Below are 57,671 nucleotides of genomic sequence, written 5' to 3' on the forward strand. Positions count from 1 at the left end.
TGCCCCATCTGTGGCAAGCCCCCCTTTGTGGAGGCCGTCCTGCCCCCCCGGGTTTGCGCCGGCCCAGACCATCATCCAATGGCCGAGAATGATCTCTTCTGCCGACGGTGTGCGCACCCGCCTCTTGTCGCACCAGAGGTTGCCAAGCGGGTCTGTGCTGGCCCAGACCATCACCCAATGGCTGAGGATGATCTCTTCTGCCGACGGTGTGCGCACCCGCTTCTTGTGCCATCAGAGGTTGCCAAGCGGGTCTGTGCCGGCCCAGACCATCACCCAATGGCCGAGGATGATCTCTTCTGCCGACGGTGTGCGCACCCGCCTCTTGTCGCATCAAACATTTAGGCTGACTATATATGAAGTGCTGCACATCTGCACCGGCTTTGCCTGCGAGAATGCTATGAATACTCTTGGCTGTCATCACAACCTTCACCGACTTCTATTCGTCCTGCTCGTATGTGGGTTGGGGCTACTTGGACTTCAAGCTTTGCCCGTCCAGGGACAAGGAGGAGAGGCATTACGCGTTGAGCGTGAGGTCAATCCTCTCACTGGCGAGTTTGGTCAGGTTGAATTCACAGTTACCCTGACTTTGAGTGGTGATAGCGATATTTGTGATGTGCAGATAGTTAGTCAGCCAACCGACATCATCCTTGTGCTTGATCGCTCAGGCAGTATGAATGATGCTGCTGGTGGAGGTATGCGCAGCAGTAAGTTCGAGGTTATGCAGGAAGCAGCCAAGGGTTTTATCAATCGCGTTGATCTCAACCGCGACCGTGTAGGGGTGGTGGCCTTCGATGGGTCAGCCAATACGGTAATCGCTATCTCGAGTGATGCTGCTCAGATCCAACAAGCTATTGATCAGATTGGACTTGGCAGCAGTACCAGGATTGATGCAGGCATCCTGGTCGCAGAGCGTGAGTTTGGCTTGAGCGGGCGAAATGAAGCGACCCAGGTTCTAGTCTTGCTCACAGATGGTCGTCAACCTTCTGCGCCAGTATTGCGTGCCGCTGAAGCAGCACGCAATACTGGCATCAGAATTATTACGATTGGGCTAGGATCAGACGTTGATGCGAACTTGCTACGAGAAATCGCCTCACAACCCAGTGACTATTACGCGGCGGCCCAGGCAGGTGATCTCGAGCAGATCTATGCCACGATTGCCGAAGTGGTCATCAGACCGGTCGCTGCTAGCCAGATCGTTGTCAACCACAACTTCGATCCCACTACGCTGGAGATCATTCCTGATTCGATTGATCCACCTGGAAATGTAAGCGGCGGGACGATCACCTGGGTCGTTCCCAAGCTGTTGGATGTCCCGATACCATTGAGCTATCGTGTACAACCTCGAAACCCGGGCCAGACTGAAGTAGGTCGGGGCGATCAAGTGACGTATCAACGTTGCGGCGATCCTAGTAACTCAGTGCCCATCAACTTTGTGCAAGGACTACCACTTAGTTTTCTAGCACCCCCAACACCAACGCTGCGTCCTACCCTGACCCCAGCGCCCCCCTTGCCTCCAACACCAACGCCAACGACGGGTCAAAAGATTATCCAGGGCAGCCAGAGTTTCTTCTGTGATAGTGCCTGGTGGCCCTGGTTGCTCGGATTCCTTGTTTTCATTTTCCTGCTTTGGTGGCTCTGGCGAGTTTGGCAAGAGTTACAGAAGGCCCCGCATGAGCAGCGGCTCTGTGCGCTGATTCCGTGGTTGTTGCTCCCGATCCTCATACTGGCCCTCAACCAGTTACTCGGCGTGGTTGGTGCGTGTGATGCGCGTGAGGCCGTCTACTTCTGGCGGATTGATGAACGCGGCGCGAATGGGATTTACACCACTGATCTGCGTGGCCTACGGCCAGCGCAGCCATTGACGGCACTAACTGATCAGGGTTGTATTGGTTGCCATACGGTCAATTCAAACCAGCATCAAATCGCAGCGATTAAGGGCGGTTTAGGTGGCCCGATTGTCGTTTACAAGCTTGACGGAACACCCGTTCAGGTACCAGATCAACGTGCTGCCTACCTTAGTTGGTCACCCGACGGATCGAAGTTAGCATTCTCAGACTCGCAATTGAATATCCAGATTCTCGATCTGGTGACGGGTACCACTACAGAACTGGAAGGTGCCAATGATCCGGCCGTCGCTGAACTCATGCCAGCCTGGTCACCTGATGGGCAAACCATCGCTTTTGTACGGGGCACAACTACCATTAACCAGGCTACCTTTGCGGGGCCGTGCGACATCTATGTTGTAGCAGCGACAGGAGGTATCGCGGTACCCCTCCCTGGAGCGAGCGGGGATGGATTCAATTACTATCCCTCATTCTCACCGGATGGGCGCTGGGTTGCCTTTACACGGCATACGAACGGACAAACAACCTACGCCGCACCCGAGGCTGAGATCTTCTTGATCCCTGCGACAGGTGGATCACCACTGCGTTTAGCTGCAAATGATGCCCCTGGCAAAGTATCAGGAACGCTCAGTAACTCGTGGCCGACCTGGTCGCGTGATGGGCAGACTATTGCCTTCAACAGCAAGCGTGATGACTCGCATTATGATATTTTTGTTACCACAATTGATACCAATGGTAATTCAGGTGCAGCCATCCCCCTCCGTAGTGCCGCCCAACCTGGCGTCTTCGAGCATCTGCCCTTCTGGGGTGAACCACCTGCCCGCGACATTACGGCGGAATTGATCGGACTCTGGCCGTGGCTGATACCAATCTTTCTCGTACTGTTAGCATACTGGCTTTGTCGCTTACGACCGCAGCCACAACCACCAGTCGAGCAGGCAAAAGTACCTCCTCCACCAGGAGCTCTGCCACCGCTCCAGTTCAATCCCTTCTGGCAAGTGGCCCCAACCCTGATCATCGGGACGGGAGGCACTGGCCGTATGGTGCTGACCCAACTCAAGAAGAGCTTGCGCGATGGTGGCGGTGGGCAATTACCATCGGGTGTGAAGTTTGTGCTCCTTGATACTTCTGAGTTGGAGCAGACCAATATCTTCCGCGACGCCCAGGGCAAGGCAGTGGGGGTTGAGTTTGCTGGTGTGAGCCTGGAGCAGAACGAAGTATTGCTTATGGGGCAGAACCTCTCAAGTCTGATTGAACACACTCGCACCACCATCGAGCAGGCGCTTGATGGTTGGTTTCCCTACAAAGAATACCGCACACTGCCGGTAGGTCAACGCAACCTTGGTTCGGGCACGGGTGGACGGCGCCCATTGGCCCGTGCTGGTTTGATTGACAAGCTCGTTGGCGATCCTACTACACCAGCAGATGAAGTACCACCCAATGATGCCACCTACCTATGGGATCGGCTCGTAGAGGGTTGTCAGGCAGCTTATGACACCAAGGGGCGGATTGTACGGGTAATTGTAGTCGGCTCGGTAGCAGGCGGTATGAGTGGAACAATCACTGATCTGGCGTATCTGGCTCGTCAAGCTGCGCACATGGTTGTGCCGAAAGACGGTACAATTTACATTGAAGGCTACTTCGCCACGCCCGAAGTCTTTCGCACCGTGGCAGCCAATCCTGATGCGCTGAATATCAATGCAGCGGCCACGCTACGAGAGTTACAGCGCTTCCAACTCAATCAGGGCTTACCCTTCCCGTTTAGCTACCAGACCGAAGTTCATCCACAGCGAGGTTACCTGAAGGGTGATCTTAGCGTACCCATGTTTGATTACATCACCCTTTTTGGTGGTAGCGGCGAACCGGAGCGGGGTACAGGTAAGGCTGATGAGCCATGGGCTACCGTGCTTGCCTCTATGGCCGATACAATTGCCCTGCGTCTTGATCGTGCGGTCAATGCAGGGGCGCAAGGCGATTATCGCAGCGGCCTGCATGCTCAGGCAACAACAAAGCAGACCAACACCCAGAAGGCAATCGTGGCGGGAACAGGCAGTTATGTCGTACGTGTCCCGATTGTCGACATCCAGGAGATAGTCGAAGCCCGCTGGGCACGTAAACTCTTCCATGTCTTCCTGAACGGTTCAGTTGATTCGGAGCTTCCTTCGTTTAACCCCGACGAGGCAGGGATGGAGGCACCAGTCGCTAACTATGCCAAAGAGTTCATCCTTGGTCAGCACGTTGCGGGTGAGCCGCCTCATGGCATGTCTACCGTTGCTTACCTCACTGGAACAGGAAAAGTACGTGCGCGTGATGTTATTGACCTTGCTAACGATGAGGAGGGGCGCCCCTACTATGACTATCTTGGCTACGCCCTCGGACTGATCCTTAACGGCGACCAGCAGGGTAGTTTTGCGCGCCGTGCGCCGCGTCTGGGGTATGCCCAGGCCTTTCTGACGGCTGTTCTTACGTACTTTACTGAGGCGCTGAATGAGGCACGTAATCAGGGGGCTATAGCTCCAGCAGTGGAAGAACGCTCATGGTTCCAACGACTCAACATCTGGTTTGGGGGAGGTAAAGCCAACCAGAACGAATGGAATCAGGTGGTGAAACGCCTACAGGCATGGATTGAGGTGACCAAACAGGCGCTGGCTTCTTTAGAGGCTATGCGCAACATCCTGATTGGTGGCGACCAGCGCCCCAACTCTAATGGCTCGGTCAGCCTCTATCAAGAACTCGCCCAACGCCAGGCAAAAGCCGAACAACGGCGCGAACAGATGGATCGCATTGCGGTGCGGCGCTACCTCTGGCGGCGTCCGCTTAGCCCAGATCGTGATCCGGCTGAACCTGATAACCAGGTTGAACTGGTTGACGAATGGTACGAACAGGTTGAACCACGCGTGGCCGAGCATCTTCAGCGCTTCCGATGGAATATTGACCGCAATGGTTCACTAACCCTTCGCCTCGTGACTTTTGAGAAGGATGCCCAGAAAGCCATCGCACTTGATGCTGCTTCACATAGCATCACCGCAATTGCTGACGAGATCGAGCGGTTAGCGAAGAGCGTCACCCAAGATCTGGCGAGCAACGTGGCTTTGCACGAACTCCTCTTGACCATGATGCCCAGCAAACTCGCCGATCCAACCGCAGATCTAGTGCGACTAATGTGGCGTACAGCGTTACCGCACATCCGTTATGCTCAGACACCCAATCAGACTATTGATGGCGAAATGCAAGCTGTGGCGGGCCTCCCACCTCAGCTTCAAAAGGGCCAAGCACCGCATCCTCTCGAGGTGAGTTTCCAGAATCTTGGAGGCCCACGTACGCTGATTGAAAACACTGAAAATCCGGTGCCAACCAACGTCATTGAAAGTACCGATAGCATGGCGATCACGCTGCTACGAGAGTATAGTCTGATGCCACTAATTGGCGTACCAGAGTATAAGAGCATCTGGGCATACTACCAACGTAATGCAGGCAGCGCCAACGATACGATGGTGGAATCGCCTTTGTTAGCTACCGTCTATGCTGCCGAACGGGCGAGCTTGGAGTATGAACGTCGTCTCGAGCGTGGACTAAATCAGGATTTCCGGGCTTTGCATCCAATCATCGTCATGGGTTTGGCCCGCCCAGAGCTTGCAGAACGCTACCTTGCGGCCTTTACGGCTGGCTGGATTGTACAACGAGCCGGTAACCCGTGGCTACAATGCCCGGACGAGGAATTCAGTCTAGCTCTACGTGGAGGTGAACTCGGCATGGTCGATTGGCGCGTGGTCGGTCTACTCCGCATAGCCGCAGGTGATCCTGAGGATCAGAGCCTGTTTGACAGCCTGAACGAGCAACTTGGCCGGGCTAATGAACAAACGCGCAAAGCATGGCAAGGTTTTGTGCAACAGTTTAAGCCGTCCGGGGTAGCCACGGCTCCCCCAGCGCAACCCCGATTCTGCCTCAATCAGCATCCGATGAAGCCAAACGAGAAGTTCTGTGGCCGATGCGGTGCAGTTGCAGTTGGCGAGGGGCTTGTCTGTAACGGCCCGGATCAACATCCGATGAAGCCGAATGAGAAGTTCTGTGGTACATGCGGTTTCCCAGCACGGCCCAATCCAACGCTGCCGCAACCTCCCGTGACAGAGCCGATCAAACCCATTGATCTGAGCAATGAGCCTGTCTTGGTACAAGATCTGATGGCGGTCGCTGCCTTGGCAGCCTTTAAGCGTGCTGCTCCCGATGAATGGGAGAAACTGGTGATGCAACGTTCACGTCGTAGTTAGCAAAACACATCTGAGACACGGATGGGCGGGGGTGGTACCGCCCATGTCCATCTCCACCTAGTTGAGGGAGGCAGTGCCATGACCATTCATACTGTTACTGATCGTGAGACCAAGGTAACATATCAAACAGGGGTAGTTGAATTGGGGGCCGGGGCCACTGCACAGGTATGGCTAGGCACAACGGTCGATGATCCTCGCCAAACGGTGGCAATCAAGATTGCCCATCGAGGTATGGCCAAAGAATATCTTGCTGATTTTTGGAGCGAGTTAGATCTTCTGAACTTGTTAGGCAAATCTGCGGTACATAACTGCGTACCCTGGGCACATAAAGGGTTTTCTGAAGATGATCCGGATCGCGCAATTATTATCATGGAACATATTGGGCGTGAGTCACTGCTTAGCAAATTAGTTAATCAAGACGATCGAAATTTACCTGAAGAACTTGTCTTAGAAAGTGCCTTCCAATACGCTCAACTTCTTATGGTCATCCATGAACTGAGTTACACAATGCGTGGAGACCGTAAAGTTGCTGATTTTTATCTGATTCCGCAAAAAGAAGGGTGGCGCTTGGTAGTACTGGACTGGAATCGGGTGCGTATGATTCCTGATAATGCCCCATCACAGAACCGAGCAGAGTTAAAGCGTCAGGATATACGAAGCTTTGGTCAGATCTGGGCAGAGTATGCCCTTGGGCGTCAGATTGCGCAATTGCCGGCTGTAGATGAAATCAATGACGCAAGATGGGCAAGTATATCACGTGGTTTACGTACAATTTTAAGCCGATCTGTTCAATCCAGAGCCGGTTGGGGATATCAAAGTGCTAGTGAATTGTTTGAAGATCTCAAATGGTATCGCGGAATTATTCGCATCAAAGAAGAAGATAGCATTGAAGCACTACTAATGGATGCTAGAAAGATCAGAACAGACATAGAGCAGAGTATATTCTCAGCACCAAATATCAAGTTAGTTAATAAGCTACTCATTATTACAGATGTTATACTCTCTAAAGCGCAAGAATTCGATAAAGAAGAAGTATATAAGCTGCAGACATGGGCTGAGCAGCAGGCTTCATCATTGCACCAAGAGACAATTGAAGCGATTCAGCAGATCCATCAATGTCTTATGGTGCGTGATAATGAAGGAGCACAACAAATCGTGCAAACTACTTTGCAACGATTTCAGGCTCAAAGTAGCGATTCACAACAAGCATACCTGCGTCTGCTGCGCTGGTCGCTTGTCACGCATGTAGGCACACTATGTGATGAGCATCGTATTGATGCATACGAACAAATACGTAGCTTATCAGACAGTCTTATGCAACTAGAACAAGTTATTTACTCATTTGGACAGCCTGCTGATCAGGTCATGAATAGCATGTTGCGTATTTTCACACCATTAGAACATACGATAAATACCCTTCCCGATTTTGTGAAAGAAAAGATCCAACCTCTTATGCACGAACTGAATCTGCACATCTCTTTAGCGCAGGTGCGACAGAAGCGAGCAAGAGGCGAGGATTTTTCGCGTGAACAAGCGCAAGTCATTACATACTGGCACGAGCTTGAAAAAATAAATCGACCTTATGCAGTCTGCCTGCAGTCAGAAAACGCCGATTTAGATCGGGAAATGAGTATGCAAATGATGCAAAATTGGAGGCAAAAGGAAAATCAAAATAGGCAAGTACAACTCTCCAATGCTATTCGCGAAGTCTCGAAGGCGCTCAATAGTACAGGTTGCTGGCGAGATCTTACAACTGAAATTCAGGCACTACGCGATCAGTTGTTTCATATAGGTAGTTTAGATGATTATGATCAGACGAGAAATGACATACTATCATGGATTAACGAAATTGCTCTGATTAATGAATGTTTTATTACTAACAAAATAAGTGGCATAATTGATCGGCATGTAATCACTTCTTCCTCACCGTCAGAGGAGTATGAGTATAAATTGCTTCAACAACGAGTTGCGAAGGCTGCACGGGCGAAATTAGAGCAAATACGGCATAAAGTACTCTGGCCTGATGAAATCAAGCAAGCATATGAACTGATTCAGGTATTGCAAGCCTTACCACCCAGTATTGAGCACAACGAGAAAGAACTTGAGGTATGGAGACAGGAGCTGCAGGGAATCAACGAGATTCGTGAAGAATTATTCAAAGAACTACGTGAAATTTTTGGTGAAATAGAAGTAAGTCCTGAATTTTTTCTGACAAATCTTGACAATGTACGAATCGATCAAATTCTTGAAGAGAGTAGAAGCACCTATTTTATGCAGCTTTATGATCGTCCTGGCATGACGAATCTTGAAGCAAGCTATCAGGTTGAGACATTGATCACGGCTCGACGCTCCGCACGTTTGGTTTACTATCTCAACGATATCGCAGCCAATCTCATCCAACTTGCGACAGCTCTTCAGGAAGAGAATAAGCGTTTCGAAGAAAGTCTCATACTCAGCAATGATATTCTAAGACAAGCTCAGCGCTTTGAATTAATGTTACGGCGACCAGAACACACCTTATTAATTGATCGTGCTGAAGCATATAGCCGCCGAATCAAAAGCATTGAAGAGGGACTCAGTAAAGCCAAACAAATTACGGATCAGTTTAATGTATTATCACAACAAGTCTTTCAGCATGAAAATGAGATACTCCATACAATTAAAAAACAAAAAAACATTGAAGATCAATTTGAGAACATAAGATCTAAAACAGAAGATATGGAAAATAAAATCAAATTATCTGATAGTAGTTTTTCTCAAATAGAAAATTATACGAACAATACGCTAATTAAATTACTAAACATTCAAATATCCCATGGTTTTTATGCAATTCGCCAACTAAATCTAGATAAAGAAAACGGCGCACAATCTTTTCTTGAAAATGCAATTCAAATATCAAAACAGTTGCCAACTGATCGTGTTAGAGACAATATTATTGAACAACTCAGGGGATCAGTAAACTGGTTAGAAACTATATATCGCAGGCAAGACTTATACGAAGTACTGCGTAACTATCTTGAGTCAATCAACCTACGCGATCTTGAAAAAGCCGATGAGGCCTTCAAGCAGTTTCAGGGGTTGACCGTCAATGTACCTAGTCTTCGTGAACACTGGCTTATAACTGAACTACAAGACGAATACCGGATGTTGTGTCGCAGTCGCAACCCGGAAGCGCAACAAGGACGTTTCCTAAAAAGGATTTGGCCACAACAATAAATATCGAAACCCTGTATAGGGACACCTGATGGAAAGAGACCTATGCCACCTAAAGCTGATACACTTCGTGCGGCCCTGAGATCACGAGACATCGAGCGAGTCTTAACAGTGGGAGAGCGGGTTTTGAACTCTCAGCATACGATGAGTCATCGTGAAAAGAAGGCGTTGCAACAGGCGCGTCGAGTCGCACCAATGGTGCAGGCGGTAAGAGTGGCTTTAGCCAAAAATGATGATTTTGCCATTGCGATGGTTTACCATCCCGAACTTCTGCAACCTTTCTTTGATCTTCCAGCACCAATGAAAGCACGGGTAGAGCTTGCTCAGCGCCGAGTTGAATTGTGGCGCAAACTCAAAGTTGCCATTCGCTGCAAAGATGAAGCAGGCATTGCTCGGCTTTATGATCGCGATCTTCTAGCCCAGAGCAGTCTCTTGGATCAAGTCACGTACGCATATTGTGAGGTAATCTGGGCACGAACTCAAGCAATCGCAACCCTCCGTGATGCGCTCGCTACTGATAGTGATGAGGTGATTGCCACATGTTATAACCCGGAACTGTTAGACACGAGCACCTTGCTTCCCACTGCGGATCGTATGCGAGCACGCTTAGCTATTCAGCGCATTGAAGCACTGCAGGTCTTGCACAATGCGCTGAAAGACGATACCTCAATCGAAGCGATAGCCATAGCATACCTGGAAGTTGTTCGTTGTGGAGCAACAGTACCCGCTGGTAGTAACTGGCTCAAGCTACAAGAGGCACGAATTGCAATCGAGCGGCGCAACCAATTACGTGAAGCTTTGAAGCATCGTGATGAAAAAACTATTGCGCAACTTGGTTCTATTGTAATAAAAATGACACCAAATTTACTAGACGATGCGGAGCAAGTTGAACTTGAGTTGCTTCTACGCTATCCACACCTGTTGTTGGCCTGAATATGTGATATAAGGTAATATCTCAATGATGCTGGAAGACTTGAAAAGTTCACTGAATCGGCTGATTATTGATCTGTCGCCCATCGATCGTGATGCACGAGAGCGGCTTGAAGTACTTGGTCAAGGTCTATGGAGCGAGGATGATGAGCAGCAGAAACTCGTACATCTTGATCTAAATGCCGTGGTTAGTCCATCTAGTATTGAAGAGAGGGCATATGCCCATTATCAGCGTATGCCCAAATGGCTCCACTGGCTCGATTTTTTACGTAACGTATTAATTTTGTTGCCTATTGCAGTTACGTGGCATGCACTCTCAGCCGCCACTTCGAACTATAAAAAGCTTATCGAAGAACAACCAGATCTTATTACTCAACCATTTCTTCTCTTATGGGAACAAGGATTTGATGGAAACGCAAATCTCTTTAATCCAACTTTTAGTCAAATCGCAAGTTTTGATTTTTTCGTTATCAGTATTATTGTCTTGCTTACATTTTTTGTACATTTCCAGCATGATGTACGTGATAGTCAAGCTGCTGAACAAGCTGGTGTCATCCGCAGACGGGTTGAACAAATCATTTGGCAAATTAATCGTCTTTTGGCACCAGAACGTTTTCGCCAAGCTCAAGCCCATGCGGTGTTAAAAGTTGCTGAAATCGCTGATAGTTTCCAGATAAATGCGCGTGATCTTTTGAGTCATCTGGCCAGTGAACGAGAAAGACTAGACGATTTGACGAAACGTCGCGAGGCAGATCTTGCTCAGTTAACAAATTTTAGTTCTAGTCTTGGAGAGGGAACCGAGCGAATTCTCAATTATGGGCGTTTGGTTGATGAGCATACACGTAAATTCCATATGGTACTTGCTCATTTGAGTAGCAACGTAGAACGCCTAGAACAGTCTCAAGTGCATATAGTTGATGCATTGCGAAGTGTAGAGGGTAGTGCTGATATCCTACGTCAATCAACGGCAATGACCAATCGTGATCTCGATAGTGCGCTCGATGAGCTTCGAAACTCCACCCTTGAAAATACTGCTTCTCAGCAAGTTCTTTTGGAAGGGATAAAGAAGATGTCGGAAACTGGTCGCCTAATATCACAGGTAGGCGATCTAGTTCACCAAAGCCTCCAAGACGTTGAGCAATCAAGACAATCAATGCTTACTGATATGCACCAGGTCTTAGAGAAAGTCACAATAACTGCTAATCAGGTGAGCCAAGCATCTTCTCAACTTAGTGAAGTTGGACGTCAGATTTATCAATCACAGGAACGAAGTAATGAACTTGCAAACTTGATTAATAATTTTCTCGAACATCAGCACCATTTGATTGCAGAAATACATAGTGTAATGAGTGGATTTTCGAGCATAAAACCTTTGCTAAGTGACTTAACAAAATCTGAGCATCCGATAGAGCAAACTTCTTCGCCATCAGAGTTTTTTTCACCAAGGGGACTTTTGGGACTAGGCATGGTGATAATGATTGCGGTGATCCTTGGAACCATGATCACAACCTTTATACAACAAGCAATATAAAAGTATGCTTCACCGACAACGCGGCCTTAGACACAAACATCGTGATACGATGTCATTATCAGGATGGCTCTATGCCGATTTATTGTTAGGTCTGGCGATGCTCTTCTTTGTGTTCAATACAGTCGGGGTTGAACCACCCGCTGAACTCGATTCACCAAGACCAACCCCGACTGCTAGCCCGACTCTAACTCCGACTCTAACTCCGACTGCTTTTGCTGAATCTACCAAGACACCGACACCAAGACCAACAAATACACCTGTACCACCAAATGTACTTTCTCCTGAAGCTTTTGAGTTTTCTTTTCGCGTAAATGCTGATCGGCTACTGCAAGGTGATAAAAGTGAACAGGATCGCGTTCGTCAAGAGATCCGATCCGCACTCAATCAGTACGTTGGTAAACGAAAAGCGGGTTTCGTTTTGACTTTTGGAACTTCCAATGTTCTTGATGAAGGAACTCGACTTTCTCGTGAAATGAACCGCTTACTCGTTGAGGTACTTCCAGAGGTCTTCGACACTTCAGTTCGGCGTGACTTCCTTCAATTCTCGAATGATCGAGCACTAAGAGGTCAAATTAAAGTAGAGATTTACTTCTTTACAGGTATTCCTGTTTTACCGACATCCCCGTAATGCAGTTTCACATCAAGCATTCGTGGTTTACCAAACGTAGCGAGTTAAAATGCCCCCCCGACGACGTCCTTCGCAAAACCGGTCTTCGTTACGCTACCAGCCGCGATCGAGCGCGAGGCAGCGCACGAGGTTATACCTTGGCGGGTTGCTGCTGGTTGTGTTGTTGGTGGGTGGTCTGGGTTGGTTGGGAGCACGTTTGTGGTTGCGTGATGATAACACTGCGCCAAGCACGCTTAGCGTTGCAACTCTCCCAGCTGCGCCGGCGACAACTATTCCTACGATAACGGCCCGACCTCCTGCAACATCAGTTGCCCTCCCTACACGCACCGCAGATGAACGCACTTCGACGCCAGCCAGTGCTCCTGTGCCCTTCGAGGTGGCCCTGCTGGAACAGGAAATGCTCAGGGTTATCAATGCGGATCGTCAGGCTAACGGCTTGCCACCAGTTGCCTGGGATGTTACTGCGGCAGAGGTGGGAGCTCTTCACGCTGAAGCAATGGCCGATCAGGCCTTTTTTAGCCACTGGAGTCCTGATGGTGTTGGGCCTGATCTGCGTTATAGTCGTGTTGGTGGTCGCGATGCGGTGATGGAGAATATCTATACTTTTGCCTATCGCTTCAACGATGGAAGCGCAGCCCCGATTGATGATTTTGCTGCGCTTGTGCGCCAGGCTCAGGCGGCACTCATGCAAAGCCCGGGGCATCGGCGCAATATTCTGACGCCAACGCATACGCACGTTGGTGTAGGCTTTGCGTATAATCCAAGCACAGGCAGCTTCTATCTGGCTCAAGAGTTTCTCGGGCGCTATGTGGTCGTAGATGCACTCCCAGCAATGGCACAGGTAGGTGATACCATTGTGGTAAGCGGGCAACTTTTGCCCGGAGCAACTGAACCGCTCGTGAATGTGACTTATGAGCCGTTGCCGTCGCCAATGAGTATTGAGGAACTGAACGCAACCGGCTCCTACCAGCGCGATGCCACGATCTACGCATCAAGCCAACCAAGCCTGGCTGAAAATGGAACCTTTCAGGCAACCGTTGCCCTTGACAATGCGGGACGTGCGGGGATGTATAGTGTGCGGGTCTGGGTACGCGTCGGTGCGGAACAGGTACTGGCGAGTGAGCAGTTTCTATTGGTACGATGAGTTGAGCCGATTATTCGTTCAAAGTCACCTACATCCAGTAAATTCGCCTGGCTCAGGACTTTGCTGAATGACCTGTACCTTGCGCCCATTGCCAACTTTGAGCAACAAATCAGTCAAGGCAAGTTGAGCATCAAGTTCGGCCCGACTCAGGATTCCTGAACGGCAGGCTGCATCCAGAAGCAGGGTACGTCCCCGCGCCTCGCCCTGAGGATAGAGCGCGGGATCAACACCTTGCACAAGGCCATCTGTGCTACGCACAAGCATCGTACGTATATCCTGACTGACAATATGAGCTGGTGGTATATAGATAACGATCTCGTCATCATTCACGATTACATCTTCGTTGTGAATTCGCTGCAAATCAATCCCTGCTAATATTTTTCCTGTGACTTCAAGCGTTACACTCTCATAGATTGAGGGCATGAAAAAGATCACCGGCTCATTCCGGACTTCGACGCTGATTCGTTCGTCAAAAGATGTTGTCACTAGGGTGCTCATACTTTGAATCTGGGAAATAACGATATCGCTTGTCAAAATTGTGGGCTGAGATGGGGAAAATAGCTTCAACCAGCGATTGAATGGCAGACTCAGGTCAAAAAACCAGAAGATGACAAACGCCAGGGCCACAAGTAAGACAAACTGACCCAAGAGACGCTGAAGCGGGGCGCTAAGGAAATTAAGGAGCGCAAGAAAAAATTGCAACAAGCGAGCAAAGAATTTGATAACAAAATTCATTAGAACGCCTTTCTTGCATCAGAACCACGTTGGATAACTTTTTGCAAACTCAACCAGGGTCAGGCGTAACATGCCTGGCCTGACCTCAACGGCATGAGCGGGACGGTTCCCGATCATTTCTTGAAACATATTATTCATTAATGCTTCGATGATCGGATCGAAGGTTGGGGAGACTGGTTGTCCCTCAACTTCAGCACTTTCAAGTCTGAAGATTACCCGTACCCCCAAAATTTCTGGGTAGCCGCGGATCACTAGTTCGCCCTGACCAAACTGACCGGTCGGGTCATTTGATACTGCTCGAAGGTTAAGCTTCTGGTCTTCAAAGGCAATGGTAGTGTTTTCCAGAAAACGTAACCGGGGTGTCGTTGCAATCTGTTGACGGATCATGAGGCTCGCGTCAGCATCATTGATCTCAATCACGGTTGTAGCTTGAGGTGTAGGTGTCAACGTCACAACTTCGGGCAGTGGAATCGCTGAGGTAGGAACAGTGCTGTTGATCGGACTCGTTGGATTTTGCGTCACAGATCCAGCAGCAGCATTGAAAATAGGTGACGGCGTCGTAACAACAAGAGGAGTCATTGGCGTTGGTTCTGTCAGTACGGCTATAGGAGATATCGTCGGTATTGCCGACTCAGTTGAGGAAGGAAGTAACGGTATGCTCGTAGCGGACTCCAAAGGCATACTTGTAACGTTGCATGACTCACACGATGTCTGCCCAAGGAAATAGCCAATGACGCCTCCAAGTGCGAGGCCCAAGATCAAGGTAACGAGAAGAACGAGGCTCTGAGTGACAAATGTTGAAGGGCGTTCAGTCATAGGGGCCTCAATCACTACTGATTTCGACAACTCGTTCGCGCTAGTTGGCGCTGAAAATCACGAGGATTTACGGTCATTTCACGGGTTAATTTAATCCAGATTTGAGGGTATCCAATTTTATCTTCAAGTAATAAAAAGACTTGATTATCTGTACTTCTATTCCAGCCAATGAGAACCGGGTTATCATAGCTTAGATTACCCCTTCTATACTGATCTCCTGGGCATGTATAGATCGGAGTGCCACTGGGCGCATTAACAGTAAAGACGGGGCGCGGGGTCATTGTTGGGGTAAGCGTTGGCATAGGCGTGGCTGTCGGTAGAGGTGTGGCTGTCGCCTGAGGTGTACCTGTTGGCAGGGAAGAAGATCGCGTTGTTGTAGTGATCTGCATCATCTCGAGACGTTCCATTGTTTGAACCTGCGCGATCCCCGCCAATGCGGTTTGTGTTTGGCGTAAGGGTTGAGGAAAAAGACTAATCTGTGGCCACAAGGTTAAGGGGATTAGGATCATCGCTAACCCGATCAGATAGACAAGAACCTGGAATAAGGTGCGGATCTGCATTGCAGCCATCCTCAATAAGACCTACCTGGCATCTCATTGAGACAAGGATTACAGTGAACAGCCTGTCTCAACGAGAAAGATAACAGCAAAAATATCAATGTCAGATCTTGAACCATCAAGCTCAAGACGTAAGACATCATTAGGCTTGACACTAAATAATGTTTTACGTTGATAGATCAGAAATCTACCACGCGTATTCACCGACTGGGCATCAATCTCTTGATCATTAAGCAAGAGACGAAGCGTCAAGCCCTGGACTAGTTGGCCAACATCGTCACGAAACACGTCAATCAAAATAATTGCATCACTCGCACGCGTACTTGTCCAACTGAGCTGCCCCTTGTGGAGATAGGTCTCAGGTCGGGCACACGGTTGCGGTACCGCTACATTTTCGTTTGCCTGGGAGAGATCGAATGACGTCTCAGCGACATGAACCCACCCAATATAGGGAGGAGTCGTTGTTCCAGCCTGTGGCAAGGCCAGAACCCGTATCCATGGACGTTCACGCGCACGATCAAGCATAAGGAGCGGCGTTTGCTGAGGGAGAGGAGTAAGGACAGATAAATCAGGACCATAACGTAACTCTGTTGATACAACGGCAACCCCATTTGGATAATCGACGAGCACAGGGGCCGGGATAGGCGTCGGTTCAGCATCAGGCGCTGAAGTTGCGTTGAATGGCATACCACCGGGGTTTTCCAACGTTGGCGTTGCATCAGGCACTTCTGTGGTAGGAAGCAAAGGTATGGTGGTTGGTGAGACAACAGCAGAAGGGCTTACGCCAAGATCATCACTCAGGCGAGGCAAGGCAGCCTGAAGCCGGTCAGGGTGATTATCATAACACTGCGCAACACTCAGCGCAGCAAGCCCCCGAGCAGGGCCACGCAAACCAGCAAAACTTTGTGTATCCACGGCGCGCACATAACCATTCGCAGCGAGCGACATATACAAGTTATGGTACTCACGTGATGATTGACGCAAGACAAGAATGCTCCCGATAAGAGTCGCCACGACCAAAAAGGCAGCAAGCGTAGCTCGTGATGAAACCAGATGTTTGAGCGTGCGTCGCGCGGGAGTCCAAGGATCACGTAAGCGAAGCAGCATGTAACAGAGACCAAGACAGACGAGCATGTATACGCCAAGCGCAAGCCAGACACCTAGCAACATGCCTGGACTATAGTAATCTTTGAAATTATCACGCCAGTTCCAACAATAGATAGCGAGATCAATTGAATATCCACGAATAGCCCAGTGATTGACCGCAAAGATCTCGAGGAAATTAGTTACCTGACGCCAGGCTTCATTGACCGAAAGCCCAGACATCAGCACCTGAAAAATAATAATTGCCCCAAGCAAGGCTGTCGCAAACTGATTTGATTTCCAAGCCAATGCCGATATCGCGAGACCCAGAGCAAGGGAAGCGAAGCAAGCAAGCATCAAGGTTATCAAGCCCTCGAAGTTAAACAGGGTGGCAGTTTCGGCAACAATAGGTGGCAGATCCTTTGTAAGTGTTTGCAACCACCCAGGATTTGCAGCTGGAAAGACACCCTGGACGGTCAAACCTGGCTTATCTTCAAGCATCTGATAAAGAGGTTGCTTGTGAAACAAGACGAGCACAGCAACAACTTGAAGTGGCACCAAGATGCCTAAAAGCATGAGCGGAAGCCACTTAGAGAAGATATAAGCCCAGATCGAGAGCCCTTTCCTGCGCTCGTGCTGATAAATCCACCATTCACTCGTTATTTCCTGGAAACTTGCCAGCAAACCCAGGATCATCACAATGAAACTTACGTAGAAGACCCCGTTGCGTGCATTGGTAAGATCAATATTGCCCTTATCAACAGGCACAAAAGAATTTGGATGGAGCACAAGCAATAAAAACCCGCCAATCAAACCAAGCATTAACTTTAGGCTTGTAGCAAGGCCATTTGCATATTGAATGCGTATATATCGTTGGAATAAAATGCGCAACTGAGCCCACCAACGTGGTCGTGGGGGTGTGCGTGATGATGGGGGAAGGGTTAAGGCAGGAGCTCGTTTGCTCCATTCTTGCTGTGCTGCCTCTACGATGTCCTGTTGTTTGTCGGTACGACTTGCGAACTCATTAAAGATATAGACCCATCGCTTAAAAACATCAGTCTCATCGGGGATAGTTGGATTGATATCTCTGGCCTGACGCCAGAGGTTGTCCTGAACCAGATTAGGCCAACCAACACCTCCTTTCGCAATGTGCCCATTCTCCAAAAAGATGATCCGATCGCAATAACGGAGGGTGTTAAGTGTGTGGGTAATAACAATGATGGTTTGGCACTGCTCATTGGCCCGTTTGCGCAACAGTTCCATCAATTCATCTTCGGCATTGGGATCGAGATTGCTCGTCGGCTCATCAAGCAACAGAATCGGAGGATTATTGAGTAATTCAGCACAAATATTAACTTTTTTGCGCTGACCACTGCTCAGTGTATCTAGAATCCGCGTACGAGCATCTTCTGGAATCTTAAACTCATCGAGCAACTTCTCGATCTGTTCATACAGGTCACGCTTGCGGAGATCGGGACGCCGCAGCTTACCAACATAAAAGAGCGCTTTGCGGATGCTCAAATTTTTATGTAGGACATCGTCTACCGGTACATAGCCAATCCGGGGCAACCAGTATTCAGTAGCACCTTCGGCGTACAATGACTCTTCAGGATTACCATCGCCCTCCTGCAGCACAACATCACCGCGGAAAGGGCGCTCTCCGCAGATTGCACTAATCAGCGTACTTTTGCCGGCCCCATTTGGTCCAATGATACCGGTAAGTTCACAGGATTTGGCTTTAAATGAGACATCAACCAGAGTTATTTTATTACTGCGACGAACCCACAGATTTTTTACCTGCAGAGTAACTTGATCTGGCATAGATCTACCAAGCATCCATATAATTGGAACTGAGAGGCACCCGTACTCTACGACCGAAGCAGACGAAGCTGAGTACGGGTACGCCCAACATCAATTGCCTCCTACGGCTCGACTCGTGCGCCCACAATGCGGCAATTGAGCGTTTCGCGAAAACGATAGGTACCTTCAGGAGTTCCATCAGGCTGGCCAATGTCGAACGTTCCCTCGCGCCACTTTTCTTGCCACTCAATATCGTAGAGATAGACATTGCCTGGTGGAACATTGACTCTGGTAAGGGCGCAAGCCGCATCTTTTGGTAATTCCCGACTCTCGGTGCTAATGTTATACGCTAAAAAAACCTCCGTACGGACACGATCAGTATCAACGGCGGTTCCTGCTGCTGGGATAACTTCCACACGGTGGGTATACTGCTTGAGTGCCGTCTGATCGCTCGTCATCGGTTCGGTACCGGTAGAATTATCGACGCGAAAGGTCTCAGTCGTGAGTGCGCCTAACACTTCTTTGTCGTTGTCCTTATTAATGACAATGGTCTCATCAACGCTAGGCCCACCACAACCTAAACTCAGCAACAGCAGCAAAAAAGCGCTCATGCGAAACACAGGAGAGTTGAATAACCTTTGGAACATAGCCACCTCCGAGTTGATAGCAGGAACCCTTGCTCCCCTAACTTAGTAACATATTGCCTTCATGAGCGCGTGATAATGGAGGCATCGGCAGCACACCTTTCCTATTCTGGTGCCCAGACTACAAGCAAGCGCCAGACTTGCCACTTGGTTACTAAGGAAGAGAGCTTTGCAATCGAGGGGGATGAGCTAAGGAGCCGACTATGTGGCCTGAGACAGATGATGATCGTGAATTGATCCGTGATCTGGCGCGGACGGTTGTCGGTGAGGTGGCCGCTGAGGAGTTGGCGGGGTTCGAGGTTTTTATCGATGATTATTTTGAGAACCTTGAACGGCCTGAGGGTGAAGGGGCAAGTGATGAGGCGCTAGGTTCGGGGTTGCTTGATCCGGCGTTGATTTCGCAGGTGGTGGCTTATGCAACGGGCGCAGGGTTGATGCTGCTCTTGCAGGCGCTCAGGGATGCGGTGAAGGATGAATTCAAAGAGCTGAGCAAAATGGTTCTCAAGCGGTTATTGAGACGTACGCCACAACCAGGCGAGTCAATCACCGTGCATTCCAAGCAGGATAATGCGCCTCCGAGCGTTGTTTTGAATATCTCAATTGAAAATATGACCGTCGTTACGGAAGTTTCGATGGTGCAACTGGCTGAAACGGTGCAACAGGCGATCCGGCAGTGTGGGGTTCCAGAGGCGCGTGTAGAAGAGATCGCCGGGGCTGTTGTGCGCCAACTTGTCCAGCCTGCCGATGAAAACTGAAGCAACAGATGAACCTGCATTTGAGGCGCTGCGGCAGTTGCCTCCAGAGACTGATGCGCGTTTTCTGATGTTTGTGACCGCAGCAATCTTTCTGACCGTGCATATTGCGCTCATGCTGACAACTGCGCTTGGTCTGCTTGAGCCTGCGCTGCAAGCACAAATCGCCTCGATTCAATTGACCAATGAAACGATTCCTCCAGGCGGGAGTATGCTTGATCTGACGCTGGAGGAGCGGCTCGTTTTTGCGGCTCAGCAACGTGAACTGGCTTTGCAAGCACTCTATGGATTGTGGCCCTCTTTTGTGATGCCTCTTGCCACGCTTTTGCTCTTTTTCTTGGTGACCCGCACGGTGTATGTGACGCATCCCTCGCGCATCCTGCGCAGGTACGCCAAGAACTCGCTTGCACTTGCTGAACTCCCATGGTTAGCGCAAGAGTTTGCCGAGGTTGGGGTTCAGGGCATTCAACGTATTCACCTCGTGCCGCGTCAGAAGGGCAGTGCTATTGCGGAGCGAGTCTTTGGAAGACGATCAGCCCATGAACTGCTGATTTTTGGGAAGGCTTCTTTGATTGAACGCCTGCAGCCAGTCATATTTTTGCAAAAGATGTGGGCGCTCCCTGGCTTCCGTGCCTCAGTCTTGCACGAACTAGCCCATGTGCAAAATGGTGATGTGTATCGAGGCTATCTTAGCCTTGCGGTCTGGCAAGCTTTTGTTGGATTGGTTGTTGTACCTGGCAGCTGCCTGGTGCTTGGCTTTATGATATGGTCCGGGGCCTTTCTCACTTTGGTGCCACTCTTGTTACGCATCGGAGTGCTTGTTGCGGTAGCCTGGGCTATCTGGGCAAGTTTGCTCAGGGTGCGTGAGCACTATGCTGACTGGTGGGCGACTTACCATTTGCCCACTGGATATGCCTATCTTCTGCATGAGCCTGAGCATAAAGCTCCTACGTCGTGGATCAGAGCTTTGATCCACCGCATAAGCAGGATCTGGAGCAATCACCCCTCAGGTTCAGATCGTAGACAGATTATCCACGACCCAAGACCACTCTTTCGCGTCAGTGCAGATTTGGCGCTGCTCGCCGGGGTGGCCTTTGCGCTTGTCGTCGTGGGCATCGCATTGGTATTTTTGTCACTCGGGATGTTTATTTCGGTTGGCAGCAGCGCCCTGACGTATAGTCTGGTGCCGGCTGTAGGTCTGCCCGATGGTGCCGAAGGCTTTGACCCGTATGCCTTGATCGTTTTGCTGGTTGGCGTCTTTCTTCCTGCCGTCTTAATCCTGATCATCGGTACGATCCTACCTGCACGCTTTGTAACGGGTGTTCTTGGTGCGCAAGTGTTGCGTGATGGATTGGCGCATGGGCAATCAACGGCAATTCAAGCATATTTTAAACTAATTTTTTCGGCATCTCTTTTTACTGTGGGTTTCATTGCTGGATTGCTAATTTTACCATTTAGTTTTTTTGCGCCAGTTACGGCACTTAATTTTTTGATTGCTTTTGCCCTTGCGCTCCTCTTTTGTGGAGCCATTTGGTTTTGGATGATGTATGTGCGCCTGTTAGGGACACGCTGGTTAACAGGATCAGTGAGTGAGATATGCGCAGGCTATCGTACCGTTCAGCGGATCGCGACACCTGCTCTGGCGCTGCTCTTCTGGATCTTTCTTCCACCGATGATCGGGGTCATTTATACTGAGCAGGTCGTGGCCCAGTTACCGCTTGAGGCCAATCGTGATGATTTTGTACGCTATTATCTTGGGGGGACTGCGCTTTTTCCAACCTTCTTCTTTTTCTTGCTCTTCTGTGGTTATGTTCTGCTCTCCCTGTTTATCTTACCAAAAAGGAAGCACGTTCACCGATCTGAGGCAGCGTCGCCACCAGCAGATAGGGCCAGGCTAGAGCCTGTTGCGAAACCTGAGCCATTAGATACGCAAACTCCGCTCGTGATCAGCGGTGAAGAGCGATCAAGCGATCAGTTTAGAGATCGCAATCCAGGCAATACATCAATGCTCATCATCGCTATTGCGCTGGGATTATTTGCACTGGCCTGTCTTCTTTTCACCCCGCTTACCTTAATGATGGGCCTGCTATCAAGCCCACCAGTTGGCGAGTCCTTGCTCGTGCAGCGTCTCTGGCGGCCCGTAACCTTGTTGATCCCGTTGATGTGCTGTCTTGGAAGTCTCTTCTTTGGATCAGTCGCCGTGATTATTGGTCGGTACAAGCGGTAGCTTGTAGCGACTTTTTTGCCAAAGTCAGCCTGGTAAGGGAATGCTTATGGAGCAACGTCGTTTGTGGCCAACCATTGCAGGTATTGTGGGCTTGTTGTTTGGGGTGATGGTCTGTGCCTGTGGGATGCTGCAAAGCATTGCGGTGCTGCTTGATCCATCACCCCTTGTCCTCAATGGCGTTGAGTTGCCTTCTGAGGCAGCTTTGTCGGTGGCCTTGCTGGGTCTGGGATGTTATGCCGTGCCGTCGTTTTTGATTTGTGGGACAGGAATAAGCGTCTGGTGGATTTATGGCCGCTATGATGCGACCCAACGACGGTTATTGCGCTTATCCGTTGCCATGCTTTTGATGCTTGGATGCATTACCTTTATCTGGATTCTGCTTTCGGTGGGCTCGCTTCAAGTGCTGGGGCCATACGTTGGCACGATCTTCGGCCAATCAACGCCTCAGAGTCTTGAGATTGTCGTCGTTGCGCTTATGTGTAGCAGTGTCGCTATGCTCTTTCTGGCTGCGGCTGCCGCTATCTGGTGGTTTTTTCTTCGTGCCAAGCGCGCATAAGCGTAGCCTCCAGCTGGTACGCTAGCGATAGGAGTCCCTTTGCCCTATGTCGCTCTCTCCTCGGCCTGATCTTTTTGGGTTGCTGTGCGATCTGTTGTTGCGCCCGCTCAGTCTGGTGAGGGCGATGAGCGAGGGTCGGGTGCGCTTGCGCTGGGTGTGGCTGGTGGGCGGGTATGTTGTTGGGGCTGCCGTTGGACTGTTGGCCCTGCTCGGGGTCTGGATGCCCGTTGGCTGGCGTGCCTTCGTGGGTGGGATCGGTCTGGCTCTGGTAATGGCGTGGATCGGCGCGGCTCCGTTTTTCTTTGGGCCAGGAGTAAACCTGTCGCTGCGTGTCTTGGTGACATTTAGTTTTGTCCGTTCCACGGTTGCGCTGGCCCCGATAATGCTGGTGGGTTTTACCTTGCTGTTTAGCCCAGCGCTCGTTTTTTTGCTGCAGGACTGGCGCGTGATCATTGGCTTTTTGCTGTCGCTTGGTGTCTGGGGCGGCGGTATCGCGACGGTGATGCTGGTGCTGTCAGAGCGACGCGATGAGTCGCGGTTGTTGCGGTGGGTCGCCATTGCGGGGGCCTGGTTGATTGCCGGGTTGCTCTGGGTCTTCCGGCCTGTAGATCCATTGAATAGTATCCTTTGGATGTCGGCACTCGTTGGACTTGGGTTGGGGCTGTTGCGGCCCTTGAGCTATCTGTGGCAGGCGTCATTGAGCGTGGCGTTGCTGTTGCTGGCATGGTTCGGGGTTCCGGCGCGACGCCTGTTGCCCTGGCATCCGGTTTTTGTTGATGAGTTGGCGCTGATGCCGTTGCCTGGACTGGGGTGGTTGTTGCGGCGGGCTTGCCGTGACGAGATGGCCTGGGCTGGCCCCTGGTTGCTTCGGGTGGCCCGGCATCCAGCTCAGAAGCAGGTTGCCCAACGGGCCCTCGATGGTCTGATCCGCGAGGGCAATGGTCACGTTGGCTTGTTCTGGCTCAGCACTGATCCCCAGGGCATCGCCTGGTTGCAAGAACTCAGCCAGGCGGTGCCGTCGTGCCATCGGCTGATTGCACTCTATGCGCACCTGGCTGCAGTGACGGATCTTGCGGCATGGCCTGCAGTGATCCAAGCCCATCAGGAGGTGCTGACCACGCTGCCCCCTTTGCCTGGTGGAGTTGCAGTGAAAGCGCTGTTGGAGGCGGGAGCCAGTACGTTGGCGGCTGAGCGCTGGGCAACTGCGATGGCCGCACTTACTCGAGCGACGCCACCGGAGGGCGTCATGGCTGATCCACTCTGGGAGGCGCTGACGACCGTACGTGCCTGGTCGGATCAGCGGTTGCCTATGTTGCTCAAGGATCGCGCCGAGGCGCTGGCGGCACTCTGGGAGACGCTGGATCAGCTTGATGGGTGGCCGGCCACGCTGCTTGAAGCAATGGCTGAGCATTTGCTCTATCTGTTGACGATTGAGCATCGCCGTGGGGTCTGGGTGGCTTGATTCTGTGCAAGCAATGAGTGAGTGAGGTATGGCAAAGCCAAAAGAGAGCGATGTGCTCCAGATCTGTATTCGACCTTCCAGCAATGCTGAGCGGTATCAGGTCGATGTTGTTGTGCCAGGCGTACCGTCGCTGGGCGGGTCGTTTGGACGTCCCAAGCAGTTGATCGATCCCAGTGAGGTGCATCTGTTGCGTAAGGCGTATGAGCAGCAGATCCAGACGAACCACCTGATTGAAACCGTACGGATGGCGACCCCGGAGGTCACGGCGGTGCAGGATCTGTTGCTGCTGGGGCGACGGGTGAGTCGGGTTTTGCCCGAAGGTGTGCGTCAGGATATGCTCAATGCATGGCAGCACGCCCAGAGGCGTGGCCGCCAGTTGCGCATCTTGTTTGAGACAACGCCGGAAACGAGCGCCTTGCTGGCCGTGCCGTGGGAGTTGATGGTCTTGCCAATGGCTGGTCACGGCAGCGACGATTTTCTCTTGCGCGATGCACGAGTCAATCTGGTACGGCAGATGCGCGGGTCAGGGCAGCAGAAGATGCCAGCGTTGCAGTTGCCACTGGGGGTACAAGCTTTTGTGGCGACACCAGAAGAGGGCCAAGCGCTTGAGAGCGCCTCAACCAAGCGTTCACTCGAGCAGGTTCTCGCAGGCGAACGCTCTGAACATTGGTGGTATGGCGGCCCCGATACACTTGGCGTGCTCCAAGAACGTCTGCGGGCCAGAGCACCGCAAATGCTCCATCTGCTCTGTCATGGCGAAGAGAGTGTCACGCAGCGGGGCCGCCGCCATGATCTGATTTTCACGCATCAAGATGGCTTTATTCAGCGCGTCAGTGCCTTTGAACTCGCACCGGTGCTCTCGCTCGTACCCGATCTGCAGGTTGTGGTGCTCCAGGCCTGTCATTCAGGTACGGTCGCCAGTGCGACACGGCCAGGGTCAGAGGATGAACGTGGGGAAGGCGAGCGGCGCACCTTTGAGAGCATTGCGCTGGCCTTGATCAGGCAGGGCATTCCTGCGGTAGTGGCTATGCAGGGCGAGATCACGCAAGAAGCGGCTGACACCTTTGTCCGGGTGCTCTATCAAGAGCTTGGGCAAGGCAAAGGCCTGGATGAGGCAATCGCGGCGAGCCGCATTGCGATGCATACGGTTCCTGGCGCAATTGACTGGAGTCTGCCGGTCGTCTATCAAGGCAGCGGGCCACTGGAAGTCACAACCTGGCATACGCGCCTAGCCGATCGCGTGGAAGCAGGGATGCGTGAGCCGGTAGCGGTTCGCACTATGCGCGGGATGTTCATCGCCTGGGGCTTACTGCTCTTGAGTGTGGGGCTGATCCGGCTCTTGCTCAACCCGGCCAGTATACGCATTGATCGCGACGCCTTGCAAGCGCCCCTAGCCGCATGGTTCGGGGTTGGCCTGCTCGGGCCGGGGATCATCGCCTTAGCTCAACGAAGCCTACGCAAACGCACCGATCTTGCGCCGGGCATGCGTCGAGCTACTTTGTACGCGCAATGGATCGGTGCATACCTTGGCTATGGTCTCGGCGGCTTGCTGGGCCTCTACTTCTGGGCCTCACTCTGGAGTCTCGGTATTTTGGCGCTTTTACCAACCGCCCTGGCACACGGACTCTTCATTGCGGTCATCCTGGTCGCCCTGGGCTTCAGCTATATCTCCTCGCGTGCGCAATGGCGTTCGGCACTGGTCATTGCAACGGTTGATCCAACGCTCTACAGCCTAGCGACCATCGCGTTGATCGCCTTTGCCGCCCTGGTGATCCTCAGCGTCCCGATTATCCTGGTCTTTTTCTTGTCAGCGAGCGGGATCCCCTGGATCTTTTTGCCGGAACCAGCAGCGATGCTGCTCGCCGCTGGATTGATCGGTATGACGCTGGCGGTCAGTGGGTAGGAGGCACCTTACCCCCGATCCAGCCCCGGTGATGCAACCAGGACTAAAGTACTATCTTTATGATGCGTGGATCGTTCACGCTTTCGTTACTAAGAAGGTATAGAGGTCTGAATATTGGATAGCAACCCTAACGGGTTGGTAAAAGCGGTTGTATGCTTGCTCGCGGCGTAGCCGCGAGCAAGCATACAGCACCTTCACACATGATTATAAAATATCTATTCAACCAAAAAGTTCAAGTTATCTGGCTTATTTTATTATTTTCATTAACATTAAGTCAGTCTAGTTATTACTCTCGCAGCGATTATTCATTGTTTATTGACGAAGAATTCCTTGAAACTGGTGATATCATCTTCAGGACAGGAGGTAGTGTACTCAGCCATGCTGTATTGCTGAATGATCCAACCTCAGAGTTCTCGCATGTAGGGATTGTTTATAAATCGAACACCAGATCTTTCGTGATTCATATTGCCCCAAGCGAAGGGGCAGCCGTACTAACATCAACGAGTTTTGCCCAAATAGAACCTCTTGAATCATTTTTAAGCCTGGATAAAGCCTCGCTAGCGGCAGTTTTTCGCTTACATAGCGCTGATAAGAATATCGCCAAGCATGCAACTGACATTGCTCGCTCATATGTCGATGAACAGAGAACGTTTGATTTCGATCTTGATTTAGCAACAGAGGAGCAACTGTACTGCACCGAGTTAGTTTGGCGTGCCTACAACGAGGCAGGGATTGATCTTGTTGATAAGCAATTTGATAATCTATCTATTTTATTTTCAGAACAAAATAAATATTATATTTTACCATCGAGATTAGCAAAGAGTAAGCATGTGTATCAAGTGCTTATGGTTAGCTCCCCATAGATAGGAGGAAGACAATGGTTCATCGCAGTTTGGGTCTCCTTGGCCTCATGTTGATGGTCGCACTTGTTAGTGGATGTGGTCTCTTTGCCGCCGGGCCAGGCCGTACGGTCGAGAAGTTTCTCTATGCACTTGAGGCCGGCAAGATCGAAGAAGCAAAAAGCTACTGCTCATCTGAGTTGTTGGATGATTACGGGCGTAAATTAACCCAGCAGTTTGCTACAGTTCCGGCCAACATCCAGGCACGGGGAGGTATCAAAGCAACTGAGGTTGTCGAAGAGCAGATTGTAGGTGATCTTGCCCAAGTCGTGGTTAGAGTGCGCTTTGGCGATGGCGGTGAAGAGGTCTTAGCGCAAAGTATGATCAAAGAAAATGGGGCTTGGAAGCTTGCCGCAGGGAAGTAACTATGTATGGTCAAAACCAATGACAGGTCATATCCAGTGGAACCCAGGTGTACTGGTTGGCAATGAGCGCTACCGGATCGAAGCCGAGCTTGGCAGCGGGGGAGCGGGCATGGTCTTCCGTGCCACGCAATTGGAGCTTGATGATCAAGTGGCGCTGAAAGTAGCAACCGCTGTCGATCCGGCAGCGCTTGAGGCGTTGCGGGAAGAGGCCCGGTTGCTACGCCGTCTGCGCCATCCTCATTTGCCGTTGGTCAGCGATTTCTTCGTTGAAGGCGGCTGTCCTTGCCTGGTCATGGAGTACATCGAGGGGCAGGATCTCCATACCTTTCAATCTGACCATGGAGGGATCATCAGCGAGGCTGAAGCACTTACGGTGATGGAGGATGTCGCTGAGGCCTTGGCGTATTTACATGCACAATCCCCTCCCATCATTCATCGTGATATCAAACCAGCAAATATTCGTGTGCGGCCCGATGGCACCGCCGTCCTGGTTGATTTTGGGATTGCGAAGATCGGTGGGGCTGGGACACAGACCCATATGATGGGACGAGGTATCGGGACTCCTCCATATGCGCCGCCTGAGCAGTATGCCTCGGGGTTGACTGATACGTATACTGACGTTTATGCGTTTGGAGCAACGCTGTATGTGCTGCTGACGGGGGAATTACCGGTCGAGTCAGTTTTGCGCCTGAGTGGTCAAACGCTTGTGCCACCCCGTCAGATCAATCCGGCGTTGAGTGCCTCTACTGAACAGGTTATCCTTAAAGCAATGGCTGTTGTAAGCGGGGTGCGCTTTGGTTCAGGCCGTGAACTGCTCGAAGCCTTGCGCTCTGATCAGCCGCTACAACCATCAGTACCCCCGACCACGAAGCTTCGTGATCCTCAAATATGCCCCATTTGCGGGGCGCAGCAGCAGACAGTCAACCCTCTCTTCTGCATTCAGTGCGGTGTGCCTCTGGCGCTCCGCTTCCCGCAAACAAACCGTATCCTCGCCGATCCCACCAATCTCATTGCCTACGCTGATGCTGAGTGGGACGCTGCCACCGGGCACTTGCTCTCACAACGTCTGCGACGCTGGTTAGAAACCCTGGAGGAGTATGATTGGCTGGAGCGGCTTCAGCAGGCTGTGGAACGCTATCCACAAGATCACGACGCAGCCCTGGAACTACTTCTGCGCCCAACGCCACTAGAAGATCTGCGAACCGATCAACCACAGATCAATTTTGGACGTCAGATGCCTGGGAGTCGTCCAACGGCCGGGTTACAGGTACGGATAGCAACCCCCAGTTATCTTCACGGCGAAGTTCAATCAGAGGGTGATTGGTTCACAGTGACACCGACCAAACTCAGAGTCTATCCTGGGCACGCGATTCCGCCGATCCTCATCGCCGTCAAACCAGAGGCACTGGAGGCTTACGAGGCTGAACGCAGTCTCACTGGTGGGCTAACATTGACAACCAACCGAGGGAAGATCGAACTCCCAGTCACGATGATTGTGTATAACCCACCACGTCCGCAAGCGCCAACGCTAGTGAACTGTGGTCGCGTTGAATCCCGTCAGCGGAGCGAGCAGCGAGTTGTTTTGCGCAATATTGGTGGTGGCGTCTATGGCGGACAAGTGAGCGCGCGTCAGGCGTGGCTTCTCGTCGAGTCACAGCAGGCACGCTTTGCCCTTCACCGTGGCGAGCAACATACGGTCAACTTTAGCGTTGAAACGCATATGCTTACGCCAACCGGCGTCCACGAAGGTCATTTGCTCTGGGAGTCAGAAGAAGGGGATCTGCTTACGCGCGTCCAGATCGAAGTCGTACCACCGCTTGAAGTTCATCCCGGTGAACCTGCAACAGCCATCATCCGCCCCGAAGATTTGATCGTGCTCTGCGATTGTGTACGCGGATCGCCTCCGCATGCCTGGGAACGGGGTATCAGTCTGTTGCAATCAGGCAAACTGGCGCACGCACTCCGCTTCTTTCATCGGGAAGAATTGGCACGCGAAGCAGAGATGCTTTTGCAGCAGAACGATCACGCGATCGCGCTTGAACAGATGCTGCGGAAGCTGGGCGCAAAGCCGGCCCGTCACTTTAAAGACAACCAGGGTAAAGTCATCGGCCAGATTACTGGCCCGTTGAGTCGCAAACCACCCGTGATCGAATATATCATTCGCAATACGAGCAAACGTGGCTATCTCTACGGATCGCTTCGACCACTGGTTGAGTGGCTCAGCATTCCTGATCCTGGCTTCGGTTGTCTCCCTGATCACGAAGCCATTGTCACGTGTCTGCCTGACTATAACCGACGTACCCGTGCGCCCCTCTTTGGGACTATGGATCTCTTCGAGGTTGTGCTTGAGTAGTCTGTCACGTACGTTCATGATACGTTTCGCGGCACCACTGCTCTTCTGATCCAGGATCAGAATTTCGTTCAAACGCAGGAGTGGAGAGCATTATGCATGAACATCAGAGCCGCGAGGCTCTTGCCAAGTTGAGCGCCGGCATGCTGTCGCTCCATATCTGGGTGGTGATTAGCTACAGCTGGTATCTGGTTCTCCAGACAGGCTTTTTTGGGGCAGGGCTTCTGGGGATGCTGGTAGCAGGTGGAGCGCTGATCTTTTTGCTAAGCCTGGGAACACTCTTTGTCAGACAAGTGCTCCAGGAGTTGCTTCGGAGTGCTCTGGCCCGTCAGTGGGTCAGCGGAGCAGGGTGTATGACAGGAATCGGAACCTTCATTGCGATGGGGATTGTCGTAGCCTGGGCACTAACCCGTGATCCTATGCTGGCCTGGTGGATCTTCGTCTTTGCGCCGCTAGGTGGCCTGATCATTGGACTGTTGGTGACATTTCTCCTGCCATTGCTGCGTCGGTTCCGCTAGCGTCGCAGGATATATGAGCCCTATCGTCGGCAGGCGTACCTTAATCAGGGAGAAGGTAACGATGAACTTCTTTCGGTCAAAAGCACTACCGTCAGACACCCCAACGCTACGCAACCGTGAACCCGGCCATGGGGTTTTGCCCGAAGAGATTTTTGAGGTCTGGGGTGATATGATCGACCTGAGCGATTGCGATGCACCAACTCGTTCACGGCTCGCCGGGCAGTCGACAACGTATATGTATACTTTGCTCCGTACACTGCTTGATGAAGAGGGTGAGTTGTATGCCGGGTTCAAGCTTGAGCGCTGCAGTGATAGCAAAGAGCAAGTCTATCTGCTGGTGAAGGGCGAAGGGTTGCAAGGCGAGATTGGGGTACATCAACTGGGAGGCTGTTTGAATCTCTTTGGCATCCTGCGTCTGCCCCAAAAGTGGGGAACCGACCCCAACCCGCTGGTGCGTTTATCACGTTTGAATGCGATCCAACGTCGCGATGTGACTATTTTTCAGTCGCTGTTGAAGTATGTGCTCGATCAGACTGCGGAGGCTCTTGATGAACAACGCATTCGTTGAAATGCCTGTACTGCACTTGATAACCGCTCCTTCCTATCTGCTTACAGGACAAAAGCAAGATGCCTGTCATTGTTTTTTTGCCGCCACGATTACGAGCATCCCAGAGCTTGCGTCGTACCCGGAATTTGAGCATGTCGACTTGCTCGATCAGCTCCGCCGTGTGCTCGACACACAGCGCTTGCTATTGATTGGACTGGCCCAGCAACAGCCACACCAGGGACGGGCACGGGCACTTGATTTGCGCTACATCTTTCAACCAGAAGAGCCTTCGCGTCGTTTGACCATTGCACTGCTGGGCAAGAGTGTTGCGGCAAGCACTGAGGAGGCGCACAAAGAGGCCGAGGCGCTCTGGTTAGAATTGAATGCGCTCTTTCCCCGTCACCTCTATCGAAGCGGCTTGCAGCCAGTGATGACCGAGGACGAGTTAGCAAGGATCATGCGCCCGATCAGCGAGGGGCAATGTGTGATTACCCTGCATAAGCGGGTCGAACAAACCCGCCTGCTTCGTCTGCCCGGTGCGCATCCTGTCGCCTACCCCTTGCGCTGGGGCCTCAGTACGTTGCGTGAACTCTGCAAGACCATGCTCCAGGCCAATGCACCATGTATGCTCAGCAGCGCACTCGCGCCGACCTCACTCACATCTGATGAGCGACAGGCACTCAATACGATTGCCGGGCGGCTACGACGGATGGGCGAGGGTCGCGAGCGCTCACGGCGCATGGGCGAAGCTTCAAGCCTGACGGGCGGTGAACGCCAGGTACAACTCCAGAGTCGTGTCGGTCAAGAACGTGAACTCTTTTTGCCCGATCCGCAGGCACAGATCAATGCTGAGATTTACGAACAATCGCTCCGTCAACTTGAGCACGCGCTGCTCTGGCGTTGTTATGTGGTTGGGCGTGGAGCTATGCCCCACAGCGTTGCCGGGGCCTTCGTGGCCGAAGTGGTGGGTGCAAGTCAGCCAACACCCTCAAGCAATGAGCCAGCCCCAACCGCCTATCTTCCTGAGACATTGCCCTTGGAGCGCGAGGAGCGCAGACAAGCCCTGAGCAATCTCGATCATCTCGAATTTGCCCCGCACGCACATCAGTGGTCAGTTGCAGAGGGTGGCGATCTGGCACAGGCTTATAATCAACTGACGCGCCTCCCTTGCTTGATTGATGTGCAAGAGGCGAGTTGTGTCTTCAAGTTGCCTTGTCTGCCAAGTCGGGACGAGATTGGCGTGCGGTTGCACTCAGGGGCTTTTGTCAGCCAGAGGCCGTTTGAGCATGAGGTAGGGGCACTGAAGCTGGGCCGAGGCGACGATCAGGCACTGTGGGCGGTGGCCCTCAACGACCTTACTCGTCATACCCTGATTGCCGGCACAACCGGGAGTGGCAAAACGACGACCTGTTTGAATCTGCTTGAAGGGTTGCTCCGCAATCAACCAGCCATTCCTTTTCTGGTACTCGAACCAGTCAATGCCGAACACAATGACTACCGAGCATTGCTTGATTTGCAACATGGGCCACAGGTAAATCTCTTTACCCTTGGTGATGAAGAGACAGCTCCCTTTCGGCTCAATCCATTTGCATTGGCGAAAGGGATCAGTGCTGGTGAACATATTGCGGCCCTGATGACTTGCTTCAAGGCCGCGTTACCTATGTGGGAACCATTGCCGCGCATTTTTCTCAAGGCTTTGCGACGAACCTACTACCGAGCAGGGTGGGGGCCGAGTCGCAAAGCAAGAGGCACTGGCAATCCATCCTTCCCGACCATTTATGACTTCTACACCGAGCTATGCATGGTCGTTGACAATGAGATTGAGCATGCTGGTGAAGTACGTGACAACATCCGTGGCGCAACCAAGCTCCGCATTGAAGCCTTGATTGAGAGCGGGTGTGGGCGTATTCTCACTAGTCGTGAGTCACTGCCGGCAGATGTATGGCTTGAACAGCCTACCATCCTGGAGTTACGGCATATTGGTGATGATGAAGATCGATCGCTGATGTCGGCCTTTGTGCTACTGGCACTCCGCGAACACTGCGAGGCGACCCGCAAACGACAAGGGGGGCTCCAGCATATCACGCTCATCGAAGAAGCCCATCGCCTGCTGGGGCAGGCTCCCGAAGGGGCCAGTCCAGAGGTAAGCAACATTAAAGGTCAAGCAGCAGCGGCCTTTGCGCAGATGCTCGCTGAGACACGCAAATATGGCGAGGGGCTGATTATCGCGGAACAGCTACCTACCAAGCTCGTACCGGATGTACTGGGCAACACCGGGCTGAAGATCATGCATCGTCTTACGGCGAAAGAAGATCGTGAAGTGATGGGCCGCTCGATGCGTTTCACGCCTTTCCAAGAAGACCATGTGGCCGCATTGAGTCTCGGTCAAGCGGCACTCTTTGCCAGTGCGATGGAAGCACCGGTGCTGATCACTATTGAAGGCACACGCTGGGACAAACTGCGTGAGCATGCTCCGACCGATCAAGCAGTGCGCGAACGGATGCAAGCGCTCTATGCAGCGCAACCCACAATACGGCTCCCCTTCGCTGGCTGTGCCCAATGCCCGCTGCCGTGCCAGGTACGTGATCACGGCGAGGCCCTGGCTGCGGATCGGTCACGGGGCTACGAGGCAATGGTCTATGCCGTGGCCGAACAATTTGCTGAAGAAGGCACGCTTCACGCCTTCTTCACCCAACTCGCTCACCAGAGTAGGCAGTTCGCGGCGCATCAAACGGGAGCGCATAGTTCGCTTGAACAAACTGCGATTGCCTACTGCACCTTCCTCCACTTCAAAGTACGCAGTAGCATGCTCCGTCATCGCAGCGATACGGTATGGGAAGAGAACTTTCGGCAGGCGCAGCGCACACTGGGCCAGGTATGAAGAGCGATTCGTTGCCCCACGTTGTTGCCTATGCCTAACCGATAAAAGCGTGGAAAGAAGCAAGGACACTGCCATGCCTCCTGAGCAATCGAGTGTAACCGATACCATAAAAGCGCCTGGAGAAACGAAACGCACACACCACGGAATAACGCGTATTGATGGCTTGCTGGCACAGCCGAGCAAAGGAGGAGCCGAGCAATCCCAGACGAACGAGCAAAGCAACTTGACTGGTGATCCAGGCAAAGCTGAACGAGGGATGACTCGGATTGATAGTGTACTTGCTGACAACGGCCAGGCTGGTGACAAACAACTCAAGTCGATGGAACAGGCACAGGCAACGAGCGATACGAGCCAAGCCCAGAAAGGGATCGCCCGGATTGATCAGCAACTCGGACAAGAGGCAACGCAAGCCGAAACTGAACTACGTCTTGTCAACGAAGCAAGCTTTCCGGCCAATGACTTCAGGACACAGCAAGAATTTAAGCAGATTGATCAACAACTTCAGGGCAAGGAGCAGCCCAATGAGGGATGGCGACAAAAAGAGGTTACGCATATACCACCAACGGACGAAGTCACGTTTAACGAGCTACAACCTGATACCATCTATGAAAAGAACGACTATCGCTTCGAAACAGATGGACGTGGGCGAACCGTTTTGATCGGCGGTTATCTACAAAACGAAAAGGGTGACCGAAACCTCAAGTTGCAAGGTGAAGCCGGCAAGCATGGAGAACAAAATGATGAAGGTGGGCATCTGATTGCGACCCGTTTCAATGGCCCAACTGATAGTTTTAACCTCGTGCCTCAAAATAGGAACCTGAATCGGAGCGCATGGAAGAAGATGGAAAACGACTGGCATAACACCCTTGATAATGGGGGCACAGTCGAAGTTGCAATCAGCCCGGTCTATATGGATAATAGCGTTCGCCCCTTTGGGTTTGATGTGCTCTACTGCATCAAAGATCACACGGGTGAGCACTATGAAACCAAAACGTTTTATAACGAGAGCAGCAAAAAGGAGTAAGCTATGTCAAGCACCGTCGAAGAGTTAACCCAGCAAATCGGCTCTGCCATCACCAGTGCCCTTCCTGAAGCCTGGCATGAAGCCTATGTGGAAGTCGTCTTTGAAGAGGATGTCATCACATCACGCGGTAGGTATCGTTCTGCCCCAGATGGAGTTGAGCATAGTTTTCCCCTTCCGGGATCGATCAATCGGCTTTTTCAGCAACTACGGGTCCTGACCAGTCAAGCTGAGCAGGATATGTGGATGAAAGCGCGCTTTACGATCCAGTCAAATCAACACTTCACCATTGAATTGGGATATGCTTCGTAGGTACACTCTAACTGCTCCAGGAAGAGCTGCGGCCCGGCGAGGCAACGGGTTGCCCGTAAAAGGAAAGACAGATGCAACACGTATATAAATGGATCCTCATGAGCTTGGGCGCATTTGTCCTAAGTACGAGCCTGATTGCCTGTCAGGGACAGGGGTCTGCAAGTAGCGGGCCAAATGTGGTGATTATGAACGCGCAAGGCACACCGGTGGGCGGAACAGCAAGTAGCGTAGTTGCAACACCTGCGGCGACAGCTACACCCGTCCCCCAACCCAATCTCTTGGAAAATGGTGATTTTGCCAGCGACTGGACTGACGGCTGGGAGCGCGATAATGGTCCGGTGATTAACGGGCAGAGTGTCGTTGAGGTCATCCCTTCATCACGCGGGAGTTCCGGCAATGCGGTACGCTTGATTCACGATGGCGAGGGTTTTTTGAGTGTCTACCAGGTTATTGAGCTAACCTCGCCTGATGTAGTGATCAGTGCTGAGGTCAACCCAACAGCAGAGACGCCATGTGGGGGCTTTCTCAAAGCTTGTACTGGTATGGCGGGCCTCCTGATCTATCTGCTCCATGGCAACGAAGGCACACCAAACGAGCGGTCAATCGGCTCACTGGCTTACCTGTATCCAGGCACAAACGACCGTCTACGACAAACGTCTGATGCCACCGCACGCTATCTGTTTGTGGCGCAGGGCTGGCAGACGGTACGGTTCAACTTGCGTCAAGAGATTGTCAACAGCCTGCCGGGAGTAGACCTCAGCACCGTCAAAGGCATTATGGTGGGTGTTATTGTCGGATCGGTGGGTGAATGTGATCCAGGTCAGTGTTATGCTGAAGTTCAGGCAACGAATCTGAAGATCGAACCATTCAAATAGGCCTCGACTTGCAAGTATCTAGCCTCTCACCTCTTCACACATCATTTGCACCTGACTAGCTTCAGGCAGGGCAGGCAGGGTAAAATGGGCGAGGCCTCGTTCGTCGGTTGTGGCCGAGAGCGTCTCGTCGCCGATGACGAGACGTATCTGCCAGCGCGTAGCGCCAGTCGTATCGCGCACGAGTACCCGTATCCACGGGCCGTCGTGGTCGTGCCCCGTGCTCAACGAGAGCATCGGTGCACCAGTGACTTCGGTGAGCGTACCGGCAAAGAGGGCTTGTTGCGATCCACTTAAGGTTGCCAGAGCAGGAGCTAGCCGTGGCATATTGATCGTCAGGCGAAAACGACGAACCATGCCCTGAAGCACCTGCAAAAGCACATGTTCACCTTTCGGCGTTGGTGGCGAAAAAAAACTTGGGGGCGTCCGATCGATAACAGGGAGGGTCTCTGCGGGATCAAGGAGCAGGTCCATGTCTTCTGAGAGTTGTTCATAGAGCCTGAGACTTGCCTCATTGTGATCGAGATGGCGCAAGAGAGCTGCATAGGCAGGATTGTTGTCGACATCTTCACCGGAGCGTTCCGCAAGAATAAACTCAGGCAAGAGTGCAGCGGCCTCTTCAGGCGTCAGTTCGTCATTGGTATGCAGCGCCCTGGCCAGCCGCGCTGCAGCCTGGTCGGGTGAGTGAGGGTTAGACATGGGCATCAACCTTTGCTGATCCGGAAGAACCGGACAAGGGGGTGTCAACGTAGGAGGCGAAGCGCGCCATCGTGGCTGGATGTTCGCGCAGCCGATGTAAAGCCCTGGCTTTGGCGACCCTGGTACGATGCAGAGGCAACCCGAGCTCTTTGGCAACATCACGTGGAGGATCACCCTGAAGAAGGCAACGGACAAGGGTGATCCGCTCGAGAGGATTTGTAATCACTGCGAAGAGTAGATCCGCTAGTTCCTGGGTTATTACGTTGGTTTCAACAATGTCGGCGAGATTCAACATATCAACCGCCTCGTAGGCCTGTGTCCCATCTTCGTTGGTAAGCGACACTTCCTGTGCTTTGGGCCGAAGATCGCGCTGGACGGTACGAAAGACCTGGATGGCCCAGGCGAGAAAGCTTTGCGGCATCCGCACACTTGCGAGTTTCTCGATGACACGGGTTACCGCCTCTTGGGCTAGTTCATATGCCGTTGCTTGCGGTGTTCCACCACGCAAGGCCAGACGCACAAAACAGAGCCATACTTCCTGGGCGGCTCGTTCTTCACGGGCCTGGATGCCATTGTAGAGGTGAACGCTATAGACTCGATGGCAAGCCACACGCAAGCGCTTCTCGGGCGCATCTTCCGCCTTGAGATTTTGATACTCTGCGAAGACACGATCAAGAAACGGATCTTCACCTTCAGGCGCAATCAACTCCCACTGATTACGTGCGGCGAGTTGCTGCCATACCATTTGGGCACGTTCACGGTCTGGAGCATCCACGTTGCTACCTCTCCGCAAAAAGTCTTGCTTTGCGGCAATGGTAGCACAGCCGGTAATAACACGTCAACCTTTTGGGGGTTTGATGGTTTTTAAGCAGTACATCAGGGAGTGCCGATTTCACTCGGCATCCGGCTTAGCCGACTGAAGTCGGCACTCCGGTTCGCCCGATGAAATATTTCATAACCGTAGACAGGATTCTGAAGGGATCGGGTCAGCAGGTGGTACCACGTCCTGCTGCCACGATACAATGCCAGATGCGTTATCCATTACCAGTCATGCCGTTACCTGGATCGGCTACTTGTACGGGTTGCGGCTGTGTCGTGACCTGTGGCAGCTGGATCGAACCAAGAGCCAGAGCCAGGCCAAACAGTACCGTAACGCCGAGGCGCTTCAGAGCCTGTTGCATCCATCCTCACCTCCTTCTTGTGCAAACTCGTCGTGTTGAGCGACGGCACAGAAAGAGAGCAAGGAAAAAGAAAAACGTATCAGGCACATTGAAGGCCTGATACGTTTTTGGCAAAAGATCGTTGGCCGAAAAAGAAGCGCCCCTCCCACTAGGCAAATGCCCCTGGCAGGAACCACCGGAATGTGGCATCATAGCGTGAGAGGTTACCTTTGCGCTCTGTTTGCCTGATTGGGAGGATCTGCCTATGACCCTGGTGAATTTGTCGACCGTTGATCCAGCTACGTTTGCGGACGAGCTTACTTTTTTGATGGATTGTCTGCGTGAGGCGTTGCTTGACTCTGGTGAGCCGGATCTGGCTAGGGTGTTGCCTTGGATTACACCTCCACAGGCTGATCCTCCTCGCGCCGATTTGCCGCCCGAACGGTTGGTGCAAGCGCTTTCGATCGCGTTTCAGTTGTTGAGTATGGTTGAGCAACGCGCTGCCGTGCAGTATCGCCGTACTACCGAGACCCGCGCTGGTCTGGCGGCTGTGCCTGCGCTCTGGGGGGAGGCGTTTGCTCAGTTACAGGCCCACGGCTTCGATGAGGCAACACTGGCCGCTGCGCTGCCAACGATACGCGTTGAAATCGTGCTGACGGCGCATCCGACCGAGGCCAAGCGCGCTACTGTCCTTGAACATCATCGTGCCCTCTATCTGCTCTTGCTCAAGCGCGCGCATCCACATTGGACCCCCTATGAGCAGCAGGCACTCCGTACTGAGGCGGTGACCCGTCTGATTGCGCTCTGGCGTACCGGCGAGATTTTTCTCGATAAGCCGGATGTGGCCTCAGAGCGACGCAATATTATTCATTATCTGCGGACGGTTTTTCCCTCCGTCCTTCCTATGCTCGATGCACGGGTGCGCCAGGCCTGGCAAGCAATTGGGTTCAATCCGACGCTGCTCCAGTCTCCCGAGGCCCTTCCGTCGCTCCAGTTCGGTACCTGGGTCGGTGGCGACCGTGATGGGCATCCGCTGGTGACTGCCGAGGTGACAACCGAGACGCTCGCGGAACTCCGCCGCCAGGCGCTTGGTCTGCTCTATGACCAGTTGAGCGAACTGGCGAGCTATTTGAGTCTGTCCGATCAGTTGCAGGCTGCGCCGCAGCCCTTGCTCGATCAGATCACGACCGTCGCCTCCCAATTGGGCGAACGAGGGGCGCACGCGCTCGCCCGTAATCCAAATGAGCCGTGGCGCCAGTGGATCAATCTGATGATCGCACGCCTCCCCGACGCACCTGCGGCGATGCACGTCTATCAGCAAGCCGAGGAACTGGTGCGTGACCTGCGGATCCTCGCGCAGTCCTTGGAGATGATCGGGGCAGGGAGCCTCGTGACGCATCTGGTGACACCGCTCATCCGTAGTGTCCATACCTTTGGCTTTCATCTGGCGCGGCTCGACATTCGCCAGAATAGCGCAGTTCACGACCGTGCGCTTGGTCAGTTGCTCGCTGCCGCCGGTTTTGTGGATCATGATGTGACAACCTGGGATTTCGCACGCCGGATGGATCTGCTGACCCACGAACTCATCTCGCCACGGCCCTTTACGCGTGCGCGAGCGGGCGTCGGCACCGAAGCCGATATGATCCTCAGCAGTTATCGGGCGATCCGTATTGCGTTGCACACCTATGGCTCGGCGGGTCTGGGTGGGCTTATCGTTAGCATGACCCGCAATATCGCTGACTTGCTCACGGTCTATCTCTTTGCGCGTGAGACCGGCCTGCTCATGGTCACACCGGATGGCCTGGCCTGCCCCCTGCCGGTGGTGCCTCTCTTCGAGACCATTGAGGATCTCGAGCGCAGCCCGAGCATTCTTGCGGCCTTTCTGGATCATCCAATGACCCGACGCAGTCTGGAAGAGCAACGACGCCAGACAGGCGCGGCGGATCTGATCCAGCAGGTCATGATTGGCTATAGTGACAGTAACAAAGATGGGGGCCTGATCGCGAGCCTGTGGGCGCTCTATCGTGCCCAGGCGGCCCTCGCTGCCGTCGGCCAGGCGCGGGGCGTCCGGATTCGCTTTTTCCACGGGCGCGGTGGCACCATCAGTCGAGGGGCCGGGCCGACGCATCGCTTCCTCAAGGCGTTACCCGCTGGATCAGTTGGTGGCGATGTGCGCATTACGGAACAGGGTGAAACCATTGCGCAGAAATATGCCAACCCCGTCACGGCAAGCTACAATCTCGAACTGTTCCAGGCTGGTGTCGTCCGTACAACCATGCGTGAGCGACTTGGTCTTGCGACGGCACATCCACTCGAACCGACGATGGATCGCCTTGCCGCCTGGAGTCGTGAGGCCTATACGACGCTGCTGAGCAGTGACGGGTTCCTGCGCTTTTATCGTCAGGCCACGCCTGTAGATGTGCTGGAACAGAGCCGGATTGGCTCGCGCCCGGCCCGTCGTTCCGGTCAGGCTACCTTGGCTGACTTGCGCGCTATCCCGTGGGTCTTTAGCTGGAGCCAGGCGCGCTTTTTTCTGCCTGGGTGGTATGGGGTTGGAAGCGCCCTCGAACGGCTGAAGGGTGAAGATCAAGCAGCTTTTGCGGCGCTGAGCGAACACTTGATCACCTGGGCACCCCTGCACTACATTCTCAGCAATGCAGCTACCAGTGTCGCTACCGCCGATACCGAAGTGATGGGCTGGTACAGCGATCTTGTCGAAGAGCACGCACTACGCGAACGAATGGTGAAGACCATTTTGACTGAGTACGACCGCACCGTCACGCTCCTGGAAGAGATCTATGGCGCACCACTGGACGAACGACGGCCTAACGTCCATGCCATGATCCAGGTTCGTACGCCGGGGCTACGCCTGTTGCACCGTCAGCAAGTCGCTTTGCTCGGTGAGTGGCGCAGCAAGCGGGCCGCAGGGAGTGAAGACGCCGCCATCTTGCTCAGCCGACTGTTGCTGACGGTCAACGCCATCGCGGATGGGCTCGGTTCAACTGGGTAGGCACGTGGTCTGTCAACTACATTTGGTGATGATTTGACGCAAAGGCGCAAAGGCGCAAAGGGTTATCGTATGCGATTCATTCTTTCGTTGCTCGTGCTCGTGCTGCTGATCACGGCGTTGCCCGCCCCGGCGGTACAGGCACAAGCGCCGGTGCAGCAGATGCGGGCCTTCTGGGTTGATAGTCTCAATCCCGGTTTCCATAATCATCCGCAGGTCGATGAGTTGGTAGCGAATGTGAAGCGGGCCGGGGCGAATACGATCATTGTGCAGGTACGTCGCCACGGGGATGCCTGGTATAACAATGCGATCGAACCTCGGGCGGCTGATCCGCGCCTTGCCCCTGCCGCCGAGTTTGACCCGCTCGGCTATTTGCTGGCCCGCGCCCACGAGGAGGGGTTGCGGGTTCATGCATGGTTGGTCGTTTCGGTCGTTTGCCGTACCTCGGATCGGCTCTGGGGGCACCCGGATCATGTCTGTACCGCCCACGGTCCACGGGCGCAGGGCACAGCACGCTGGACGACGGCGACGTATGCAGGGCAGCAGGTTGGCGATTTTGATTTTGGGCATCCCGAGGCGATTATCCATACCGAGCGGGTGGTCGAGCATCTGTTGCGGGCGTATCCGGCGCTCGATGGCATCCACTGGGACTATATTCGCTTTGGGGGGCAAAGCTATGGCTATAATCAGGTGAGTGTCGAGCGCTTCAACCGGGCGACGGGTCGCCCGCTCAACAGCCGCCCTGCGCCAGGTGATCCGGCGTGGAGCCAGTGGCGCCGTGATCGTGTCACCGAATTGGCGCGGCGGCTCTACATTCGATCGAAGGCGATCAAGCCTTCGATCGAGGTGAGTGCGGCAGCGATTACCTGGGGCAGCCTGGGCAACGATGGCAACTGGGGGCGTTCGTCGGCCTATAGCACGGTCTTTCAAGATTGGCCCGCCTGGTTGGCCGAGGGCATTATTGATGTGGCGATCCCGATGCACTATTTTGCCGAAGGTGTGCCACGTTCACGCGAGTGGTACGATGGCTGGCTGGCCTTTGATCGCGCCAATACCGGACGGCGCACGATTGTCGCCGGGATCGGCTCGTGGCTCAATACGCCCGAGCAAAATATCAGCCAGGTTGCCCGTGCCTTGACGCCTGATGAGCAGGGACGCGTGCTCTCGGGAGTTGCCTTCTTTTCGTATGCAGGGGCTTTTGCCGGCAGCAATGATGCGTCGCGACGGGCTTTTATGGATCAACTACGGGCAACCGTCTTTGCCCAACCCGCCCGCGCCCCCGACTGGCCCTGGATCGTCGCCCCGACTGCCGGCCATCTGCAAGGCATGGCCGCCATTGACGGTGTGCTCACGCCCGATGCGCGGGTGACGCTCATCCACGAGGGGGCCTGGCTGCGCGATCTTACCGCTAGCGCCGATGGCTGGTTTGGGGCCGTCGAACTCCCCCCAGGGAACTACACGGTCGTCGTAACGCAGAATGATCGCCAGCATACCTGGCATAATGTTGTCGTACGACCTGGATTGGTGACGAGTCTCTAAATTGCAAGGCCCGCACCACTGGCAAGCCAGGCTTGCCAGTGGTGCGGGCCTTGCAATTTCATCGAACGAATACGACCCTATAATTCGATCCGTTCTAACCCTTTCACCCCGATCTTCATACCACTCCAGATCACGCCCAGCGTAACGATCGCGGCAACCGACCAGCCAGTGATTTGGATGCCAAAGCCGGCGACGCCGCCGCCAAGCACGACACCGAGCGACCCGCTGCCTGCGACGAGTAGCAGCATCAACCCGAGATAGAGCGGGTAGAAGATCGTGCTGAGGCACCCGCTTTGCCAGGTGGCCTGTTGCTGTGGATTTTCCCAGTCGAGCCGGGGGAACGCTGCGCCGAGGCCGATGCCAAAGGCGGCGCACCCGAGTCCGACGAGCATCAAGAGGGCCCACTGCTGGACGAAAATACCAGGCGATTGATGACCGACCAGCGCAAGAATCAGCAGAAAGGCCGTCCCGATCACGGGAAAGGGCAGGAAGGCCAGGGTCATCTTGCCAAGCAAGAGCCTGCTGGCGCTGATCGGGGCAAGTTTGAGGAGCCAGAAGGCCTTGCCTTCGCGGCTAATTCCGGTGCCAGCCAGCACACTCGAAATGCTAAGACAGATGAAAAAGGCAATGCCAGCGCTGAGCAGTTGCACAAACGGGAGCGCCCACGCGACGGCGGGGGACTCAATCGTATTTGGCGTAGTCAGCGCCTGAAACGTCCAGATCCCGGCGAGTGCAAGCGGAAAGATGAGCGCCTGTAGATTGCGCAAATCGCGAAAAAAGAGCCGCAGATCTTTGGCGAGCAGCGCCCGGGCTTCAAGCGGGAGGAGCCGCGAGACCAGGGTGCTGCCTGGCAGCCAGGCGTTCCGCTCGTTCGCCTTGCGCACCCGTACCTTGCCCCCCTGATTGGCAAGGTTGCTCCAGCCATCATAGTAGAGTCGTTCGGCCAGCACGAGACAGGCAGCAAAAATAGCCAGTGACATGCCCAAAAAGAGCGAACCATAGCCGAGCAGGGCCAGCCACTGACCTTCGCCGGACGCCACGAGCGCACGCCCCGCCCAGGTCGAGGGCAGCAGCGGCATATCAAGGAGCAACAGCAGGGCAAGGGTATCTGGGCCAGCAACTGAAGCGATGAATTGGCGACTGAACTGCGACAAGAGAAAGAACGTCACCCCGATGAGACCGCCCAGAATGCTCACCAACTCACGGGCGCGACGGGCGGGGATGATGCGGACGACAGCCATCACCAGTAGCGCCCCCAGCCCCGCAGGCAAAAATGGCACCACGAGCAAGGCCACCAGGACACTCACCAGATAGAAGAACCCGTAGGCCATCCCATGCCCATAGCCAACGAGGACAGGAGCGAGCATGACAAAGAGGATGAGATACTGCGTGAGCAAACCGCCGAAAAACTTCACCACAAAGACCGCCCGCATCGGCACCGGCGCGACCAGCAGCATATCAAGATCACCCGCCAGATAGAGGGAATTGAGCAGACTGGTAAAACTGGAAAAGATCAGCAGGGTCAGCGCCAGGAGCATAATCATGCTCGGCACAGCCGCCAGCAACGGCGCAATCGCCGTGGGCAACCCGGGGGTCGTCTGAGCGGCCTCACGCAAGAGCGCCTCGAACTCAGGATCGCGTAAAAGGCTCACCGTAAAACGGGTGAAACTATAGAGCCCCAGCATCGCCAGGCTGCCCAACCCCAAGAGGAAAGCCAGGCCAATTTTGTTGCCGAGCGAGCTTCGGATGAGATTATTGCGTGTGATCTGCAAACGTGCCCGAACAAGCACGCCAATCGCATAGAGCATATCATTGTGAAGGTGGTAGGTGCGTGCTCGTGGCAGAGCCACGAGCACGCGCCTACCACCTTTTCCATACCCCGTAAGGGGTGCGACCGTCATGGCTCTATTATACCAATTCTTCCGTTGGGTCATGGCGATGCCATGCCCCTACCTGAGCGTCAATGGCAAATAGACCCGATGCGCGCCCGTGGTGGCAACAATGGGCAAGGCATTGAAACCGTCATTGTCGCGGGCCTGGATGACAATGCGATAGTCACCTTCTTCGGTGAAGCCGTCGTAGGTCACACTGTAGCGATCATTGCCCAGCGGGGACAGGGTGACAAAGGGTACGGCTACCGTGACGAGCCCTGACTGTGGATCGGGTGGTTGGTACGAGGGCGGGAAGATCTGGGCAAAGACCTCTTCGACACCATGATCGTCGCGGACCAACGCACTGATGGTGCCATTGCTGCCCTCGGTACGCACAAAGGTTGCCTCGACAATGAGCGGGCGGAAGTTGAGATCGTCACTCAGCGTTGCAAGCGCAAAACTGCGCTGCTGCGCTTCTTGCCCGTCGGCGGCTTCGTTTGGCACGCCATTGCCGTTATCGTCCAGCCAGGCGATCTGGTCGGGATAGGTCGCACGGGCAAGCGCTTTGCCGTCAAGGAAGCTCTCGTAGAGACTGTACGAGGCGAGTGAGGCGAGGAATGTGTCTGAGAAATAGGCTCCCTCGGGTGAGGCATACGCCACGTTGTCGGCAGGCGAGGAGGCGATGACGACACGTCCGACTTTGCTGAGGCTGCCCGGGTCGAGGATGAAGCTTCCGGCGAAACAGGCTTCGATGATCAGATTGACCTTGAGCCCGGGGCGGGCTGTTTCGAGTTGATTCAGCCACTCGTTGAGTTGCTCGGGTTCGAGACGCTGCTGCCCGGCGGTTTCATCAACATAGAAACGATTTTCGTCGCCATGCCCAACCATGTAGATGGTTAGGGAACTACTCGAGACAACCCGTTCACGCGCCCAGATGGTAATCGCGTTGCGCAGGTTGGTCAACGTGGCCGGGGCATCGTAGCCATCCAGGGTTGGATCGGTCGCCAGTACCTGAATGTGATCGTCGTCGTACCCGTTGGCGCGGAAGAGTTGATACGCATTGCGTGCGACCCCATGGATCTGCTGCTGCACATCATCATTGTCGCGCAATTTGCCCGCCACAATGATCACCGCGCCCCGCGTTTCAGCTGTGGTGATCGTCGTGAGATCACGCACCGACAGGTCGTACGCGACCTCTGATCCAAAGATGCTCGGATCACGGTTGATCACCTTGAGGTAGATCGTGCCGGTCGCGGGAGCGTCAAATGAGATGCTGACGCCGTTGCTAAAGGTGTTATTCTGCCCACCTGTTGGGTCACTCTCGCACCGATCATAGAGTTCGACCGCGAGACTGGCGGGGGAACCTGCGGGTGGGCGAGCCACCAGCAGATAGCGCCGTCCTGCTTCGGCACTGAAGGCGACCCAGTCGCCATCCTCGGCACGATGAAACGTGCGCGACTGGGCGACGCCGTCGACACTAATCGTTCGTGCCGTCGCACAGGTGTTGTCTGGCTCAAAATTATCGGCCCCCGCTGCAGCCTGCACCACGACGGTGTAGGCGTTCTCAAGAGTCGCCTGAGCCACGCCAGGCGTGATGACCGTCAGCGGATAGGCCTGCGGGTTCAATCCAGCCGGCACGGTTGCCCGCATGCGGGTCGTGCTATCGTGAATGACGGTCAGCGTGGTTTCACCAAGTCGAACCTCAGCCGCTGGCGAAAAATCCTCGCCGGCAATGACAATTTCGACGGGTTGCTGATTGGCACCCTGATCCGGTTGAACTTGCAGAATGCGCAGATTGGGCAATTCGACGGTAAAGGCGTCATCGAGGGTGACATTCTGCCCGTCGGGGTTGCGCACCACAATCGCGTAGACCCCGGCGGTAACCCCGGCGGGGAGCACCGCTTCGATGCGCGAGGCGCTGATGGTCGTCACATTTTCCAGCGCCGTCGTGCCGAGCGTCACGGTCGCCCCAACTTGAAAATAGTTGCCCGTCAGCGCCAGCGCAACCGGCACCACGCTACGCGCTGCCGTTGGCTCGACGGCACTCAACGTCGGGGCCTCGTCATTGAGGCCGCTCCAGAATCCGCCGTTTAGCGTATAGATGCCACCAGTCAGCGGTGGACTGCTGTCGTGGGCAAGCGAACCCTGAACCGCAAACGAGCCGCTGCTACTCGTGCCACCGCCACCACTGATCGCCGCCCACGGCAGGCCAAAGCCGGCCTGGGCCGCCACGATCGTGATCGTCAGCACGAGCAACAATCCGCCAAGAATCACCCCGAAAAGCGATGTGCGTTGCATGAGGCTGGCCTTTCCATCGCTAGCGGGTCGCATCAGCAGGCGCAGGGACATCTACCGTCGTATCAGATGAGACCGGCACCATTGGCACTGACTCGGCAGGCGTTGTTTGCGGGCGCAGCGGAGCATCAGGATTCGCCCCTGGATAGAGGAAGGTGCCCTGCTCAGCCGGGATTTTTTCCTGCTCAACAATGATCCGGTTGTCACGTGCCCACGGGTCATTGCGGATGCCCGTCACTTGCCACGAGACCTTGAGCCCCGCTGAACCCCCGGCAATCGCAAAGTGATTGTCAACAATTTCTTCGGCAATATGCAAATTCGGGGCTGCACCGCCAATCGGCGTCAACTGATAGCGGTACTCGATATTGAGCGCCTCGAAATAGTCGGGCAGGGTCACCTCGGCGCGTCCGTTGGCATCAAGCACGACATTGCCATTGTAGACATTCATCATATCGGGCGACTCGACAAACGAATGGCTCAAATAACGATTGGCCGGATCGAGCGGGTGATCGATCAAGAACGAGCCACCCGATTTGCTCAAGGTGCCCGCGACAGTGACACGACCCTCGAAATAGCCACCCCATCCCCCTGAAGCATTGCGGCCCCAGACCCCGACACTATTATCAGCCGAACTGACGCCACGTACACCAGTACTCGACGAACTACTTGCATTGACCCCGTTGCCCGATGTGCTGACCGCATTGACCCCGTTGCCCGATGTGCTCCGCCCACTCAAGCCATTCGCCGCGACACTGATGCCGACCACCCCCGAAGCACCAGACACAGTAGACTGATTTTCGACCCATAGCGCCGTGTAGCCGACATCCCCGCGCCACGTCGTGCCAAGATGGTTGTGATCTGAGCGCGCTACCAAGCTCGAGCTGCCGTTGGCACTAAAGTTGACGCTGAAGGTTGTGCCTGAACGCGACAACCCTGAACCGGCACTGTAGGTCGTATCAGTATCAGCCGCCGGTGCCCAGGCTGTCCCATCCCATTTCAGCACCTGGCCGCTGGTTGGCGCAGTCTCGGCGAGTGGTTGCTCGCGCAGGGCATTGGTGCTCTCGCTCGTGACGCTATTCTGGCTGTTGACGCTATTCTGGCTGTTGACACTATTCTCGCTATTGACACTATTCTCGCTATTGACACTATTCTGGCTGTTCACACTATGCTGGCTAAAGATCGCCATCGGCACGCTGGCAAGCTCCTGGCGGGGCGAAAGAATCGTGAACTCACCGGTAGAACCACCGGGGCGCACCGCAATTTCGAGAAACCGTGGCTCGCCATCAAAGATGTCTCCGAAATCAAGCGCTACCACAAAGAGCCCACGGTTGACCGTGACATCCTCGCGCAACAGACTCGCACCAACCTGCGAACCGCCGGTGGCAGCAGTGTAGAGAATGAAGCGCAGATCGAAGCTTCCACTGGCTGGTGCTCCGTCAGCCGTCAGCACACCCTGGTAGTTGAAACTGGTACTGGCGCTCAATGTCCCCTGAGCTTCGGCTGGATAGCGCGTGGTTGCAACGAGCACAACGACGACAAAGACCAGCACGGCCGTGAATAACGTACGCATAACAGTCACCCTTTGTCACAAAGCTTATATCAACGACTTACCAGCGGGAGCAAGACACAATGGCCTGTACACGGCGTATCCGGTGCGGCAGTCACGAGGCCCGGAGTGTAATACTGGCCTTTGTTGGCGGCAACGGTGATCTTGCCCGCCTTGTCAACAATCTGAACGAGATAACGTGAGTTGGTGTCACCAGTGAACGAGCCAACCCATTTTTGCGCGCGTGGATCGTAGGTGAGATCCATTGATTGCAGTTGGCGTGCGGTCTGGTTGATGTCTTGAATATACGACAGCACGACTCGCTCGATCCCGGCAACCTCAACGGTCCCGACTTTGATCTCGACCTGAGTGCTGCCAACACGGGTAATGCCGTCAATGACAGTCGTTTCGCGTGAAAACTGTTCGTCCGAGAGACTGTAGTAGATTTCGGCGTTGACGTCGTTGAGCAAACGCAAGGCTCCCAGATCTGCATCATACTGGCCAAGCTGCGTCACCAAGCTCGACGTCTGGTTATGGCGCTGGATCGAGACCGGGAGAAGCGGGAAGAGTCCGCGGGCCTGGGCAAGTTCGCCAGGTTCATTATCGGGTTGATATTCGTTAAAGGGGGCGGCAATGAGCGGATCGAACGGCTCGGCTTCCTGATAGCTTGCCTGGAGCAACAGCACCCCACGAGCCTCCAGGTTGGGGGCGGTCACATTGCCAAAGTGCAACGGCTGCACCGGCAACCCCGGCACCGTCTGCACCGAACCATTCAAGGCATAATAGCCGCCATCATCGGTCTCGGAGAGCGCAAGATTCTCGGCATTGCGAAAGTCAATCGCCACCGAGCCGGTCAAGACGGACCCATTGCTCATCAGGGCAGCGCCGCCACCCGGCAAGATCGGCGTAAAGCCGACCCCCGGGAATTCATTCCCCGGGCCAGAGAGCACCGCCCCGGTCTCGATTTCATACATCGGCAACCCATAAAAGACCAGTTGCTGCATCACCTTTTCGTCATAACTAGAAAAAGACTGGCCCTGCTGAAAATAGAGGCTTTTCGCCGTCGCCAGCGCCTGGCCCATGCTCGCCCGCGTGCCTTTGAGCAATTCTTGCGTATAGAGCCGAACCATGCGTTCCGAGAGCCCAATGGCACTGCGCATCCCCCAGCCATAGCCGGTATTGCCAATATAACTGGCCCCGCGACCGGCAAAGGCCTGCGGCAGATCAAGCGGGTTCGTTTCATTGCCAGGCGGAAGATTGAGCCCGGCATGGCAGGCCGGTGAATAGATCAGGCCCCCGCGCAGATCGGCGGTACCCTCGGCGATATCGCTGGCGCGCAGCGAATTGCCCACTGGCACCCCATGGGCATAGTGCGTTCCGTGACCATTGAAGATTTGGATATTAAACGGCGAAGTTGGACGCGTTTGGAGTGCCCTGAGTGCATCGCCTGTCCAGGTATCACCAATGAGGGTACAATCAATGCGGGGAAGGCCCAGATCGGCCCGCCAGTCGTCGCAATCGGCCGACGCAAGATCCTGCACAAAGTCGTAGCCGGTGATCAAGACATTGCTCACCGTGGTGCGCTGGCGTTCAAGGAAGGCATCAAGCTGAACGATGATCTCGGTGGGCGTTTCGATCAGGCGACCCGTCGCAAGATCGGGGAGAAAGAGCTCGCGCCCATTGGCCTCGGCTGGCTCGCGATCCGAGAAATAGTCATCAGTGAAATAGTGGTTGTCTTTGATCGCAACCCCAGCAGGATGGTTCGTACTGACATGCGCATAGGTTCGTTCGGGCGAACGCGGGGTCGTATCGAAGATCCGACGCATTGGGAGCGCCCGATCATCGCCGACCAGCACCAGATATTCAAGCCCGCTCCGCTGTTGCTGATAGGTGAGGACAACCGTGCGAATCGCGGCTGTTACCTGATTGGCCTTTTCGACATTGCCAAGATCACCAACCCAGGCGGTGTAGGCAGCCCGTACCTGAGCATTATTGTCAAGCAAGACGATCTCGCCGCGCACCTGCGGATGCTGTGCCAATGTTTCGAGGCGCGCCAAAACCGCAGCAGCCTCGGCGACACTATAGATCTGACCAAAGCGCGTCTGATTGAAGAGAATCAACGTCCGTACCTCGGTCTGCCCTGGAGGCGGGGTGGTACCCTGGGTTGGGCCAGGGGAGGGCGTCGGTGGCGGTGTCGCCGTCCCTTCGCGGACACGCAACGAATATTCGGTGCCGATGCCCTGGTAGCTCGGATTATACTGGCGTACCCGCACAAAATAGTTGCCGGCACGAGCCTCGGCCAGGCTCACCTGCGAACTGGTACCGGGGGTAAAATCGTCATTGAGCGCGAGCAAGACCTGGTTGGCATCGTACAACTCAACGACCGTATCGGCTTCGGCACCGAGGGCAATCGCATCCACCAGGTAATTTTTGCCCGCTTCGGCGACAAAGGCGATCCAGTCTTCGTCACCTGCCGGACAGAAGTTGCGGTTTGTTGCAGCACTTCCAACGACAACGACTCGCGCACTATTACGGCTATTATCATCCTCAAAGGCATCGGGCTGACAGATGCGTTGCGTCACCTTGAGATCATAACTGGTAAGCTCACCCGCGACAGTTGGCGAGAAATCCTTGATCTGCAACAGATAGGTGCCATTGACCGGCGGTTCAAAGCTCAGGCGCGAGGCTTTGCCAGTGCCCCCATCATCATCACAGGCGATCTGCTCACCGGTACTGGTATGCAGACACATCACCGTATCAGCCGCTTCACCCAGATTCAGTGTCTCGATGGTATAGGTCGTTCCGGCATTGGCCGTAAAACTAACCCAATCCACATCGGCTTCAGGGCAGAAATTGCGCGTCTGGGTGGTTCCATCAGCCGCAATTGAACCTGCCTGTTCAAGTGTATCGTCATCTTCAAAGCTATCCGGCGTACACCCCGAGACACTCAGACGCTCGGCGCGCAGGGTGTATTCGGTGCCACTGCCAGCAACCTCAGGCTCAACCTGGGCCGCTTTGAGATAGACATGGCCGGCCTCCGCCGCGATAAACTCGATCGTGGCTCCACTCGCGGCACTTGTTGCCGCATCAAGCGTACGATAGAGTTCAAGGGTCACGTTCGCTCGTGGCCCGACGCTGGTCGCAACCACGCGATAACTGGCCCCGGCCTCGACCGCCAGACGTACCCAGTCGTGATCGGCAGGCTTGCAAAAGCTGTGGGTTTGCACGGTCTCAAGCGGCAAATCGCCAGCGGTAGCGGCACTATTATTTGGCTCGAAATAACTCGGGCAAGCACTATCGTTTGTTACCTGAAGCGTGTAGGGATGATCAGGCCCAGTCTTGTTATTAAGAACCCGTAGAAAGATCGGGCCATCGGCAGGGGCAGTGAATTCGGTAATGACTTTGTTACTAAAACTCGGTGCCCCTGTACAGGTACTATAGAGTTCAATAATTGGATCAGCATCAACCCCGGTTGGACTCGCTTCGACCGCATAGGTGACACCGCCGACCGCATTGAACGTCACCCAATCAACATCACGTTCGCGCCCCGGATTTGGAAAGAAATTGCGACTCTGCGGCGTTCCATCCGTTGGAATGGGTTTCGCCTGAACACACGTATCATCATCTTCAAAGGCATCAACCCCGGTAGCAACCTGAGGAAAGAGATTATTTTCTTCGTCTAACTCGGCAATGAAATTTTCCCACGGCGGATCAACCCAGGCATAGACCGTCGGCGGCGTGCGCGTAAATTGCTGGTCAAACCGGGTAAAGCTAAACGTCCCCCCGGGGGGCAACATCAGCGCATAGCCGGCAAACGTCGTATACTCAGTCTGCTCATTTGGCGGTTCATCAGTCGGTTCAACATAGAGATAGATATTGAACCGGCCCGACGTTGCGGCGGTTCCCTGATTTTTTACGACGATTTCGATATCGGCCGTGCCACCCACCCCAGGGTCAAGCGGGGTCAGATTAATTGCCGTAATCACCAGATCTGGCAACGTCGTATTCGCCACCCCACGCGATGCAGCGATGGGCGTCCCGATGGTGGTAGGAGCAACCGGCACTCGTGTCCGCGAGACAGCCGCGAGCGCCAGGGCAGCCTGATCAGCCTCGCCACGACTCGGCGCAGCGCCGAGTGATGTACCCAGACTTGCCAACAGACAAACCAGGGCCACCATCGTCATCCCAAGCGCATACGAGGCAATCCGTGTCATGATCTTTTTTCTCCTGCGCTAGGCTGGCGGGGTTTCTTGGTGCTTTGCTGGTCGAGAACCCCAGCGTCGCTGGGGTTCTCGACCAGCAAAGCGAAAATCCCTGGGGGCCTACGGCCCCCTTGCATCACGGATTATTATAGACCCCGGCAAACCAGACATCGGCACTCGTCCAGCCGTTATTGTTGCCATACCAGCCATTGTTGACATAGAAGCTACGCTGATAGCTCGTATTGCAGATAAAGAGGAAGCATGATCGCTTGCTGCGCTGAGCGTAGCCATAGGCAACCGGATAGTGTTGCAACCAGCCGGTACCAACCACCGCCGGGGCGCCCCGATTGATGATCTGATCGCGGGCAAGGTTGCGGTTCCTGTCACATGCTCCAAACCAGCAGAGTCCCGTCGGATCGTAGCGGGTATTCATTCGCCATGCGGCGCTTGCCCGTGGCTGAACATACCTGGATGCATCAATCATCCGCCACGGCCAGGTCGCCCCACTGCCGGCAATGCAGAAGGTGCCAATATGCCCACGGATCTCACTCGTCATGTTGCGTACGCCGGTATCCTGGCTCTTTGGCGCAACGACGTCGCTGCCGAGGCCACCGTTTTCGCGGTAGAGCCCCCAGTGATTCCGCCAGCGCGGGTGATTCTCGGCTGCACGCCGGTCAACCCAGGCAAAGAGGATTGACCAGGCCGTCGCGCCACAGCCGCTGGCACAACCGCCCGTGGTAAACTGGCCGTAGCGAATGCCGCCAGTATTGCCGTCGGCCCACCAGTACTGCCACGGCCCCCACGAGTTGAGCGTTGCCCCGGTCTGGCTCACCGCAACCCCGGCGGTGCCAACACCACCTCGTGTGACGACCGGCAAATAGACGGCATTGCTTCCCGTCAGACCAAGCGCCTGACTATTCGCAATAGCATATTTGACCGTCTCGGTGACACCGCTTCCATAGGTGATTTCAACATTGATCGGCAACAGCGTTGCGGGATCTTCGGGTTCATCAAGCACCACCAGCCGGACACCACGCAACTGCGTCTCCTCGGTCAATTCTTCCTGCTGGAGATACTGCGCGGTGGTACCGTCGCCCGTCACATTGATCGCAGTAATCGGCTGATTCGGCAAGCCAAAGACCGCACGCTCATCCCCGCGGATCAGCGTTTCGCCGTTGGTGCGCAGATTCTGATCCAGTGTCCAGGTCTCTTCGGCCCGTTGCGTCTGCGCAGCAAGCAATGGTGCGTAGGCTGTCTCATACTCCTTCTTCAAGGCTTCCCACGAAGGCCACTCTTCCTGTTCGCTGAGTGGCAATTCTTCGGGGCCTTCACGCTCCACATTGCCCTCTGAGTCGACGCCTTCGGTCACCAGTTCAGCTTCTTCCTGCGGCAGATCGCTCAGACCCGGAATGCGTTGCGGCAGATCCCCAAGGTTCACGACATCATCCACCACTGCGCTGATCCCTACCGGCGTGAATGCTTCATACTCCGAGGCATACGAGAGCGCATCGAGCTTGTAAAACTCGGTCAATCTTGCCCCGAGCGGCGCAATTTCGGCCAGTTCCTGGGTCGGCGACATGCCCGAGACATCCCAGTGCGACACAGGATAGTCATGCTCGCCGGCGGCAAGCTGAATAAACCCGGCTGGCTCATAGCCGTTTGGCCCTGGCTTTTCAACGCTAAATTCGTAATAGGCCGGGGTCTGGAGATCGGGGCGATAAATGATGCGCACATCGCGGCTCAGGCGAGCCTCGACCCATTCAGGGGCAAGGTCGCTGCCGCGCAACTCTTCGAGGAACTCAATGGCCCGGCGTTGCACTGCCTCGGGCACTTCCTGACTCTGGGCGAGGTTGGGGCGATGCGGGGCGGCGGGGGCCAGACTGACGGCAAAGCTTGCCTCGCTCTCCACGGCACGCCCGTTGCGCTCGGCCAGCAAAAAGAGCGGCCCATCACGCAGCGCTGTAAACTCAAGCGTGCCATCGGTCAGCGCAAACGTGGCACCGCCACGGCTACAATGGTCATAGAGATTCAGTTGCAGCGCGGCAGCCTCACTCACCTCGAGCCGATACCGCTGATCCTGTTCGACCATCAACCGAACCCAGGCTGCCCCTGAGGACGTCTGGGCGAAAGACTGCGCCAACTCGGTACCCGCTTCGAGTACGGGAACCTGGGCACAATTGGCGAGACTCGCCTGACGTGACGCTGCAGCCAAGAGCGAGGGCAAGGCCAACGCGCCCCCAAGCAGCACCACAACCAGCCATAACCCGATCATACGACCCGACCTGCGACCAGAGAACCGACGGGGTTGCTCCCTTCCCATGTTGACCAATTCCTTTGCGCTGTACTCATCAGGGCCTCGAAACAGGCGTTTGGGGCAACTGCGTCAAGTGGGCACCTGGGCAAAAGGAAAGTGGCAGAAGGCGCTACAGTTGCACCTCAACCTGGGAGGCTCGATGAGCATACGAGTGGCGAAGACACGAACAAGGAGCGAGATTGACGCATTGTTTTGTTGGGATTGACCCCATCATAGCGTATCAACGCTGAGTTTGTGGAGGGAACAAACAGGGAAGTTTGGCGGATCATTGGGGGAGCAAAACCGGAAGATCGAGTGCAACAAACTGGCAGCCGTGGCCGCGGAGAATCTGGATGCATCCCTGGTCTTCGCCCAGCGCCTCGCGCAGACTCCGCAACGCGGTACGCAGACTCTCAAGGCTCGCTGCGTCGTGACGCCCCCAGAGCGCCTCGGTCAATTCTTCACGTGAGACGATGCGCTGGCGATGCTCGACCAGATAGCTCAAGAGTTGAAACTGTTGCGGTGGCAAGGGCAACGGCTCACCGCGCAACAGGGTGGTTTTGAGTGACGGCACAAGCGTCACCGGGGGCACCTGGATCAAGCCGGGTACCTCTTGTTCAGCGACAAAACGGCGAAAGGCCGCTGAGAGCAACGTTGGTTGTCCATCGGCTCCTTGCGTTACGAGACCACAGGCTTCGAGGCGGCGCACAGCAGCCGGATGCGTCGGGGCGAGCAACGCAAAGAGCGCCAACATCTGTTTACTCTCAAGGTTCAACCGATGCCACATGGCGCTCCATTGTGCGGTGGCTTCGCTCAGAAACGCATGCTCAAGTGTCGGCGCATCATAGGGGCGCTGCAACTCACCGGTCTTCAGCAACTCGATCGCGTGGTAACCGGCGATCTGGAGAAAGAGAGGATGGCAACCGGCGAGTTCCAGCAAGGCATCAAGCAAGAGTTGATCAAGCGTAAAACCACTCTGCGCCGACAACTCTTGCAACAGGAGACGACTCGCTTCCATTGAGAGTACCCCAAGACGAATAACGGCAAAATCATTGAGAAACGCGACGTTCCACGCCTCAAGATGCGCATTGTCGAGTTCAAGCAAGGAGCACGACGAAGCAAGCACATAGACAACCCGATGCGTCGTGGACAATGCCCGCAGACTCGTGTAGAAGGTCTGATCAAGCTGCGTATTCGCAAGCAAACTCTCAACCTCATCGAGCAAAAAAATGAACGTATAGCCATTGGTGCTAGCGCATTCAATGGCTGCTTCAAACTGGGCAAACGCTACGCCTTCGCTGCCATCCGCACGACACCCCGACGAAGCAGCCTCCGATCCTTCGCCGATTGCGGCAAGTAGCCGCCCATAGATCATCTCAGGGTTCGCCTGAACGAGACTCTGGCAGTCGAGGTAGACACAACGGAGCCGGCTGACCTCACGCCCGATCTGGGCATGCAACGCTGGATCGCCAAGTTGAAGCAGTAGCGAGGTCTTGCCAATGCGCCGCGGGCCAATCAGCGCCACACTCTGCCCAGAGGCAAGAAACGCGAGGGCACGCTCGAGCAGCGGCTGGCGCCCATAGAGATAGCGCCGATCACGAATCGGGCCACGGTAAAAGAAATGATTTTGCATCACCTACCCCGCTACAGCACGATATCACGCGCAAGTAACTCTTCTTCTGTCTCACGTCGCTGGATCAACCGAGCCGAGCCGCCTGCGAGCAAAAGCACAGCGGGGCGTGGCACAAGATTGTAGGTACTCGCCATGCTCAACGTATACGCACCTGCGGTAGCAACAGCTAACACGTCGCCAGATGCGCCGGATGGCAGGGCTATGTCACGCAACAGAATATCACCAGATTCACAGTACCGGCCTGCGACCGCCACCACCGTATCCGCAGGCTCGGCGGCACGATTGGCGAGCAGCGCACTATACCGCGCCCCATAGAGCGCCGGGCGCAGATTGTCGGCCATACCGCCGTCAACGTGCAGGTAGAGCAGTCGTCCATCGGGCGCATATTTGCGTCCGATGACTCGATAGAGCGCAACGCCCGCCCGCGCAATAATGGAGCGTCCCGGCTCGATCGTCAGCCTGGGCAAAGGAAAGTTCGCCCGCGTACACGCATCAGTCAGGGTCGCGGCAAGCATCGTCGCGTAGCCACAAATATCAGTCGGCGGTTGCTCGGTTGTATACGGAACCCCCAGGCCACCACCGGGGCTCAACTCGGTCACAGTATACCCATACTGATCACGCACATACACCGCCGCTTCGAGCAGCACCTGCACGGTCGCCTGCAACTGATCGAGCCGAAAGAGTTGCGAGCCAATATGGGCATGCAGGCCCAGCAAGTGGAGTCCGGGGGCCGCCAGAAGCTGCGTCACAGCTGCATCAAGTGCGGCAAGGGGCAGGCCAAACTTCGCATCACTGCTACCGGTCGCAATATGGGCATGCGTCTGTGCGGCAATATCCGGGGCGAGGCGCAACAAAACACCCTGCGGCTGCGGGCGGTGCGCTGTCAGTGCGCACAGGTGGGCAAGCTCATCGAGATTATCCACCACGATCGCGCCAACGTTCCATGCCAGCGCCCGCTCGAGTTCGAGCGCACTTTTGGCATTGCCATGCAGATGCACATGCTCCATCGGCACCCCGGCTCGCTGGGCCACGCGCAACTCAGCCGCCGACACCACATCCAGCCCAAGGCCCTCCTCGGCAACAATCTGGGCCAGTGCGGTATTGAGCAACGCCTTGCTTGCATAGTGGACGCGATGTTGCGCCGGGTAGGCTGCGGCAAACGCCGCCCGATAGGTGCGCATTGCGCCGCGCAGCGTCACCTCATCAAAGACATAGAGCGGTGTCCCATGCTGCTCGGCCAGCGCAACCAGATCGCATCCCCCCACAGCAAGATGTCCATCACGCACCGCAACCGTTTCGGGCCACACATCCATCAGTGTTGCTCCTCAACATGCCCATTTGACCGTCCACCTGCGCGCCGTGCGGGGAGCCAGTAAACTGGCTCCCCGCACGGTGCGCAACAGCATCACCCCTCGAGGAGCAACGCCTCGGGATCTTCCATCAACTCTTTGAGCCGCACCAGGAAGCGCACCGCCGTACTCCCATCAATCAGGCGATGGTCATAACTGAGCGCCAGGTACATCATCGGGCGGATCACAATCTGACCATCACGGACAATCGGGCGCTCT

Annotated in this window: 38 protein-coding genes (1 of these 38 only partly in view); 22 read left to right on the forward strand and 16 right to left on the reverse strand. The window is 54.4% G+C overall.

Translation table 11 applies throughout. The features are described from left to right. On the reverse strand, positions 1-216 hold a 216-nt coding region (locus EYB53_RS01905), incomplete at its 3' end, for a hypothetical protein (RefSeq protein ID WP_205712557.1). A gap of 268 nt (positions 217-484) precedes the next feature. On the opposite strand from EYB53_RS01905, the gene EYB53_RS01910 reads away from it, so the two are divergent. The 6 genes from EYB53_RS01910 to EYB53_RS01935 all read left to right on the forward strand — a co-directional run bounded on the left by EYB53_RS01910 (position 485) and on the right by EYB53_RS01935 (position 13,558). After that, positions 485-6,112, forward strand: a complete 5,628-nt coding sequence (locus tag EYB53_RS01910) for a tubulin-like doman-containing protein (protein WP_167857209.1) — start codon at positions 485-487, stop codon at positions 6,110-6,112. 78 nt (positions 6,113-6,190) lie between these two features. Then, complete coding sequence (locus tag EYB53_RS01915; protein WP_167857210.1) at positions 6,191-9,328, forward strand: protein kinase; 3,138 nt, start codon at positions 6,191-6,193, stop codon at positions 9,326-9,328. A 42-nt stretch (positions 9,329-9,370) separates the two neighbouring features. Then, complete coding sequence (locus EYB53_RS01920) at positions 9,371-10,258, forward strand: hypothetical protein (RefSeq protein ID WP_135476171.1); 888 nt, start codon at positions 9,371-9,373, stop codon at positions 10,256-10,258. A gap of 25 nt (positions 10,259-10,283) precedes the next feature. Beyond that, positions 10,284-11,786, forward strand: a complete 1,503-nt coding sequence (locus tag EYB53_RS01925) for a methyl-accepting chemotaxis protein (RefSeq protein WP_135476174.1) — start codon at positions 10,284-10,286, stop codon at positions 11,784-11,786. Between the two features lie 4 nt (positions 11,787-11,790). Continuing rightward, positions 11,791-12,414, forward strand: a complete 624-nt coding sequence (locus EYB53_RS01930) for a hypothetical protein (protein ID WP_135476176.1) — start codon at positions 11,791-11,793, stop codon at positions 12,412-12,414. Between the two features lie 397 nt (positions 12,415-12,811). Next, positions 12,812-13,558, forward strand: coding sequence for a CAP domain-containing protein (locus tag EYB53_RS01935; RefSeq protein ID WP_167857211.1), 747 nt, complete (start codon positions 12,812-12,814; stop codon positions 13,556-13,558). A gap of 24 nt (positions 13,559-13,582) precedes the next feature. Here the strand turns inward: EYB53_RS01935 and EYB53_RS01940 are convergent, their stop codons facing one another. From EYB53_RS01940 to EYB53_RS01960, 5 genes are all read right to left on the reverse strand, one after another. Next, the gene (locus EYB53_RS01940; RefSeq protein ID WP_135476180.1) at positions 13,583-14,293 is read right to left on the reverse strand and encodes a DUF4230 domain-containing protein; all 711 of its coding nucleotides are present in this window, start codon (positions 14,291-14,293) and stop codon (positions 13,583-13,585) included. An 18-nt stretch (positions 14,294-14,311) separates the two neighbouring features. Next, complete coding sequence (locus EYB53_RS01945; RefSeq protein ID WP_135476183.1) at positions 14,312-14,872, reverse strand: hypothetical protein; 561 nt, start codon at positions 14,870-14,872, stop codon at positions 14,312-14,314. Between the two features lie 251 nt (positions 14,873-15,123). Then, complete coding sequence (locus tag EYB53_RS01950; protein ID WP_135476185.1) at positions 15,124-15,669, reverse strand: hypothetical protein; 546 nt, start codon at positions 15,667-15,669, stop codon at positions 15,124-15,126. A gap of 48 nt (positions 15,670-15,717) precedes the next feature. Further along, on the reverse strand, positions 15,718-18,570 hold the full coding sequence (locus tag EYB53_RS01955) for an ATP-binding cassette domain-containing protein (RefSeq protein WP_167857212.1): 2,853 nt from the start codon (positions 18,568-18,570) through the stop codon (positions 15,718-15,720). A 101-nt stretch (positions 18,571-18,671) separates the two neighbouring features. Continuing rightward, the gene (locus EYB53_RS01960) at positions 18,672-19,160 is read right to left on the reverse strand and encodes a hypothetical protein (RefSeq protein ID WP_167857213.1); all 489 of its coding nucleotides are present in this window, start codon (positions 19,158-19,160) and stop codon (positions 18,672-18,674) included. Between the two features lie 236 nt (positions 19,161-19,396). On the opposite strand from EYB53_RS01960, the gene EYB53_RS01965 reads away from it, so the two are divergent. The 14 genes from EYB53_RS01965 (at position 19,397) to EYB53_RS02030 (ending at position 35,861) form a co-directional block, all read left to right on the forward strand. Then, entirely contained in the window at positions 19,397-19,948 is a 552-nt protein-coding gene (locus EYB53_RS01965; protein WP_135476191.1) for a hypothetical protein, read from the forward strand. Beyond that, positions 19,938-22,172: a hypothetical protein gene (locus EYB53_RS01970; RefSeq protein WP_135476194.1), complete on the forward strand. Its 2,235-nt coding sequence runs from the start codon at positions 19,938-19,940 to the stop codon at positions 22,170-22,172. Before EYB53_RS01965 ends, EYB53_RS01970 begins: the two co-directional genes overlap by 11 nt. 46 nt (positions 22,173-22,218) lie before the next feature. Beyond that, positions 22,219-22,728, forward strand: a complete 510-nt coding sequence (locus tag EYB53_RS01975; RefSeq protein ID WP_135476196.1) for a hypothetical protein — start codon at positions 22,219-22,221, stop codon at positions 22,726-22,728. A 46-nt stretch (positions 22,729-22,774) separates the two neighbouring features. After that, complete coding sequence (locus EYB53_RS01980; protein ID WP_135476198.1) at positions 22,775-24,190, forward strand: hypothetical protein; 1,416 nt, start codon at positions 22,775-22,777, stop codon at positions 24,188-24,190. A 28-nt stretch (positions 24,191-24,218) separates the two neighbouring features. Next, the gene (locus EYB53_RS01985; protein ID WP_135476200.1) at positions 24,219-26,093 is read left to right on the forward strand and encodes a CHAT domain-containing protein; all 1,875 of its coding nucleotides are present in this window, start codon (positions 24,219-24,221) and stop codon (positions 26,091-26,093) included. 152 nt (positions 26,094-26,245) lie between these two features. Continuing rightward, positions 26,246-26,956 (forward strand): YiiX/YebB-like N1pC/P60 family cysteine hydrolase, encoded by a 711-nt coding sequence (locus tag EYB53_RS01990; RefSeq protein WP_135476202.1) that lies wholly within the window; start codon positions 26,246-26,248, stop codon positions 26,954-26,956. Between the two features lie 14 nt (positions 26,957-26,970). After that, entirely contained in the window at positions 26,971-27,357 is a 387-nt protein-coding gene (locus EYB53_RS01995) for a DUF4878 domain-containing protein (protein ID WP_135476205.1), read from the forward strand. 19 nt (positions 27,358-27,376) lie between these two features. Then, positions 27,377-29,710: a serine/threonine protein kinase gene (locus EYB53_RS02000; protein WP_167857214.1), complete on the forward strand. Its 2,334-nt coding sequence runs from the start codon at positions 27,377-27,379 to the stop codon at positions 29,708-29,710. A 92-nt stretch (positions 29,711-29,802) separates the two neighbouring features. After that, positions 29,803-30,225: a hypothetical protein gene (locus EYB53_RS02005; RefSeq protein WP_135476209.1), complete on the forward strand. Its 423-nt coding sequence runs from the start codon at positions 29,803-29,805 to the stop codon at positions 30,223-30,225. A gap of 61 nt (positions 30,226-30,286) precedes the next feature. Next, positions 30,287-30,793, forward strand: coding sequence for a hypothetical protein (locus tag EYB53_RS02010; protein ID WP_135476211.1), 507 nt, complete (start codon positions 30,287-30,289; stop codon positions 30,791-30,793). Continuing rightward, complete coding sequence (locus EYB53_RS02015) at positions 30,774-33,653, forward strand: ATP-binding protein (protein ID WP_167857215.1); 2,880 nt, start codon at positions 30,774-30,776, stop codon at positions 33,651-33,653. The genes EYB53_RS02010 and EYB53_RS02015 overlap by 20 nt, the downstream gene beginning before the upstream one ends. A gap of 73 nt (positions 33,654-33,726) precedes the next feature. Then, positions 33,727-34,677 (forward strand): DNA/RNA non-specific endonuclease, encoded by a 951-nt coding sequence (locus EYB53_RS02020; protein ID WP_167857216.1) that lies wholly within the window; start codon positions 33,727-33,729, stop codon positions 34,675-34,677. 3 nt (positions 34,678-34,680) lie between these two features. Next, complete coding sequence (locus tag EYB53_RS02025; RefSeq protein WP_135476218.1) at positions 34,681-34,986, forward strand: hypothetical protein; 306 nt, start codon at positions 34,681-34,683, stop codon at positions 34,984-34,986. A gap of 71 nt (positions 34,987-35,057) precedes the next feature. Then, positions 35,058-35,861 carry a hypothetical protein gene (locus EYB53_RS02030; protein ID WP_135476220.1) on the forward strand — a complete coding sequence of 268 codons (804 nt, stop codon included), beginning with the start codon at positions 35,058-35,060 and terminating at the stop codon, positions 35,859-35,861. A gap of 18 nt (positions 35,862-35,879) precedes the next feature. Here the strand turns inward: EYB53_RS02030 and EYB53_RS02035 are convergent, their stop codons facing one another. Together EYB53_RS02035 and EYB53_RS02040 are read right to left on the reverse strand one after the other, a co-directional pair. Beyond that, positions 35,880-36,557 carry a hypothetical protein gene (locus tag EYB53_RS02035; RefSeq protein ID WP_135476222.1) on the reverse strand — a complete coding sequence of 226 codons (678 nt, stop codon included), beginning with the start codon at positions 36,555-36,557 and terminating at the stop codon, positions 35,880-35,882. Further along, positions 36,550-37,332, reverse strand: a complete 783-nt coding sequence (locus EYB53_RS02040) for a sigma-70 family RNA polymerase sigma factor (RefSeq protein WP_135476224.1) — start codon at positions 37,330-37,332, stop codon at positions 36,550-36,552. The genes EYB53_RS02035 and EYB53_RS02040 overlap by 8 nt, the downstream gene beginning before the upstream one ends. 650 nt (positions 37,333-37,982) lie before the next feature. Between EYB53_RS02040 and EYB53_RS02045 the strand changes: the two genes are divergently transcribed. Both EYB53_RS02045 and EYB53_RS02050 read left to right on the forward strand, forming a co-directional pair. Continuing rightward, positions 37,983-40,727: a phosphoenolpyruvate carboxylase gene (locus EYB53_RS02045; protein ID WP_135476226.1), complete on the forward strand. Its 2,745-nt coding sequence runs from the start codon at positions 37,983-37,985 to the stop codon at positions 40,725-40,727. 69 nt (positions 40,728-40,796) lie between these two features. Further along, on the forward strand, positions 40,797-42,263 hold the full coding sequence (locus EYB53_RS02050) for a family 10 glycosylhydrolase (RefSeq protein ID WP_135476228.1): 1,467 nt from the start codon (positions 40,797-40,799) through the stop codon (positions 42,261-42,263). A 77-nt stretch (positions 42,264-42,340) separates the two neighbouring features. On the opposite strand, the gene EYB53_RS02055 is transcribed toward EYB53_RS02050, so the two are convergent. The 8 genes from EYB53_RS02055 to odhB form a co-directional block, all read right to left on the reverse strand. Continuing rightward, the gene (locus EYB53_RS02055) at positions 42,341-44,119 is read right to left on the reverse strand and encodes a putative ABC transporter permease subunit (RefSeq protein WP_167857217.1); all 1,779 of its coding nucleotides are present in this window, start codon (positions 44,117-44,119) and stop codon (positions 42,341-42,343) included. Positions 44,120-44,212: 93 nt separating this feature from the next. After that, the gene (locus EYB53_RS02060; RefSeq protein ID WP_167857218.1) at positions 44,213-46,432 is read right to left on the reverse strand and encodes an IPT/TIG domain-containing protein; all 2,220 of its coding nucleotides are present in this window, start codon (positions 46,430-46,432) and stop codon (positions 44,213-44,215) included. Positions 46,433-46,451: 19 nt separating this feature from the next. After that, positions 46,452-47,999 carry a DUF8740 domain-containing protein gene (locus EYB53_RS02065; protein WP_135476235.1) on the reverse strand — a complete coding sequence of 516 codons (1,548 nt, stop codon included), beginning with the start codon at positions 47,997-47,999 and terminating at the stop codon, positions 46,452-46,454. A 29-nt stretch (positions 48,000-48,028) separates the two neighbouring features. Further along, the gene (locus EYB53_RS02070) at positions 48,029-52,189 is read right to left on the reverse strand and encodes a pre-peptidase C-terminal domain-containing protein (RefSeq protein ID WP_135476237.1); all 4,161 of its coding nucleotides are present in this window, start codon (positions 52,187-52,189) and stop codon (positions 48,029-48,031) included. 124 nt (positions 52,190-52,313) lie between these two features. After that, positions 52,314-54,449: a hypothetical protein gene (locus tag EYB53_RS02075; protein ID WP_135476239.1), complete on the reverse strand. Its 2,136-nt coding sequence runs from the start codon at positions 54,447-54,449 to the stop codon at positions 52,314-52,316. Between the two features lie 307 nt (positions 54,450-54,756). After that, positions 54,757-56,103 (reverse strand): winged helix-turn-helix domain-containing protein, encoded by a 1,347-nt coding sequence (locus EYB53_RS02080; RefSeq protein ID WP_135476241.1) that lies wholly within the window; start codon positions 56,101-56,103, stop codon positions 54,757-54,759. Between the two features lie 11 nt (positions 56,104-56,114). Next, on the reverse strand, positions 56,115-57,416 hold the full coding sequence (lysA, locus tag EYB53_RS02085) for a diaminopimelate decarboxylase (RefSeq protein ID WP_135476243.1): 1,302 nt from the start codon (positions 57,414-57,416) through the stop codon (positions 56,115-56,117). Positions 57,417-57,508: 92 nt separating this feature from the next. Continuing rightward, a protein-coding gene (gene odhB / locus EYB53_RS02090; RefSeq protein WP_135476245.1) for a 2-oxoglutarate dehydrogenase complex dihydrolipoyllysine-residue succinyltransferase crosses the window boundary here: on the reverse strand, positions 57,509-57,671 show its 3' portion. The gene runs 1,166 nt beyond the window's last position; the window shows 163 of its 1,329 coding nt (coding positions 1,167-1,329); its start codon lies off the right edge, out of view; its stop codon occupies positions 57,509-57,511.

The organism is Candidatus Chloroploca mongolica (assembly GCF_004762035.2).
GTDB classification, from domain to species: Bacteria; Chloroflexota; Chloroflexia; order Chloroflexales; family Chloroflexaceae; genus Chloroploca; species Chloroploca mongolica.

Bases quoted from the DNA above. Each gene is read 5' to 3' on its own strand.
- EYB53_RS01915 (WP_167857210.1), top strand. From the start codon at position 6,191: ATGACCATTCATACTGTTACTGATCGTGAGACCAAGGTAACATATCAA.
- EYB53_RS01920 (WP_135476171.1), top strand. From the start codon at position 9,371: ATGCCACCTAAAGCTGATACACTTCGTGCGGCCCTGAGATCACGAGAC.
- EYB53_RS01925 (WP_135476174.1), top strand. From the start codon at position 10,284: ATGATGCTGGAAGACTTGAAAAGTTCACTGAATCGGCTGATTATTGAT.
- EYB53_RS01930 (WP_135476176.1), top strand. From the start codon at position 11,791: ATGCTTCACCGACAACGCGGCCTTAGACACAAACATCGTGATACGATG.
- EYB53_RS01935 (WP_167857211.1), top strand. From the start codon at position 12,812: ATGCTCAGGGTTATCAATGCGGATCGTCAGGCTAACGGCTTGCCACCA.
- EYB53_RS01940 (WP_135476180.1), bottom strand. From the start codon at position 14,293: ATGAATTTTGTTATCAAATTCTTTGCTCGCTTGTTGCAATTTTTTCTT.
- EYB53_RS01945 (WP_135476183.1), bottom strand. From the start codon at position 14,872: ATGACTCCTCTTGTTGTTACGACGCCGTCACCTATTTTCAATGCTGCT.
- EYB53_RS01950 (WP_135476185.1), bottom strand. From the start codon at position 15,669: ATGCAGATCCGCACCTTATTCCAGGTTCTTGTCTATCTGATCGGGTTA.
- EYB53_RS01955 (WP_167857212.1), bottom strand. From the start codon at position 18,570: ATGCCAGATCAAGTTACTCTGCAGGTAAAAAATCTGTGGGTTCGTCGC.
- EYB53_RS01960 (WP_167857213.1), bottom strand. From the start codon at position 19,160: ATGAGCGCTTTTTTGCTGCTGTTGCTGAGTTTAGGTTGTGGTGGGCCT.
- EYB53_RS01965 (WP_135476191.1), top strand. From the start codon at position 19,397: ATGTGGCCTGAGACAGATGATGATCGTGAATTGATCCGTGATCTGGCG.
- EYB53_RS01970 (WP_135476194.1), top strand. From the start codon at position 19,938: ATGAAAACTGAAGCAACAGATGAACCTGCATTTGAGGCGCTGCGGCAG.
- EYB53_RS01975 (WP_135476196.1), top strand. From the start codon at position 22,219: ATGGAGCAACGTCGTTTGTGGCCAACCATTGCAGGTATTGTGGGCTTG.
- EYB53_RS01980 (WP_135476198.1), top strand. From the start codon at position 22,775: ATGTCGCTCTCTCCTCGGCCTGATCTTTTTGGGTTGCTGTGCGATCTG.
- EYB53_RS01985 (WP_135476200.1), top strand. From the start codon at position 24,219: ATGGCAAAGCCAAAAGAGAGCGATGTGCTCCAGATCTGTATTCGACCT.
- EYB53_RS01990 (WP_135476202.1), top strand. From the start codon at position 26,246: ATGCTTGCTCGCGGCGTAGCCGCGAGCAAGCATACAGCACCTTCACAC.
- EYB53_RS01995 (WP_135476205.1), top strand. From the start codon at position 26,971: ATGGTTCATCGCAGTTTGGGTCTCCTTGGCCTCATGTTGATGGTCGCA.
- EYB53_RS02000 (WP_167857214.1), top strand. From the start codon at position 27,377: ATGACAGGTCATATCCAGTGGAACCCAGGTGTACTGGTTGGCAATGAG.
- EYB53_RS02005 (WP_135476209.1), top strand. From the start codon at position 29,803: ATGCATGAACATCAGAGCCGCGAGGCTCTTGCCAAGTTGAGCGCCGGC.
- EYB53_RS02010 (WP_135476211.1), top strand. From the start codon at position 30,287: ATGAACTTCTTTCGGTCAAAAGCACTACCGTCAGACACCCCAACGCTA.
- EYB53_RS02015 (WP_167857215.1), top strand. From the start codon at position 30,774: ATGAACAACGCATTCGTTGAAATGCCTGTACTGCACTTGATAACCGCT.
- EYB53_RS02020 (WP_167857216.1), top strand. From the start codon at position 33,727: ATGCCTCCTGAGCAATCGAGTGTAACCGATACCATAAAAGCGCCTGGA.
- EYB53_RS02025 (WP_135476218.1), top strand. From the start codon at position 34,681: ATGTCAAGCACCGTCGAAGAGTTAACCCAGCAAATCGGCTCTGCCATC.
- EYB53_RS02030 (WP_135476220.1), top strand. From the start codon at position 35,058: ATGCAACACGTATATAAATGGATCCTCATGAGCTTGGGCGCATTTGTC.
- EYB53_RS02035 (WP_135476222.1), bottom strand. From the start codon at position 36,557: ATGTCTAACCCTCACTCACCCGACCAGGCTGCAGCGCGGCTGGCCAGG.
- EYB53_RS02045 (WP_135476226.1), top strand. From the start codon at position 37,983: ATGACCCTGGTGAATTTGTCGACCGTTGATCCAGCTACGTTTGCGGAC.
- EYB53_RS02050 (WP_135476228.1), top strand. From the start codon at position 40,797: ATGCGATTCATTCTTTCGTTGCTCGTGCTCGTGCTGCTGATCACGGCG.
- EYB53_RS02060 (WP_167857218.1), bottom strand. From the start codon at position 46,432: ATGCAACGCACATCGCTTTTCGGGGTGATTCTTGGCGGATTGTTGCTC.
- EYB53_RS02065 (WP_135476235.1), bottom strand. From the start codon at position 47,999: ATGCGTACGTTATTCACGGCCGTGCTGGTCTTTGTCGTCGTTGTGCTC.
- EYB53_RS02070 (WP_135476237.1), bottom strand. From the start codon at position 52,189: ATGACACGGATTGCCTCGTATGCGCTTGGGATGACGATGGTGGCCCTG.
- EYB53_RS02075 (WP_135476239.1), bottom strand. From the start codon at position 54,449: ATGATCGGGTTATGGCTGGTTGTGGTGCTGCTTGGGGGCGCGTTGGCC.
- EYB53_RS02080 (WP_135476241.1), bottom strand. From the start codon at position 56,103: ATGCAAAATCATTTCTTTTACCGTGGCCCGATTCGTGATCGGCGCTAT.
- lysA (WP_135476243.1), bottom strand. From the start codon at position 57,416: ATGGATGTGTGGCCCGAAACGGTTGCGGTGCGTGATGGACATCTTGCT.